General features: G+C 32.4%; 45 protein-coding genes, 3 pseudogenes and 1 other annotated feature (1 of these 49 running past the window's edge). Of the genes and pseudogenes, 13 read left to right on the plus strand and 35 right to left on the minus strand.

Features of this window, described 5'->3' with window-relative positions; translation table 11 throughout:
* Window positions 1-78 precede the first annotated feature (78 nt).
* On the plus strand, window positions 79-687 hold the full coding sequence (locus V7Q02_RS02845) for an HD domain-containing protein (protein WP_333859457.1): 609 nt from the start codon (window positions 79-81) through the stop codon (window positions 685-687).
* Window positions 688-739: 52 nt separating this feature from the next.
* Here V7Q02_RS02845 and V7Q02_RS02850 read toward each other — a convergent pair whose 3' ends face one another.
* A complete protein-coding gene (locus tag V7Q02_RS02850) occupies window positions 740-1,966 on the minus strand; it encodes an MFS transporter (RefSeq protein ID WP_333859458.1) in 1,227 nt (408 codons plus the stop codon).
* A 781-nt stretch (window positions 1,967-2,747) separates the two neighbouring features.
* Here V7Q02_RS02850 and V7Q02_RS02855 point away from each other — a divergent pair.
* On the plus strand, window positions 2,748-4,490 hold the full coding sequence (locus V7Q02_RS02855) for a ferredoxin hydrogenase (RefSeq protein WP_333859459.1): 1,743 nt from the start codon (window positions 2,748-2,750) through the stop codon (window positions 4,488-4,490).
* A 305-nt stretch (window positions 4,491-4,795) separates the two neighbouring features.
* Here V7Q02_RS02855 and V7Q02_RS02860 read toward each other — a convergent pair whose 3' ends face one another.
* Together V7Q02_RS02860 and V7Q02_RS02865 are read right to left on the minus strand one after the other, a co-directional pair.
* On the minus strand, window positions 4,796-7,408 hold the full coding sequence (locus tag V7Q02_RS02860) for a hypothetical protein (protein ID WP_333859460.1): 2,613 nt from the start codon (window positions 7,406-7,408) through the stop codon (window positions 4,796-4,798).
* 38 nt (window positions 7,409-7,446) lie between these two features.
* Window positions 7,447-8,949, minus strand: coding sequence for a hypothetical protein (locus tag V7Q02_RS02865; protein WP_333859462.1), 1,503 nt, complete (start codon window positions 8,947-8,949; stop codon window positions 7,447-7,449).
* 255 nt (window positions 8,950-9,204) lie between these two features.
* Here V7Q02_RS02865 and V7Q02_RS02870 point away from each other — a divergent pair, with 255 nt between their 5' ends.
* Window positions 9,205-9,492, plus strand: coding sequence for a DUF503 domain-containing protein (locus tag V7Q02_RS02870; RefSeq protein ID WP_333859463.1), 288 nt, complete (start codon window positions 9,205-9,207; stop codon window positions 9,490-9,492).
* 72 nt (window positions 9,493-9,564) lie between these two features.
* Here V7Q02_RS02870 and V7Q02_RS02875 read toward each other — a convergent pair whose 3' ends face one another.
* A complete protein-coding gene (locus V7Q02_RS02875; protein ID WP_333859465.1) occupies window positions 9,565-11,043 on the minus strand; it encodes an amino acid permease in 1,479 nt (492 codons plus the stop codon).
* Between the two features lie 109 nt (window positions 11,044-11,152).
* On the opposite strand from V7Q02_RS02875, the gene mmuM reads away from it, so the two are divergent.
* Window positions 11,153-12,094, plus strand: coding sequence for a homocysteine S-methyltransferase (mmuM, locus tag V7Q02_RS02880; RefSeq protein ID WP_333859466.1), 942 nt, complete (start codon window positions 11,153-11,155; stop codon window positions 12,092-12,094).
* 76 nt (window positions 12,095-12,170) lie between these two features.
* Here the strand turns inward: mmuM and V7Q02_RS02885 are convergent, their stop codons facing one another.
* Window positions 12,171-13,394: an SGNH/GDSL hydrolase family protein gene (locus V7Q02_RS02885; protein ID WP_333859467.1), complete on the minus strand. Its 1,224-nt coding sequence runs from the start codon at window positions 13,392-13,394 to the stop codon at window positions 12,171-12,173.
* A gap of 229 nt (window positions 13,395-13,623) precedes the next feature.
* Here V7Q02_RS02885 and V7Q02_RS02890 point away from each other — a divergent pair, with 229 nt between their 5' ends.
* A complete protein-coding gene (locus V7Q02_RS02890) occupies window positions 13,624-14,844 on the plus strand; it encodes a multidrug effflux MFS transporter (RefSeq protein ID WP_333859468.1) in 1,221 nt (406 codons plus the stop codon).
* Window positions 14,845-14,873: 29 nt separating this feature from the next.
* On the opposite strand, the gene V7Q02_RS02895 is transcribed toward V7Q02_RS02890, so the two are convergent.
* From V7Q02_RS02895 to V7Q02_RS02905, 3 genes and pseudogenes are all read right to left on the minus strand, one after another.
* A complete protein-coding gene (locus V7Q02_RS02895) occupies window positions 14,874-15,584 on the minus strand; it encodes a response regulator transcription factor (RefSeq protein WP_333859469.1) in 711 nt (236 codons plus the stop codon).
* A pseudogene (locus V7Q02_RS02900) lies at window positions 15,574-17,559 on the minus strand (ATP-binding protein); the annotation flags it as partial. The pseudogene V7Q02_RS02900 and the gene V7Q02_RS02895, both read right to left, overlap by 11 nt.
* 61 nt (window positions 17,560-17,620) lie before the next feature.
* A complete protein-coding gene (locus V7Q02_RS02905; RefSeq protein ID WP_333859470.1) occupies window positions 17,621-19,471 on the minus strand; it encodes an APC family permease in 1,851 nt (616 codons plus the stop codon).
* Window positions 19,472-19,665: 194 nt separating this feature from the next.
* Here V7Q02_RS02905 and V7Q02_RS02910 point away from each other — a divergent pair, with 194 nt between their 5' ends.
* Both V7Q02_RS02910 and V7Q02_RS02915 read left to right on the plus strand, forming a co-directional pair.
* Complete coding sequence (locus tag V7Q02_RS02910; RefSeq protein ID WP_333859471.1) at window positions 19,666-20,604, plus strand: AEC family transporter; 939 nt, start codon at window positions 19,666-19,668, stop codon at window positions 20,602-20,604.
* Between the two features lie 32 nt (window positions 20,605-20,636).
* Window positions 20,637-23,303, plus strand: coding sequence for a penicillin-binding transpeptidase domain-containing protein (locus V7Q02_RS02915; protein ID WP_373844361.1), 2,667 nt, complete (start codon window positions 20,637-20,639; stop codon window positions 23,301-23,303).
* Window positions 23,304-23,491: 188 nt separating this feature from the next.
* On the opposite strand, the gene V7Q02_RS02920 is transcribed toward V7Q02_RS02915, so the two are convergent.
* From V7Q02_RS02920 to V7Q02_RS02930, 3 genes are all read right to left on the minus strand, one after another.
* Window positions 23,492-26,542: an efflux RND transporter permease subunit gene (locus V7Q02_RS02920; protein ID WP_333859473.1), complete on the minus strand. Its 3,051-nt coding sequence runs from the start codon at window positions 26,540-26,542 to the stop codon at window positions 23,492-23,494.
* A gap of 13 nt (window positions 26,543-26,555) precedes the next feature.
* Complete coding sequence (locus tag V7Q02_RS02925; RefSeq protein ID WP_333859474.1) at window positions 26,556-27,830, minus strand: efflux RND transporter periplasmic adaptor subunit; 1,275 nt, start codon at window positions 27,828-27,830, stop codon at window positions 26,556-26,558.
* Between the two features lie 112 nt (window positions 27,831-27,942).
* Window positions 27,943-28,500 (minus strand): TetR/AcrR family transcriptional regulator, encoded by a 558-nt coding sequence (locus V7Q02_RS02930; protein ID WP_333859475.1) that lies wholly within the window; start codon window positions 28,498-28,500, stop codon window positions 27,943-27,945.
* Between the two features lie 332 nt (window positions 28,501-28,832).
* Here V7Q02_RS02930 and V7Q02_RS02935 point away from each other — a divergent pair, with 332 nt between their 5' ends.
* A complete protein-coding gene (locus V7Q02_RS02935) occupies window positions 28,833-29,846 on the plus strand; it encodes a polysaccharide deacetylase family protein (RefSeq protein ID WP_333859476.1) in 1,014 nt (337 codons plus the stop codon).
* 201 nt (window positions 29,847-30,047) lie between these two features.
* Here the strand turns inward: V7Q02_RS02935 and ilvB are convergent, their stop codons facing one another.
* From ilvB to V7Q02_RS02970, 7 genes are all read right to left on the minus strand, one after another.
* Window positions 30,048-31,766, minus strand: coding sequence for a biosynthetic-type acetolactate synthase large subunit (gene ilvB / locus V7Q02_RS02940; RefSeq protein ID WP_333859572.1), 1,719 nt, complete (start codon window positions 31,764-31,766; stop codon window positions 30,048-30,050).
* Between the two features lie 88 nt (window positions 31,767-31,854).
* Window positions 31,855-32,436 (minus strand): TetR/AcrR family transcriptional regulator, encoded by a 582-nt coding sequence (locus tag V7Q02_RS02945; protein ID WP_333859477.1) that lies wholly within the window; start codon window positions 32,434-32,436, stop codon window positions 31,855-31,857.
* A 95-nt stretch (window positions 32,437-32,531) separates the two neighbouring features.
* Window positions 32,532-33,404, minus strand: a complete 873-nt coding sequence (locus V7Q02_RS02950) for a DMT family transporter (RefSeq protein ID WP_333859478.1) — start codon at window positions 33,402-33,404, stop codon at window positions 32,532-32,534.
* A 390-nt stretch (window positions 33,405-33,794) separates the two neighbouring features.
* Window positions 33,795-35,024 carry an ABC transporter permease gene (locus V7Q02_RS02955; protein WP_333859479.1) on the minus strand — a complete coding sequence of 410 codons (1,230 nt, stop codon included), beginning with the start codon at window positions 35,022-35,024 and terminating at the stop codon, window positions 33,795-33,797.
* 1 nt (window position 35,025) lies between these two features.
* A complete protein-coding gene (locus tag V7Q02_RS02960; protein WP_333859480.1) occupies window positions 35,026-35,913 on the minus strand; it encodes an ABC transporter ATP-binding protein in 888 nt (295 codons plus the stop codon).
* Entirely contained in the window at window positions 35,903-36,703 is an 801-nt protein-coding gene (locus tag V7Q02_RS02965; protein ID WP_333859481.1) for a hypothetical protein, read from the minus strand. Before V7Q02_RS02965 ends, V7Q02_RS02960 begins: the two co-directional genes overlap by 11 nt.
* A complete protein-coding gene (locus V7Q02_RS02970) occupies window positions 36,700-37,221 on the minus strand; it encodes an RNA polymerase sigma factor (protein ID WP_333859482.1) in 522 nt (173 codons plus the stop codon). The genes V7Q02_RS02965 and V7Q02_RS02970 overlap by 4 nt, the downstream gene beginning before the upstream one ends.
* A 174-nt stretch (window positions 37,222-37,395) precedes the next feature.
* Here V7Q02_RS02970 and V7Q02_RS02975 point away from each other — a divergent pair, with 174 nt between their 5' ends.
* A complete protein-coding gene (locus V7Q02_RS02975) occupies window positions 37,396-37,665 on the plus strand; it encodes a hypothetical protein (protein WP_333859483.1) in 270 nt (89 codons plus the stop codon).
* Window positions 37,666-37,718: 53 nt separating this feature from the next.
* Here V7Q02_RS02975 and V7Q02_RS02980 read toward each other — a convergent pair whose 3' ends face one another.
* Complete coding sequence (locus V7Q02_RS02980; RefSeq protein ID WP_333859484.1) at window positions 37,719-39,932, minus strand: heavy metal translocating P-type ATPase; 2,214 nt, start codon at window positions 39,930-39,932, stop codon at window positions 37,719-37,721.
* A gap of 245 nt (window positions 39,933-40,177) precedes the next feature.
* On the opposite strand from V7Q02_RS02980, the gene V7Q02_RS15890 reads away from it, so the two are divergent.
* Window positions 40,178-40,267 carry a transporter substrate-binding domain-containing protein gene (locus V7Q02_RS15890; protein WP_373844365.1) on the plus strand — a complete coding sequence of 30 codons (90 nt, stop codon included), beginning with the start codon at window positions 40,178-40,180 and terminating at the stop codon, window positions 40,265-40,267.
* 210 nt (window positions 40,268-40,477) lie between these two features.
* On the opposite strand, the gene V7Q02_RS02985 is transcribed toward V7Q02_RS15890, so the two are convergent.
* The 3 genes from V7Q02_RS02985 to V7Q02_RS02995 all read right to left on the minus strand — a co-directional run bounded on the left by V7Q02_RS02985 (window position 40,478) and on the right by V7Q02_RS02995 (window position 42,846).
* Window positions 40,478-41,587 (minus strand): metallophosphoesterase family protein, encoded by a 1,110-nt coding sequence (locus tag V7Q02_RS02985; RefSeq protein WP_333859485.1) that lies wholly within the window; start codon window positions 41,585-41,587, stop codon window positions 40,478-40,480.
* A gap of 72 nt (window positions 41,588-41,659) precedes the next feature.
* Window positions 41,660-42,208, minus strand: coding sequence for a CDP-alcohol phosphatidyltransferase family protein (locus V7Q02_RS02990; RefSeq protein WP_333859486.1), 549 nt, complete (start codon window positions 42,206-42,208; stop codon window positions 41,660-41,662).
* 113 nt (window positions 42,209-42,321) lie between these two features.
* Window positions 42,322-42,846 carry a peptidylprolyl isomerase gene (locus V7Q02_RS02995; RefSeq protein WP_333859487.1) on the minus strand — a complete coding sequence of 175 codons (525 nt, stop codon included), beginning with the start codon at window positions 42,844-42,846 and terminating at the stop codon, window positions 42,322-42,324.
* A gap of 173 nt (window positions 42,847-43,019) precedes the next feature.
* Between V7Q02_RS02995 and V7Q02_RS03000 the strand changes: the two genes are divergently transcribed.
* On the plus strand, window positions 43,020-44,714 hold the full coding sequence (locus V7Q02_RS03000) for a M3 family oligoendopeptidase (protein WP_333859488.1): 1,695 nt from the start codon (window positions 43,020-43,022) through the stop codon (window positions 44,712-44,714).
* A gap of 171 nt (window positions 44,715-44,885) precedes the next feature.
* Window positions 44,886-45,163 (plus strand) — a binding site (T-box leader).
* A 137-nt stretch (window positions 45,164-45,300) separates the two neighbouring features.
* Window positions 45,301-46,890: an asparagine synthase B gene (gene asnB / locus V7Q02_RS03005; RefSeq protein WP_333859489.1), complete on the plus strand. Its 1,590-nt coding sequence runs from the start codon at window positions 45,301-45,303 to the stop codon at window positions 46,888-46,890.
* 76 nt (window positions 46,891-46,966) lie between these two features.
* On the opposite strand, the pseudogene V7Q02_RS15895 reads toward asnB, so the two are convergent.
* The 13 genes and pseudogenes from V7Q02_RS15895 to V7Q02_RS03065 all read right to left on the minus strand — a co-directional run.
* Window positions 46,967-47,056: pseudogene (locus V7Q02_RS15895) on the minus strand (SEC-C metal-binding domain-containing protein); the annotation flags it as partial.
* Between the two features lie 687 nt (window positions 47,057-47,743).
* Window positions 47,744-48,337 (minus strand): annotated as a pseudogene (locus V7Q02_RS15900) (tetratricopeptide repeat protein); the annotation flags it as partial.
* A 17-nt stretch (window positions 48,338-48,354) separates the two neighbouring features.
* The gene (locus V7Q02_RS03015; RefSeq protein ID WP_333859491.1) at window positions 48,355-48,927 is read right to left on the minus strand and encodes a tetratricopeptide repeat protein; all 573 of its coding nucleotides are present in this window, start codon (window positions 48,925-48,927) and stop codon (window positions 48,355-48,357) included.
* A gap of 3 nt (window positions 48,928-48,930) precedes the next feature.
* The gene (locus V7Q02_RS03020; protein WP_333859492.1) at window positions 48,931-50,634 is read right to left on the minus strand and encodes an Hsp70 family protein; all 1,704 of its coding nucleotides are present in this window, start codon (window positions 50,632-50,634) and stop codon (window positions 48,931-48,933) included.
* A 69-nt stretch (window positions 50,635-50,703) separates the two neighbouring features.
* Window positions 50,704-51,267: a nucleotide exchange factor GrpE gene (gene grpE, locus V7Q02_RS03025; protein WP_333859493.1), complete on the minus strand. Its 564-nt coding sequence runs from the start codon at window positions 51,265-51,267 to the stop codon at window positions 50,704-50,706.
* A 273-nt stretch (window positions 51,268-51,540) separates the two neighbouring features.
* Window positions 51,541-51,930, minus strand: coding sequence for a restriction endonuclease subunit S (locus tag V7Q02_RS03030; RefSeq protein WP_333859573.1), 390 nt, complete (start codon window positions 51,928-51,930; stop codon window positions 51,541-51,543).
* Window positions 51,931-51,977: 47 nt separating this feature from the next.
* Window positions 51,978-52,574: a hypothetical protein gene (locus tag V7Q02_RS03035; protein ID WP_333859494.1), complete on the minus strand. Its 597-nt coding sequence runs from the start codon at window positions 52,572-52,574 to the stop codon at window positions 51,978-51,980.
* A gap of 3 nt (window positions 52,575-52,577) precedes the next feature.
* A complete protein-coding gene (locus V7Q02_RS03040) occupies window positions 52,578-52,985 on the minus strand; it encodes a helicase-related protein (protein ID WP_333859495.1) in 408 nt (135 codons plus the stop codon).
* Window positions 52,982-53,416: a hypothetical protein gene (locus V7Q02_RS03045; protein ID WP_333859496.1), complete on the minus strand. Its 435-nt coding sequence runs from the start codon at window positions 53,414-53,416 to the stop codon at window positions 52,982-52,984. The genes V7Q02_RS03040 and V7Q02_RS03045 overlap by 4 nt, the downstream gene beginning before the upstream one ends.
* Window positions 53,404-53,547: a hypothetical protein gene (locus V7Q02_RS03050; protein WP_333859497.1), complete on the minus strand. Its 144-nt coding sequence runs from the start codon at window positions 53,545-53,547 to the stop codon at window positions 53,404-53,406. The genes V7Q02_RS03045 and V7Q02_RS03050 overlap by 13 nt, the downstream gene beginning before the upstream one ends.
* Window positions 53,548-53,713: 166 nt before the next feature.
* The gene (locus V7Q02_RS03055) at window positions 53,714-54,649 is read right to left on the minus strand and encodes a DMT family transporter (protein WP_333859498.1); all 936 of its coding nucleotides are present in this window, start codon (window positions 54,647-54,649) and stop codon (window positions 53,714-53,716) included.
* Window positions 54,650-54,713: 64 nt separating this feature from the next.
* On the minus strand, window positions 54,714-55,622 hold the full coding sequence (locus tag V7Q02_RS03060) for a LysR family transcriptional regulator (protein ID WP_333859499.1): 909 nt from the start codon (window positions 55,620-55,622) through the stop codon (window positions 54,714-54,716).
* 188 nt (window positions 55,623-55,810) lie between these two features.
* On the minus strand, window positions 55,811-57,190 hold the full coding sequence (locus tag V7Q02_RS03065) for an MATE family efflux transporter (protein WP_333859500.1): 1,380 nt from the start codon (window positions 57,188-57,190) through the stop codon (window positions 55,811-55,813).
* A gap of 394 nt (window positions 57,191-57,584) precedes the next feature.
* Here V7Q02_RS03065 and V7Q02_RS03070 point away from each other — a divergent pair, with 394 nt between their 5' ends.
* Window positions 57,585-57,671 carry the start of a MarR family winged helix-turn-helix transcriptional regulator gene (locus tag V7Q02_RS03070; RefSeq protein ID WP_333859501.1) on the plus strand. Its footprint extends 402 nt past the window's final position, so only the first 87 of its 489 coding nucleotides appear in the window; the start codon lies at window positions 57,585-57,587; the stop codon falls past the right edge of the window.

The raw sequence follows: 57,671 nt of genomic DNA on the forward strand, positions 1-57,671 counted from the left end.
ATATTATAACTCCTAAATGGAGCGATTGTATGACAATATTAACTTAACAAAATCTTATGGTTATACTAGGAGAAAAATATGAAAGTTATTGAAAGCTATTTAAGTAAATCAGAACAAATCTCAATTTTAAATAAATATAATGTAAAAAATATTGCCTTGCACCAACAAAAAGTAGCATACTATGCCTTAGAATTATTCGATTATATAAATAAGTATTATACCTTTACAAAAGAACATAGGGATATATTATACTATAGTGCTCTTTTTCATGATATAGGATATTTTATTAGTAAAAAATCACATCACAAATATACTGGAAATCTTATTTTAAAGGAACCTATATTATATAAAATGCCAGATGACATAAAACTTCTCATTTCCCTTATTGCAAGTTGTCATGGTAAATCAATTGACTCTCGTATAAAATTTTATTCCCATGAAATTCAATTAAGTATACTTCAATTAATAGCTCTATTGAGAATTGCGGATGTATTAGATCACACCCACAAATTAAAAATATCCTTAGAAAAAATTCAACTTAAAGATGAAATCTTCACACTTTCAATTAATGGAGAAAACATATCTAAAATTATAAATAAATTTCAAAAAAAATCCCTCTTGTTTGAAGAAGTATTCAATATTCCAATAAAGTTGGAATATCCTTACTACAATTTTAATTATATTTAAAGCTTATGAAGTATTTGTATGACTTTAAATATAATTAAAGAAATATTGTGGACTATTGTTGGGTTTTGAAACTTGATTCTCCATTTTCTATCAATATTTTACTGCTTATTAGGAAAAAACTTTGAATAAACATAAGTATACCTGTAGCTATAAGCAGCCATTCTATTTTAATAATATCTGATACCGGTCCAAATATAAGCATTCCAAGAGGCATCATAGAACTGGATATCATAGTCAATACTCCAAATACTCTTCCCAAAAAGTCTCCTTCTACTTTTTCTTGCAATAATACCATAGAAGGTGTATTAAAAAGGGGGATAGCTATTCCAACAAGAGCCATAAAAATTAAATACAGTATAAAATTAGGTGTAACTCCAAGTAAAAAAGTACATGAACCTATAAAAAAACTTGATAATGTCATGGTATAAATTCTATTTTTAAATCCTCCCCAATAGGCCATAACCAGTCCTCCCAATATCATTCCACTAGAAAAAGCAATTTCAATTGAAGTCAATCTCCATACATCATTTCCAAAACTTCTAGATACCTGCAGGGGAGTTAAAAATGCAGCAGGAGCAGATAAAAAGAAGAATCCAATACAAAATAAAAAGAACTTCTTTATATACTCATGATTTTTAATATATGTAATCCCTTTTTTCATATCTTCAACATAACTATTGTCCTGCTTCTTCAATGCCTTACTATGAGCAGGAATATGTAAAAATAAAATTATCATAGAAATTGCTGCAGCTGCAGTGATAACATCTATAAAAAATATTATCTCTATTTTAGTTATAGTAAGAAGTGCTCCACTAACCATAGGTGATATCAACATAACAATTGACTGTATACTTCCATTTGTAGCATTAACTTTAGTGAGCTTATCTTCAGGTACAAGCTGTGGAATAAATGCACCTATTGCAGGAGTTTGAACAGCAGTTCCAAGAGCTCTTATAGCAGATATAACAAAGAGCAGCCATATCTTATCATACCCAAGAAGAAACAGTATTGCCAGAATAAAAGTTGACATTGCAATAAAAGAATCTGATAAAATAATTAATTTCTTTCTATTATACCTGTCGGCCCATACTCCTGCAAAAGGAGAAAGAAAAAAGGTAGGGAGAAAGCCACTTACAATGGATACAGTCATCATAATCCCAGATTGTGTCTTTAATGTAATAAACCATATAATAGCATATTGGACTAGTGATGTTCCAAAAAGGGATATGGTCTGACTAGCCAAAAAAATTATTATATTTTTTTCCCAATTTTTATTCATATACAAACTTTCACTCCCATCATATTTAATCCATTTTATTATATCAGAAAATTTTTAGGTATACATCTTAGCAGCATCAGATAATTTATAAGTTAAAATAAAATTTATTTTAGCCTAATGAACGCTTTCTTGCAAATTTAACAATAAAGAATATAAAAAGCAAATATACATTACTTATGTATATTTATAAAAATTCAATATTCTCTCAAGAGATAAATCTTTATTATAAAAAATTACAATAATATATAGAAAACATATGAATTTTTTTTATAGTTTTGAAAAAAATAATGTTTAACCATACCAAATCAATAAAAAACAAACACTACAAATATAAATACTTCAATAATTTCCCCTTTATTTCACTATAGTTTATCTAAATTGTACACTGCTATATATTTCTAAATTCCTTATATTTCCCGCTGTAACATTATAAGAATAATAAGCAAATTTTAAATTTACATAACCCACATAAGATGATATAATTTAGTTAATATAATAAATAAATTTCATTTTAGTCTTAAATCAGAATTTTTATTGAATAATTTTAGAGATGATTTGACTAAAAATGAATAAATAAAATCATAAAATACCTATTAAGTACTGTATTTATATTTAAAATGGCCAAATGCAGTTGAGAGTGTTTTATAATCTGAAATGTTAAATTTTTATCATGCGAATTGTCAGAAAACGGTTTCGATTGTTAATATAACTACTAACTTGTTTATAACGATTATTTTTCAACATACAGTATTTAAGGAAAATATTTAAAAGGAGTATTTAAATGATTACAGTTATTTTAGATGGTAAAGAAATAAAAGCAAAAAAAGATTCAACTATATTACAGGTAGCAAGAGACAACAATGTGGATATACCTACCCTATGTTATTTAAAAGACTGCATGAGTGTGGGTAAATGTGGTGTTTGCCTTGTGGAAGCAAATAATAAAATCACAGTAGCCTGTAACACAAAAATCAAAGAAGGTATGGTAATCGACACTAAATCAGAAGTGGCAAAAGAGAGAATTAAAAATAGAATATCCTCACTTTTGCATACCCACGAGTTTAAATGCGGACCATGTCCAAGAAGAGAAGACTGTGAATTTTTGAAGCTTGTAATCAAAACCAAAGCAAAAGCTTCAAAACCATTCTTACCAGAAGATAGAGAAAAGTATATAGACTCAAGAAGCAACGCACTTGTATTGGATAGAACCAAATGTGTATTATGCGGTAGATGTGTAGCAGCATGTAAAGTGCACTCCGGTACCTCTGTAATGCAATTTATAAAAAAAGACGGCAAAAGAACTGTTGGAATTGAAAACAATCCTTGTTTTGATGACTCAAACTGTTTATTGTGCGGACAATGCGTCATTGCATGTCCTGTAGGTGCTCTAACTGAAAAATCTCACATATCCAGAGTACAAGAAGCATTAAATGATCCTAAAAAACATGTAATAGTTGCTATGGCGCCAGCTGTTAGAACTTCTATTGGTGAATTATTTAACATGGGATTTGGCAAAGATGTAACAGGTAAAATTTACACTGCTTTAAGAATGCTTAATTTTGACAAAATATTTGATATAAATTTTGGAGCTGATATGACTATAATGGAAGAAGCTACAGAACTTTTAGAGAGGATAAACAAAGGAGGTCCTTTTCCAATGTTTACATCCTGCTGCCCTGCCTGGGTAAGGCAGGCTCAGAATTACTACCCTGAATTGCTTGAAAATCTTTCATCTGCAAAGTCACCTCAGCAAATATTTGGTACTGCAACTAAAACTTATTATCCATCTATATCCGGTATAGATGCAAAAGATGTATATACTGTTACAATAATGCCTTGTAATGATAAGAAATATGAGGCAGATCTCCTTGATATGGAAGTTGATGGTATGCGATGTATAGATGCTGTACTAACCACAAGAGAACTGGCTAAAATGATTAAATCTGCCAAAATCAAATTTGCCTCTCTTGAAGATAGTAAATGTGATGCTGCCATGGGTGAATACAGCGGAGCAGGCGCAATATTTGGTAACACCGGTGGAGTAATGGAAGCTGCTCTTAGAACTGCAAAGGATTTTGCAGAAAATGCGGATCTTAAAGATATAGAATATATGGAAGTTAGAGGCCTAAAAGGAATAAAGGAATCTTCTGTTGAGATTTCAGGAAACACCTATAATATCGCTGTAATCAATGGTGCCGCAAACTTATTTGATTTTATAGATTCTGGAAAAATGGGAGAAAAACAATACCACTTTATAGAAGTTATGGCCTGCCCTGGAGGCTGCATAAACGGCGGTGGACAGCCTCATCTAAATTCATTGAACAGAGAACTTGTAGATTACAAGGCCTTAAGAGCTTCTGTATTATATAATCAGGATAGCCATCTGCCAAAGAGAAAATCACATGAAAACACCGCAATAATAAAAATGTATGATGCCTACTTTGGTAAGCCAGGGCATGGACTTGCACATGAACTTTTGCACTTTAAATACACAGAGGATTCCTCTGAATCTAAAATTGGTTAAAAAATAAAAAATGCAATGAACTCTATATCTATGCCCAATAAAAACAATATTTTATATATTTATATCAGCAAATACTATGCCAATATACCCTTTATTGTAGGAAGTTTGATATAACTAGTATTTCATAGAACCTAAAATGTAATTATAAAAATATGTTGTGAAAAACAACATTTATCTGAAGCAACACTGTTGTAAAAGACAACAGTGTTGCTTTTTTATACACCTATTAGAAATTATAGCTCTGAAAACACTAATTTTTAAAAAAGCAGTTGGAATATATTAAAAGCCCAGATTTCAACTAGATATTATATAGCATAAGTTAATGTCCTTGCAGAATTATTCGGATCTAAATGTTTTGCAATTTTCTCCTGATCACTAATCCACTGATTTGAAGGCATATCCAGCGTATTTATAAATACAGCAGCATGATCCGTTATAAATTTTTCTTCCTCTGTTGGAGGTGGATTTCTATGGATAAACATAGATACAACTGCTATAACAATTCCTACAACAACCGCTACAATTCCAATAACAGGAATGGTAGAACATACTTCTGCACCTAAAAGTGCTGCAGCACCAGAGCCTAATTCCACAAGAAAAGCTACCCCATTTGATACTATCTCCAAAATATCCAGTACTTTGATAGCAACTGGCTGACCGCTTGAAAAATCACTTTCAATCTGAAAAGCAGTACAAACACAAGCTGCACCAAGAGCAATGATAGTCATTCCTTGAGCAAAGGCAGCACTAACCTTGGCAAAAGAAGTCCACTTTGAGGCTGTCTCTGCCAATTCACCAGCTTCTGTTAAGGCTTCTCCCGCAGCAGCCCCTCCTCTCGCCAGAGCAGGAGAACTTAAATCTGCCAGTTCCACCTCCACCTTTACACCAATTTTATTGGCGATTTCAGTAGCTCTCTCCAAATCAACTGCACTCTGTATCTCACCACCGGCTTCCATTATCTCTGTTATTGATGCCTCTGCAGTAGCTAGCTTTTTTGCAGCGTTAAATTTAATAATATCATTAAAAATAGATGCAGATACGTCTACCATATCAACAACAGCCTGAACCTTTTCCTGTGGCTCCAACTCCTTCCAATCCATAAAACTTTTTATAGAACTAAAGATTCCAAAGGAATACACCGCCATAGTCATAGTTGAACCCAAAAATTTACTTATTTTGGGATTATTAGCTGACCATTTATTTATTCTTGCAGGCATAGGCAAATCTTTAAACTTTATAAGTAGATCTACAGAATCTGCAATAATATTTCCTATTTCCAGCATAAGAGCAGATGTATCCTTAACCTTAAATTCTTCCATTAAAGCATCAAGATCTTTTTTTGCTTCACTGCATACAGCATCTTGCCATGTCCCTCCCGAAAGCAGTGAATCAAAATACTGTTTAAAATACTCTGTCAAAAATGAAACAAAATCTTCTTTATTATCAGAGGAAAATCTGGAAATGACAAAGTTCAATCTTACATCAATTACCCTCTGATATAGTGAAGTAGCATAAGATATGTTTTTATTATCACTTGTTACAATTCTAGCCACAGGATCTAATGCGTGTAACATGGTAGTCAAATGGGTGAGTCTTTTTCTTCCATCTAAAGTATTTTGAAGGGCAAGGCCATTTAAAGTAACAGGTGTAGTACAGTACTCATAGAGCTCCTTTGCCCACTCTACAGGATTATCTGAAAGATATCTCTGAAGACCCGGTGTACTAACAGAATAAGCATTATCAAGTAAAGATGCAGTGGCTAAATTATACCCTGGATATTTGCCAAAACATTTTTCACCAGTACCCTTCCAGAAATAAGATAGTTTATCTTCATATTTATTCAGCTTTTTAAATTCTTCTTGAATTTTAGGATCTAAACTCTTTGAAAAAGCCTGTGTCAAATATCCTACTGCAAACTTATCTGTTAAAAAAGATTTTATATCTTTATTATCTAAAAGCTTCACATCATCCTGTGTAAGAGTTCCATTTGGGCCAACTGTGGGTTTCTTCTCCCCAAACCATTTTCTCCAGTTGTCATCAATTGTATATATCATAAGGGATTTAAGTTTATTAAAACTCAATTCATGCACATTAGACAAATCCGGTGCTGGTAAAGTGTATAGATCCTCTATGGTATTTTTAATGTCACCTCCCAGGCTCACAGCCTTAAACAAGGTATTTTGTATATTGGAACCTTTAGATGTAACAAACTTATTATCTTCTTTACTTCTCGTGGAACTCAATATATTTTTTTTCAATTGTTCAATTAAATTAGAAATCTTGCAAAAACCCCTGACAGGATGTTTTGTGCCATGATAATCTGGAGCCATTTCATCATATTCATAGATATCACCTTTGAAATTACTATAATCCAAATTAAAATTGAAATCTCCGCCTACCCACTTTGAACCACCTAAACTGCAATAAAGGGGTGCCACATCAAAATGTACATGAAGTACATCTTCCTTACGATCATTTTGTACTATTGAAAAAACCACTGCTGTAATATCATTGAATTTTTTAGTATCTTCTGGTTTACCTGGTATATGGAAAGAGCCATAGGCATGCATATAACCTTTTTCATCCTCTTGAAAACCCATATGAAACTCGTTCCAGGAGATATCATCATCTATAACTATAGAATAGCCCATAGCCGCACTAGCTTTAAAGGCATATTTAAAACCACCACTTTCAATAACGCCATCACCCATAAGTCCATGGGAAAACAGCCTTATGGCACCATGTTCATCCTGACCTTTGGAATTTTTTCTTGTCCAGTAAAAATTATCACCATCAAAATGACTTTCAACAGGCTCATGATTTATAAGCATCTGGTGATCTACAAAAGATATTTTTTCTAAATCATTATAGTTGGAATTTGAATCCATAGGCCTGACAAATAACTCAGGTATTAACATATCAAAACTCTCCTCTCATAATTAAACTTCTAGTTTGTTCATATTTCTACATTCTCCATTGATAATTGAAGCATATTCACTGCTTCTTTCCCAAAAGCTTTAGAAAGTAATTCCTCATAATCATTTACCAAGTCAACAAACTGAATTCTCTCAGAATGACTCATCTTCTTATGGATATTTGATAAAATATTCTTAATAGTAATTTCTGGATAATTAAGCAGACATAAGTAATTATTTGCTATATAGGAATTATATCCTTCCCTGAAATGCAGATCATATCCAATAAAATATTCATTTTCCGCTTCTGTTATATTTATCTTTTCAATTTTTATCCTTTCAAATATACCCTCTATATTTTCATCAGAGTTAAAAATCCAAATATTATCACCTATCTCTAAGGTTTTTACATCAATATAAGAATTAATTTGCCTGGTTAGCTGGGGATCTAAACTGCACCATCCTCTGTCTGTCATTACTGCATGTTCCAGTGACATAAAAGGTTTGTCATCATTTACACTATATAACATTGTCACATAGGGATTGTAAATCAGCTCACCAGAACAAATAGAAATTGTATTATTTCCATTTAAAACTTCCTCCCCTTCTTGAATAGACTGAACAGTTTTAGAACTTCCATCAGCCAAAAGTATAGAGGTATTAATTAAAACACATCCAGAAGAAGGAGATGAAGCCTGCTGAAAATTATCTGGATTACTATTTGACCGAAGATTATATTTACTGGGGCCATCATTACTATTCAGCCAATTAAGTACATCCTCACCATATTCATAGCGATATCTTGTAACATTTCCTACTATTGGGGCTCCTGTAGGACCGCAATCAATGACTTCACGTGAAGTATAGGAATAAGGGCCAGTTTTTGAATTAATACAGTTATCCACGGAACTTTTGATCTCTGAAAAATTATTAGAATCTTGTTTAAAATACGAACTTACAGATTCCAGCCAATGAACCTGCTGAAAATCCGCTATTACTTTCCATCTCACATTCTGCTTCCATACCGGCAAAATCTTGTCTACAGAATTACCTGAAGGATCTAAAACATTTAGAAATATTAGAAAAGCTTTAGGCGGAATATTGGTACCGGCAGTATCACACTCAACTAAAAATCCATTTACAAAGGACTCATTCATGCCATTAGCTACCATACTTTCAATAGTTTCTTTGGCATTGGCTTGAAATTTTCTAAGCTGTTTTTCATAAAGCATGTAATCTACAAATAAATTTTTCCCCAATGTACTTCCATTTTTCTCAAACCACTGGCATATAATTTCATAATCCACATTATTTTTAATGGTTTTATTAAAATCTTTATTTGTACATTCAGATATTACAAAACTTATATATTTATTTGATAGTTCCTTAAGGTGTTCCATATTTTCATCAGAATTATAAACTGAAAACTGCTGCATAGGATCTTTTGAAAAAAACACGTTTTTTATAGAAGAGTCTGAAAACTTAATGCTATTTTGTATGCATTTTTTCAAAAAATCCAGGGGAATAGTTTTAATTTCTTTCAAAGTGCCCATTAATTCATCAATATTAATATTTATAACACTCCTTTCTCAAAATAAGTTCCATTATCATATCAATTTCTATGAATCCAGTATACTATAAGAACATTACAAATTAAGTCGAAATTTGTTTTTAAAATGAAATTTCATGAATATGGCTAACTTTTATTTAATGTAAAAATTCACACTAAGCAGTTGAATAATCTACATACCTATGATATAACTTTTTATAAGAATCACTTAATATGGAGAATATAGCTTATGAAAATTTTATTTATGAAAATTACCTTAAGAGCCTCCTGGGTACATTCACTAAAAGAAAAGAGAATGATTGTAAAAAGTATAACTCAAAAACTAAAAAATAAATTTAATATATCCGTATCAGAAATAGCCAAGCAAGACAACCACAAAACCATAATTATAGGTATTGCAGGAATATGTGCAACTACAGCTCAAACAGATTCTACTATGGAAAATATTACAACCTTCATAGAAAGTAATACTGACGCTGAGATAATTCATATTGAAAAAGAAGATCTTGAAATTTAAAAATTCTATTTATTAAAAAACATCAGCATCCCAAGTTAGTTGGGTTCTGATGTTTTTTAATCAACATATAAATCATTCATAATCTTTCAATGTAAAATCACATTCTTCAAGTGGAACTATTTTGGTCTTTTTAATATGTTTATATGTGAAATACAACAGTATAAATATAGGAATACAAATATAGTTGGTAATAAAATCAAACCAGCTAAAGGTATCTGCTTGAAATATCCATATATTGGCACCAAATATAACTATTATACACAATATTATAGCTGCTACAGGTCCATAGGGATAAAATTTTGCCCTGAATTTCAAATCTTTTAAATCCTTTCCCTGAAATATATATGCTTTTCTGAATCTATAATGACAAATAGCTATACCAAGCCAAGCAAACAACGCCGTTATACCAGAAGCATTATAAAGCAAATAATATATTTTCCCATCTCCAATTAATGAGGAAAAAAAAGCAGTACAGGCCACTATTGTGGTAATATACAATGCATTTTTAGGAACACCATGTTTGTCTACTTTTGCTAAAAACCCAGGAGCCTTTCCTCCTTTTGCAAGAGCATAGAGCATACGTGATGATACATAAAGTCCAGAGTTTCCACAAGATAACACTGAAGTTAAGATAACAGCATTCATAACACTAGCTGCAAAGGCTATGCCGCATTTTTCAAATACCATTGTAAAAGGACTGTAGGCTATATTATCCAATCCACTTTTCAATAAATTCTTGTCATTGAAGGGAATAAGAAATCCTATTATTATAATTGAAAAAATATAAAATAATAATATTCGCCAAAATACAGACTTGATGGCTTTTGGTACATCTTCTTCTGGATTTTCAGCTTCTCCCGATGCAAGCCCCACTATTTCGGTTCCAGAAAAAGAAAATCCAGCTACTAAAAATACATTTATAATTGCAGTTATTCCCCCTACAAAAGGTGCCTTTCCCCCACTTCCATCTGAAATCACCCAATTGCTAAATCCCACATTATCATTTCCTAAAATTCCAATTATCATAAGAAGTCCTGTTATAATAAATACTATAATAGTAACTACCTTTATGCCTGCAAACCAATATTCACTTTCTCCATAAATTCTTGCGGAGAAAATATTTAAAACAAAGATTATTACAAGAAACAATATGCTCCATAAAGTAGTATTAGTATGTGGAAGCCAGAACTTCACTATAAGAGAGCCTGCAACTAATTCAGAAGCTACACATATTGACCAGCAAAACCAATAGTTCCATCCTAGAGTAAATCCAAGTGCAGGATCTACAAATCTGGTAGCATAGGTTTCAAAAGAACCTGAAACAGGCAGTAATGTTGACATTTCTCCAAGAGAAGTCATTAATATGTACACCAGTATACCTACTATCAGATATGCCAAAAGTGCTCCTCCCGGTCCTGCAGTACTTACCGCACTTCCACTGGCAAAAAAAAGTCCTGTACCAATAGAACCACCTATAGCAATCATATTCATATGTCTTGCTTTTAACTGTCTTTTAAGACCATTGTGAATTTTTTCATTTTTTAAATCCATATCTGCCCTCCTTATCTCTTATATGTATATTTTTCATATTTAATATATTAACACACTATGAAATATAAGCAATATAATATATAATTTTAGTAAAAAAAGGAGATAAAACATGAATCCAGTAGAACATATTTTAAAAGATTTCAATATTATTATTTTGGACGGTGCTCTTGCCACAGAACTTGAAAAAAGAGGCTGCAATATAAATGATTCCCTATGGTCAGCCAAAATACTTGATGAAGATCCCAAAATAATAGAAGATGTACATTATGACTATTTTATATCAGGAGCAGATTGTGCCATCACATCAAGCTACCAGGCTACTCTTTGCGGTTTTATGGAAAAAGGCTTTAAAGAAAATAAAGCCATAGATCTTATAAGACTTTCTGTACAAGTAGCAAAAAAAGCACGAGATAGATTCTGGGAAAATCCCTTAAATAGAATAAACAGACCCAAACCGCTAATTGCAGGTTCAATAGGTCCCTATGGAGCTTATCTTGCAGATGGCTCTGAATATATAGGTCATTATAATATTTCCCAAGATGAGTTAATGGAATTTCATAGACCCAGAATGAAAATTTTAATAGAAGAGGGAATTGATATTCTGGCCTGCGAAACAATTCCAAGCCTTGCAGAGGCCCAGGCAATTTTAAAACTACTGAAAGAATTTCCTTCAGTTTACTGCTGGATAAGTTTTAGTGCCAAAGATGAATCAAATATAAGCGAGGGAACCTCCATATCCAAATGTGCTAAATATCTGGATTCAAACCGCCAGGTGGCTGCCATTGGAGTAAATTGCACTCCACCTAAGTACATAGATTCATTGATTGAACAGATTTCAAAAAATTCTTCAAAGCCCATAATAGTATATCCAAACTCTGGGGAAAAATATGACGGTACCACAAAGACCTGGCATGGAGACTCCTCTAGTAGAACCTTCAGCTGCAATGCAAAAGAATGGTTTCACAGAGGAGCCAGACTTATAGGAGGCTGCTGCAGAACAACTCCTGAAGATATTGAATCCACCTGCAAAGTTCTTAAAAATACCCTTTAAAAAATGACAATTTGGGTGGAGATAACCATTGCTCTATGACAAACTCCATCTGAATCTCTAAATCACTTCATAAATATTACAACTTCAAATTTTCATAAATAACCTCTCCAATGTATTCATACCCTTTGTCACCGGGATGGGCGGTGTTTCTTCCACTATTTCCAGAATAATCATTCTTATCCACTCCAAATAGTCCTAATTTTTGGGCAGCAGCATAGTCTTCAAAATAAGCCTTGTAAATATCTATGACACCCACATTATACTCATCTGCTATTTCATACAATACTTTTATGTAATCTGACCAATTATTACTCCATGAATCTGCAGGTTTCTGATTTGACACCAGGCATACATCACTGTCTCTTCTTTGCCAATAGCTTACTAACTTTATCATACTTTCCTTATACTCTTTAAAAGAAACCCCATTTCCCGCTTCATTAAGTCCAAAAGATAAAAGTACCAGAGCCGGTTTCCGGGAACCATTCCAAACCTCTTCTGTAAAATTTCCAGTAAAATAGCTTGCCATTTTACTGGAAATTGCTATTTTATCCACTTCAATTCCTGTTTTACTGGATAAAGCAAATGCACCCTCTACAAAAACATTTGAGGTTGTATTTGGAATTACCTTTAATTCATGCTTTTCATCACTTAAACCAGAATAATAAGCTTTATTTGAAAAACTTACTGATTTTCCTAAACAATTTATACTTCCTACCTTTTTTCCATCTATTACTATGTCTGCTCTTCCTCCATCTTTTGCCCTGGAGTATAATAATTCTAAATCTGTGCCCACAAATTTCAAGGTCAAAGGAGATTTATTTCCGGAAGAAATTGCAAAACACCCTCCGAAACCTCCTACATTAGATGTAAATTCTTTAGATGCACCAGAAACACTCCATCCACTGCCCAATGTCCACCTAGGTCTGGTACCCTGTGGCAAGGCACCTTCATAAACACTGATAAATCCTTCTCCTGCATTTCCATATTGATTTTGTAATAATGATTTCATTACACCCACCCAGGATTTATTTACCTCGTCACTGGAATATTCTCCTCTTGTATTGGATTCACCTATACAGTATATATTTACCTTTTCTTTATTTACATTTTTTAATGCATTTTTATATTTATACAGGCTGCCTTCTATATTGTAGCCATATTCTCTATAGCTTATCTCTTTCTTGGTTGTTTTTTCCTTAGAACTAATGTTAACTGGAAAATTGGTTTTCACCCATGAACTCATAGGAAAAAACACAAAAAATAAAACTATAAAAACAATAATAGATATTTTTTCTCCCATAACTATTCCTCTTTTTGAATTTTTACTTTTCTCAAATATTATTAGCTTTTTCTATGATATTATTAGTATTATCCTTGCATATTAAACTGACTGGTGTTATAATTCACATTATTTATCTATCCCGAGGTTACCATTACTAACATCCAAATCTTCTTAAAGCTGGGGATAGAATGATTTTTGATAATTATAACTTGTAATTGATGATATTTTCACTCAGGAGGAGAAATAATTGGCATATGAAATAAAAAATAAAGAAAAAAAATCACCTGCAGCACTTATTATACTGCTTGGAATTTTAAGCGCTTTTGGCCCTCTTTCAATGGACATGTATTTACCTTCACTTCCCTTAATTGAAAAACAAATGCAGACTAGCGCATCCCTCACACAGATGAGTATTACTACCTGTTTAATAGGCCTTGCCCTTGGGCAGCTTCTAATAGGCCCCTACAGTGATAAACATGGAAGAAAAAAACCTCTTATAGCCGGATTAATTGTTTTTACAATTATTTCATTTTTATGTTCTTTTGTAACCTCAATATGGCTTCTAATTGGTTTAAGATTTATTCAAGGGCTGTCTGGTGCAGCAGGTCTTGTAATTTCCCGGGCAATTGCGAGAGATTTATACCAGGGCAATGAACTCACAAAATTCTTTTCACTGCTTATGGCTGTAAATGGTATATTCCCTATTCTGTCTCCTATCTTTGGAGGTATAGTATTAAAATTCACTAACTGGAAAGGTATTTTTATAATTCTTGGCATTATTGGTTCAATTTTATTTTTTGTCACCCTTTTATATTTTAAAGAAACACTTACAGTTGACAATTCACAAAAAAATGATGCTAAAGTTATATTTACTGCACTGAAATCTCTGATCAGCGATAAAATATTTATGAGCTACGCCTTAGTACAGGGATTAGTTACAGGTGCCATGTTTTGCTACATTTCCGGTTCTTCTTTTGTACTACAAAATATGTTCGGCCTGTCTGCCCAAGAATTTAGCCTGGTATTTGCAATTAACGGTATTGGAATTGTACTTATGTCCCAAGCCGCTGGTAGATTATCCTACAGATTAGGAGAAAAACTGCTGCTTAAAATAGGCATATCCACTGCAGCTTTTGGCAGTATAGCCTTGTTTATAAGCTTGTTTCTACCAAAACACCTATTAGCTGTAACCATTCCACTTTTTTTTATAGTATCAATGGTAGGTATGGTAAATACTCCTGCTTTTTCTCTGGCAATGCAAAATCAAAAAAAGTGGGCTGGAACTGCCTCTGCCATACTAGGGCTTGGCATGAACCTAATTGGAGGAGTACTTTCCCCCCTGGTAGGTATAAGTGGAAACCATACTTATGTACCCATGTCCTTACTCATTTTAATATGTGATATTAGTGCCTTTTTAATTTTTTATTTATATCTAAACAAACAGATTCCAAACAATAGTTTTAAGTAGGTAGAAGGTAAAATCTTATTCGATTAAGCCTAAGAATCACTTGATTCTTCAACCAACCTGTATCCTACCCCAACCTCTGTATATATATACTCAGGCTGGGAAGGGTCTCTTTCTATTTTTCTTCTTAAATTAGCCATGAAAACTCTAAGGGACTGTGTTTCATTTCCAAGGGATTTTCCCCAGATTTCCCTGGTAATAAAATTATGTGTCAATACTTTTCCTGAATATTTGCAAAGGAGTTCCATTATCTTATATTCTATGGGAGTTAAATGTATTTCATCACCATTTACAGTTACACGTCTTTTATCAAAATCCACAAAAAGCTGTTTTACCTTGAAGGTATGCAGCACTGTGTTTTCCTTTTTATTTGATATATCATGTCTTAAAGACACACGAATTCTGGCTAAAAGTTCCCCTATCCCAAAAGGTTTGGTTAGATAATCATCGGCTCCTTTGTCAAGGGCTTCAACCTTTTGTCTTTCCTTTTCCCTGGCAGACACGATTATAATTGGAATATTTGATAATTCTCTTATTTTTGATATAACTTCAATTCCGTCCATATCCGGCAGGCCCAAGTCAAGTATTATAATATCTGGATTATTTGCAATAGACAGTGCAACGGCTTCCTTTCCCTTGTCCGTTTCAATATATTTATATCCTTGTGATGCTAGGGCTGCAGCTATAAAATTTCTTATAGGTTTATCATCTTCAACTATAAGAATATAAGGCTTATCTTGCATAATTAATTTCCTTTCTTTTTTCCTTTGGAATGTTAAATTTAAAAACAGCTCCTCCTTCTTTTCTGCTGCAGGCTGTAATTTTTCCTCCATGTAACTCCACTATTGACTTACAAATAGCAAGCCCAAGACCTACTCCCCTTCTTGAATCAGATACCTTACTACCATTTGTAAAGAATCTGTCAAATATATACGGTAATATTTCCTCTGGTATTCCCCTTCCTTCATCAATTACTTCAAAAATTACATTTTCACTTTCTTCATAAACCTTTATTTCTACAAGAGAACCTTCTGAAGAAAATTTTACAGCATTGTCAAAAAGATTTATGAGTACCTGTTCAATTAAACTGCCATCCATGGAAACCATTATAATTTTTTCAGGAATATTTACTTTTACCCTATGATATTTTAGGCATTTTGAACTTCTCTGAACTGCTTCGGATACTACTTCCTCCACTAATTCCATGTTTTTAGTAATATCTACATTTCCCTCATCAAATCTTGTCATGCTGAGCAAGTTTTCAACTAATCTTATAAGCCATTCTGTATCATCATAAATTCCAATAAGTAAATCTTTTTTTGTATTTTCATCTATGAACTGTCCATTTTCCAGTATTGTACTTACAGAACCCTTTATACCTGCAAGAGGACTTCTCAAGTCATGGGAAACTGCTCTTAAAAGATTGCTTCTAAGTCTCTCCCTTTCAATTTGAACTTTAGAAGCCTCCTGCTGACTTGAAAGAATTTCTCTATCTAAAGCCACCGCCATTTGTCCCACAATAGTTTGAACAATAAATTTCTGTTCCCTATGGATAATTCCCTGTATACAAGAGATTCCAATTACCCCTAGCACCTTGTTATGCACTTTTACAGGTGTGTAATATACATCACATTGACCAAAAACATTTGTACCTTTTCCAGAATCTTCTCCATTTAAAAAAGTCCAATAAACTATTTTCTCATTATTTAAAAATACACTTTTACTATCTGATTTATCTTCACTATATATTAAAGGCGATGACAGTTTACCCTCTTCTTCTAAATATCCCACTACATTTCTGCCAATTAACCTGGAAATATACTTTATTCCTGTTAAAATCACATCCGAAGTACCACTTGCACTTAATAATCTGCTGCTGGCCTTATAGAGTATTTCCATTCTCTTTTCCCTGGTATAGGAATTACAAGCCTCTTTTTGTATTCTATTTGTGAGGGTCCCAATTACAAATGAAACTATAAGCATGATTCCAAAGGTAGTTATATAATTTTTATCGTAAAACTGCAGTGAACCCTTTGGCTGTACAAATAAATAATTAAATATCAATACCCCTACTATGGAAGATATTATTCCTATTAAGTATCCCTTGGTCTTTATATATACCACTATAACCCCTAAAATAAAAATCATAATCTCATTCACATCAGTAAATCCCATATAATTAAGGAATTTTGCAATTACAGTTACAATTGCCATAATAATTATGGTCTCAACGATTTCTTTAAATGATAACACTTCATTACCGAATTCTAAAATAAAATTACTCTTCTCTTCCTTGTAAAAAGGACTTGGTATAATGTAGACATCAATATAGTGGTTGGAATCCATAATTTTATCTACCAAGTCTCTTTTATAGAAATGAGATATACTGGTAAGCTTTTTATGATTTTTTCCTATTATTATTTTAGTAACATTTCTCAATTCAGCATATTGTATTATTTGTTTATCTACACTATCTCCATACACTGTAACCATTTCTCCTCCAAGCTGTTCTACCAAATTGAAGTAAGAATTCAATCTTTTCTTCTCCTCCCGGTTCAATGTTTGAGATTTTATAGACTCTACATACAATACTATAAATTTTGAATTATAATTTTTTGCCATTTTTACAGCAGTTTGTATCACTTTTTCCGAAGATGGAGAGGGACTTATGCAGGCCATTATCTGTTCGGAAGATTTCATTAAAGTGTTCTCCTCCTTTAACATTATTTTCACTCCCTCCGCAATATTCTGAATCTATATCCCTTTCAATTATACCTGATTAACATTCATCTATTATATAAGGTATGGTAACTATAGCTATATTTCTTCTCCTTAAAAGTATAGTCTTAATCAAAAGTGCAGTTTGATTGTGGAGTATGTTGCCCCACCATTTAGTAATTACAAATTGCGGTATCACCACAGTTACCGTATCTTCAGGTCCTGCATAATATTCCTCTGACTCTATAAATTTAATGAGTGGCCCTATAACACTTCTATAGGAAGATTTTTTTACAACTATAGGTATATCAATGTCATATTCTTTCCATTTTTTCAAAAGTTTATTGGTATTTTCATCCTCTATGGAAACATGGAATATTATTATGTTTTTAGATATAGTTCTTGCATAGTTTAAAGCCTTTAAAAATGATTTATTTAAAGTATCTATAGGGACTATTACATATCTTTTTTGCTCTGAAAAATTAACTTTTTTAGGAATTTCATCTCTAGACAACTTTAGCTGTTTTGCAACCTTTATATAATGCTCATTTATTTTCAGCATTATATAAACTAATGCAGGTATAAGTATAAAAACTATCCATGCACCATGTTTAAATCTAGTCACTCCTATAATAATGGTTGTAATAAAAGTCAATAATCCTCCTACTCCATTTATAACAGCTCTATGCTTCCATCCTCTCCCCTTATTTCTAATCCATCTTGTAAACATGCCAAATTGAGACAATGTAAATGATATAAACACTCCTACCGCATAAAGAGGCAATAGAAAATGAGTATCTCCTTTAAATATTATAACTAGTATAGATGACAATACCCCAAGTACTATTATACCATTAGAATAACTAAGTCTTTTACCCCTCTTTGTAAATTGTCTTGGTGCATACCCATCCTTAGCTATAAATGCCAGTAGAAGGGGCAATCCAGTAAAGGCAGTATTGCTGGCCATGATAAGTATAATTGCAGTAGTACACTGAATTACATAAAACATGATATTGCCCCCAAATATTTGGTGTGAAATCTGGGCAACTACAGTTACTTTTGAATTTGGAACAGCATGATAGAGTGTTGCTAGGTATGAAATTCCCCCAAAAACTATAAGTACTGTCAATGATAGAAGTAACAACACAGTTTTAGCATGTTTTTGAGAAGGTTCTTTAAAGCTTGGAACACCATTACTTACTGCTTCTATGCCTGTTAATGCAGTACATCCTGCTGCAAAAGCATTTAAAAGCAAAAACCAGGTTACCTCCCCTGAAACATCCGGTACGTTGTAAACAGGTTTTGGAACATACCCTCCAAAGTGTACTTTAATTATTCCCCATAAAATCATAAACAATATTGAAAATATAAATAAATATGTGGGAACACCAAATAATTTTGAAGATTCTCTTATACCTCTTAAATTTCCAATAACTAGAAATATTATAAGCATCAACGTTATGGCTACTTTATGATAGAGTAAGGCAGGTATAGCAGAAGTTATAGCCGCAGTACTTGCAGAAGCGCTTACCGCTACAGTTAGTATATAATCTATAATCAAAGAAGCTCCCGCTACAAGTCCCGTATTTCTTCCAAAATTATCTTTTGCTACAATATAAGAGCCTCCCCCTCCTGGATAGGCATCAATAGTTTGTCTATATGAAAACGTAAGCATAAACATTAAAAATACGATACATAAAGACACATAAAGCATATAATTATATGACAATATACCAATAACAGGAATAAGTTTCCATAATATTTCTTCCCCGGCATATGCTACTGAAGAAATTGCATCGCTAGACATTATAGGCAGTCCCCAAAATACATTAAATTTTTCTTGTGCTATCTCTTCAGTTTTTAACCTTTTACCCGTTAAATTATCCAATAAATTACCTAATTTAAAGCTCATTTTAACACCTCTATTTAAGTGAATTTACACTTTTACCATTATGATTTATTATATTATCAGGTTGAATATAAAATTGTTGTTAAGATTATAGTGGTACATATAAAGATTTCATAAAGATTTTAGATGTGAAAATATTCTATTTATGTGTTTAATTTTGTAATAAAAACCAGTATAATGATATAGGAGGATATAAAATGGTAGTTTTAAACGCTCTAGAAAGTGTATTCAGTATTATACTTATGATTTCTACAGGATTTTTTTTATGTCATAAAGGATGGTTTAATGAAAATACCTCCAGGCTTTTTTCCAAAATAGTATGTAATCTGGCTATTCCCTGCCTTATGATATCTCAATTTAATGAGAGTTTTGACAGACATAAACTGCTTACTCTGGGCAGAGGGTTATTTGTTCCCTTTACATCCATGGCAATCTGTTATTTAATTGCGGTTATAGTTTCTAAAATTATCAAAGTAAAAAAAGGAAGAATAGGTGCCTTTAGATCCATGTTCTTTGTATCCAATGCCATATTTATTGGCCTCCCTGTGAATCTATCTTTATTTGGAACACAAAGTGTACCTGATGTTTTACTATATTACATAGCAAATACCGCTTTTTTTTGGACCATAGGTGCCTATGAAATAAGCAGAGATGGAGAATATGGCAATACAAAGATATTTTCTCCTGATACACTAAAGAGAATTATGTCTGCCCCACTTTTAAGCTTCATACTGTCAGTTGCACTGGTTTTACTGGATGTCCATCTTCCAAAATTTATTATAGATACTTTCAGATATTTTGGTAATTTAACTACGCCCTTAGCCATGCTGTTTATAGGAATAACCATTTATTCTGTAAATTTAAAACAATTTAAATTTAGTGCTGATATATTAGTATTATTTTTAGGGAGATTTCTCATTTCACCCATGATGGCTTATATGCTGTGTATTCTTTCAGGTACTCCTTCGCTTATGAAGAAGGTATTTGTTATACAAGCTGCCATGCCAGCAATGACCAATACTGCTGTAGTCTCAAGAAACTGTAATGCAGATTATGAATATGCATCTGTAAATGTAGTACTAACTACAATTTCCAGTATGTTGATTATTCCCATTTATATGCTGCTATTAAACTAATTATAATTATTTAATAAGTGGAGATGATATTTGTGAAAAATAAAAAACATTTTAACACCACAAGGTATACTGTTATTATGATAATTATGCTATTAATCTTTTCAGCCATGGCTGGAAGACTTTTTTTCCTTCAGGTAGTAAAGAGTAAACAATACGTAGAGCAATCAAACAGCAAGGCTATAAGAGAAATCCCGGAAGCTGCCCCAAGAGGTGACATATTAGACTGCAAAGGAAATAAACTGGCTACAAGTGCACTAGGGTATATGCTTGTATATAATCAGACAGATGAAAGTGACAAAACATTTTTTTCCACTATGGACAAGGTATTTAAAATATTGGATGAAAGTGGTGAAAGCCAACAAGACGATTTCGAAATTAAAATAAATCCCTTTAAATTTGAATTTAGAAGTGAGGATGAAAATGTGAGAAATGCCCTGGAAATAAGATTTAAAAAAGACAGGGGATTAAATGAGTCCATAGAGAAAAAAATCAAAAGTAAAAATAAAGATATTTCAGATGATGATTTAGAAACCTCAGTTAATAAAGAACTTTTAAAGATATCTGCAGAGGATACCTTTAAAGTACTCCTGAAAGAATATGAAATTCCAAATGGATATTCACTGGAGGAACAGAGAAGATTCATGATTATAAGGGATACATTAAAGATGCAGCGCTTTTCAGGTTATAAGCCTGCAACTATTGCAAATAATATAAGCAAAGATACTGCCTTTAAGTTTTTGCAGATATTAAATGGACTTCCAGGGGTAGACGTAAATACCCAGCCTATAAGGTCATACCCAAATAAAGATCTGGGTTCTGCTTTTTTGGGGTATATATCAAAAATAGCATCCAATTATGAAAAATATAAGGACAAGGGCTACGATATAAACAGTGATTATGTGGGTCAAGGGGGACTTGAGGCAGCTTTTGAAGACAGACTAAAAGGCTCCAAGGGCGGAAGAATAGTAAAACTCAATAAAAATGGAAGGGTACTTGAGGAACTTGGCAGCCGCGATTCCTATCCAGGACAAACCCTGCAGCTTACCATAGACAAGGATGTACAGGCAGCTGCAGAAACTTCATTGGATAAGAGAATGGAAGAATTAAGGCAAAATGCCTATTCTTATGAAAGAGCTGATACCACAAATGCAACCAGAGGAGCCGCCGTGGTAATTGATGTAAATACAGGTGGCATAATAGCCCTTGTCAGCAGACCGGGATACGATCCAAATGATTTTGCAGTCCCTGGAAAACTTACTGCAGAGGCATACAATCAATATTTTAATCCCAATCTAGAGGAATTTGGAAGAGAATATATAAGGGCAAGAAACATTACAGCCAATTACCCCGGGAAAGCCGAGGATGAGGTATTAGATATACTTTTTCCCGTTGATAAAAGCATAAAAAACAATACTGCCATAAGGCAGGATCTATATGACATATATCCAAAACCCTTTTATAATTATGCCACTCAATCTCTAATACCTCCAGGCTCCACATTTAAACCCATCACTGCCATTGCAGGACTGGAAAGCGGTGTTATAACCCCTGATTTTAGCTATTACGATAATGGTACTTATAATCAGGGAGGAAGAACTGCAGAATTTAAAGTGGATGGAGCCAATTATTGGGTAAACCTTACAACTGCCATACAAAAATCCAGTAATCCTTATTTTATGGAGGTAGCAAGACTTATTAGAGAAGCTTTTGGAGACGATACCCTAGCTAAATACGCCTGGAAATTCGGCCTTGGCATACCTTCAGGTAGTGAAGAAAAACCCTCTACAGGTATAGAGATTTCAGAAAATTATGGTCAGGTATATAATACTGTATTCAATGAAAATACCTTTGCAAGAAATTACCTTGCAAACACCATGTCAGTGCTTAAAAATGGAATAGATGACAGGGGAAGCAGCATAGTCAAAATAGACTTGTATGATAATGAAAGTGATTCTGAGGGAATTAAATCACTGAAAAATGAAGTAAAAAATTTAATAAAAGATTCTATAAAGGGTGGAAAAAGTGCCTTTGATAAAGAAAAGTACAAAGAATTATTTTTAAAACTCACCTCAGAAGATCCAAATAATAAAAAAGATATAAGTAACAAGGATATGGACAATTTGATTCAATCCATATACTACATAACCGTTTCAGATGCCAATGCCCAGCTGGACGTACCCGCCAACATAGAAAATGCAGCTATAGGACAAGGTTTAAACCAGTTCACCCCCCTTCAGATAGCAAACTATATTGCAACCTTAGCAAATGGAGGAACCAGATATAAACTTCACCTGGTGGATAAATTTTTAGATTCTGATGGCAATGTCATTGAACAGATTAAACCTGAAGTTCTTGAGAATACAGAAGTTAAGGCTGAAAATATAGAGGCAGTTAAAGCCGGCATGGAAGCAGTTAATGAAAAAGGTACTGCATCTAAAGCCTTTGCAGATTTCCCTATAAAAACTGCAGGAAAGACAGGTACTGCAACCCTGGTAAGCCAGGAACATCAAACTCAAATTGGAAGAACGGACTATGCAGAGTATGTAGGTTATGCACCACTGGATAAACCCCAAATAGCTGTATATGTAGTGGTATTTGACGGAGGTATGGGATCTGGTTCTGCCTATGTAGCAAAAGATATCTATTCTGCATATTTCAGCAAGCAATTAAATTCTGGCACCAGTTCCGTAAATAATTAAATTAAATACTGCAGAATATTAACTTTAATTTACCATATTAAGCAGTAACGTACCCAAGTTTGTGTAAAACAAATCAAGGTACGTTATTTTAATGTATGGGCAGCTTAAGCAGCTTCTTTAAAGCCTTCTTCCTCTTTTTAATAAGCAAACCCCAGCTGATCTTTTGAATCACTTCACATAAATTGACACTATTTACTCCCCTTATTTGCTAATCTATATTCTAATTTAGTATTAATTAGAGAATATACTACCGGAACAACAATAAATGTTAAAAAAGTAGCTGTCAAAAGTCCACACATCATAGAAACTGACATAGGCCCAAATAATGCACTTCCTGAAAAGGCCAATGGTATAAGTGCTGTAATAGTGGCCGTAGAACTCAATATTATAGGTCTAAATCTCTGACTTACAGCATATATGCAGGCATCATCTATAGAAAGTCCTTCTTCTCTGCCATTATTTATATATTCAATAAGAAGTATTGCATTTCTTATAACCACTCCAATCAGACTTATTATACCCATAAAAGCCGTAAGTGACAGGTTCATTCCAAAAGCATGAAGTCCTATTGAAACTCCTATAAGTGACAGCGGCAAAGAACACATTATTATAAGTGGTTGTACAAATGATTTAAATTGGATAAACAACAGCACATATATTATTAATAAAATAAGTACACCTGCTATACCAAGACTTGTAAAATAGTTACTTATCTGTGCTTTTTCACCATCATATATAACCTTAACCGGATCTAAATTCATTTTGTCTATTTTTTGCTTCAGTGCATTTTCTATGTTAACAGAATTATATCCGCTTTTAACATCACTATAAATGGTTATAGTCCTATCTTCTTTATAATGAGTTATTTTATCTATTTCTGAATTAAGCTTGATAGATGCTGCTTCATATAACGGTACCTTTTTATTTGTAACACTTGATTTAATATATAAATTTTTCAAGTCTCCCACAGATAAAATATTCGTTTTAACCATAATATCATATTCATTACCACTTTTTCTATAAGTGGAAGCCTTATAGCCTTTCAGTGCAATATTAATCTGCTGCAGAATATCTGATTTTAATAATCCAAGTTGTGCTGCTCTATCTTCATCTATGTCTACTTCATATTCATAAGTCTTTTTAGCTACATCATCTCTTACATTCATAGTACCAGACATATTTTTTAACTGACGTTCTATTTTTTCCGAAGCATTTTGCATCTGATCTAAATCTTCCCCTGTAAGTCTCAAACGTATTGGAGCCCCTATAGGCATGGCTTCTTCAAGTTGTTTTACCGTGGCCGTACCTCCAGAAATATTATTATCCAATTGATTCTGTATGTATTCCACCAGTTCTTGCCTTGTTTTAAACTTTTTGGTCTTATTCAAATTTACTTTTACCATAATTTGGGCTGTATCGTCGGCTGGTGCAACTGTAGGCAAGGTTACATAAAATTTAGGCATACCTCCGCCTACTGCTGAAGTATATCTTGTAACTTCTTTTTGCCGTTTTAACATGTTTTCTATTTGATTTACTAATTTACTTGTACTTTTTATATCTGCAACTTTTTCATTGGAAACATCTATATATATAATATCTTTATCTACATATGGAAAAAGCTGCATCCCAAGTGTTTTAATCAAAAGCAACGCCACTGCAAAAACTCCCAATGCTGACCCAATAATAGTTTTCTTATGCTTAAGTCCATATTTTAAAAGACCTTCAAACATCATACGAATTGGATTTTTTCCTCTACTCTCCTTGCTTTTTCTAAAAAATAAAGAAGACATAGCTGGCGTTACAAACAATGCACACAAATAAGAGCATATCACACATATTATAACAACTTGAGGCAGACTTTTTATAAATTTACCAACTACTCCCGATATAGAAAGCAAAGGTAAAAAAGCTCCTACAATAATTAAAGTGGAAGTAAATACTGGTATAAAAAGTTTTTTTATGCCTGCAAAGGCCGCTTCATCCCTTTTCATTCCATTATCTATTCCAACTTGTATTACATCACCTATTACAATAGCATCATCAACCAGTATCCCAAGAGCTATAATAAGTGCTGTAGTAGACATCTGCTCAACTTTGATGCCAAGGGCATACATAATAATAAAATTCATACATATTGATATAGGTATAACTGTAGACACTACCATAGAATTTCTAAAACCCATACCTATAAGTACAGTTACAATTACAAGTATTATTCCATCCCTAAGATTTTTCATAAAAAATGATACAGAATCATTTACATCTTTAGGCTGAAAAGTAACCTCGTCTATCTTTAAGTCACCTGGCATTCCCTTTTTTATTGTATCTAATTTTTCCTTTATATTATTTCCTATTGGAATTATATTTTTATTTTTCTGAAAATATGTTGTAAGCAACACCGCATTTTGACCATTATCAATGAATTTATAGGTAGAATCATCATCATAATCCATGTATACTTTTGCTATATCCTTAATTCTTACCATTTCGCCGGTACTGCTTGAAACCCCTACTACAGTATTTTCTATATCATGCAGCGAACTAAACATTCCAGGAGTATTCACCTTTATTTTACCTGTAGCTAAATTTAAAGACCCTGATGGTATATCTACATTTTGTGCACTTAATACAGTACATATATCCTTTATGGATATTTCATACTTATTTATCTTTTTCCAATCTACCTGTATATTTACCTGCCTGTCCTGTTTACCTTTAACATCTATTCTAGAAATTCCATCAATATCACGAATTTGCTTTTTTATATCATCAGCATAATCTCCTAACTGTTGATAAGAATAGTTGTTGCCTGATATACTTATTATACTTCCAGCTGTTTCTGTAAGATTAGTGTTAATTTCACTATCGCTACACCCTGCTGGAAGGTCAGATTTTAAATCTTTTATCTTATCCCTCAAATCCCTCCATGCTTTTTCTTCATCGGCGTCATTATTCAAATAAAGTATAACTATTGATGCATTACTTTCAGAGTAAGATTCTACATAATCACATCCATCAACTTCTTCAACTTTTTGTTCAACCTTTTTAGTGACCAATTTTTCTATATCACTAGGTGAAGCACCTGCATAAACTGTGGTAATCATAGCTGCCGGAGATTCAATATCTGGAGTTTCCTGTTTTGAAATACCCCTGTAACAATAAAATCCACTAACTATAATTATAGCAACTAGAAATAATACAATTTTCTTATTTTTTATAGCTACTTTAATTAATCCCATATTACCTTCTCCTTTATTTAACTATAACCTTATATCCCGATTTTAGATTTTTCATTCCTTCAATTACAAGTTTATCTCCATCTTTTAAGCCCTCTACTGATACTCTATCTTCATCAGTAGTATCACCTAAAGTTATATTTTTCTTAACAGCATGTCCATTTTCAATTACATACACATAATCTTCTCCATCATTTAAAATTGAACTAATGGGAATAGATATAGCATTTGACTCACCCATGTCTATGTAAACCACGGCAGTTTCGCCCACATAATATTTACTATTATCTATAGGAGTAGAGAGTTTAATTTCAGTACTATAGGTTCCAGAAGTACTATCTGCCAATTGGACTATATTTATAATCTGTCCCTGAGCCCTATCATCTCCAATATCCACTTGTGCCTTTGTGCCTACATTAACTTTTTTTACATCATCATCTGAAAGTCCTACTGTAATGACTTGATTTTCACTTCTAAACAATATAACAGGATTACCAGCCTGCTGCATCTCACCTTCTTTACCCAATATGTCAACAACATACCCATCCATATCTGCAATCATAGAGGCATCGTTCAGCAGGCTTTCTTTCGAATCATAATCCGCTTTTGCAGTATTTAATTGTTCTAAAGCTGTTTGCTTGTCTTCTTCTCTTGATCCATTTTGGAGCTGCTGTAGAGTTTGTTTTGCACTATTTAATGCACTCTGGGTACTATCTAATTGAAGCTTCACATCATTTAGCTGTTGATTTGAAATACTTCCAGATTCATTTAATTTAAGATATTTATTATACAAATCTTCATAATAGTTATAGTTATCCTGTGCATTTTGTACAGCTATTTCAGCCTTATTTATATCTTCCTGTTGTGCTCCATTCAATACCTTATTATATTGTGCTGAAGCTGTATCCATTTGAGATTTGGCAGCCTGCACTGCAAAGTTTAAATCTGTTTTATCGAGTTCTGCTAATTTTTTACCTTTTTTAACGTGTTCACCTTTTGATACATATATCTTTGATATCTTAGCTGAACTCTTAAAAGACAATTTTCTAACTTCACTACCTCCTGTTAATCCTTCATATTGCAGTGTCATAGGAAAACTTCCACTTTTAACTTCCATTATTTTTACCGGATATTTTCTAACACTGCTTTCATTTGTTTTATCCTGAGATGAAAACACAAAATATATTATACACAAAGCCATAATTGTAACAGCTAAGGATGTAAATAAAATCTTTTTTTTCTTAGCTGCATTGACTATTTTTTTTATTGTGCAAATAATTTTTTCTGACAATCTATATACCCCCCGTATAATAAATTTGATACATATTATATTTTTAATTTTTATTTAGTCTACAATTTCTTCATTAATAAATAAATGTTTATTTATTAATGAAGAAAAAAATTTATTTCAATGCATTAATACATATTTTTGCTATTCTTTCAGCCTCCTCTTCTGTAAATTTTTTATCATTTTCCAGTTCTAATGAAAATGCTAAGTATCTAAATGGAATGGTAAAAGATACAACTAATACTTCCATAGTAGTTATGCCAGACTTAATTTCACCTGTTTTTTTACCCAACTCAATACACTTTTGAGCCAGATTTAAAACGCCACTAAATCTATTGAATTTTTCCTTTGCTGGTATCCTTAAATCCATTATTACTGAAGCAGTAAATTTAGCTAGCATTGGTTCCTCGTTTGCACTCATAAATAATTTTCTTATTGTTTTATATCCAGCTTCATACATAGTATTAGAAGAATTAATATCTGATATAAAATTGTCAATTATTATACTCATTTTTGAATCCACTAATTCTTGTACTAACTCCTCTTTGCTATTATAATATCTATATAAATATCCAGGTGAAACTCCTGCTTTTTCACAAATTAAAGCAATTGACACTCCTGAGTAACCATAATCTATTATACATTCCATTATTGCTCTCTTAATATTATCCATCTTTTTAGGATCTACAATTCTAGCTATTTTACATCACCATCCTACAATATAATGTTAAAATAAATGTTATATTTATTTTTCTCATATGTCAACCTAATATTAGAATGTTATGAAAATTATTCACTAAAATAAAAAATATCTCATCTAAAAAATTAAACTTCCACTAAATAACCCATAATATCCATAAAAAATCCTTTTTTATTTTGAAATGGATAAAATAGTTTATATTTTTGTTATAATTTAGTTAGGTAAAATTAAGAAATATGTTGTAATATAAATTATAAAAAGGGTTTTATACAAATTTTGTTTTTATAGGGATAGGAGATACTAAAATGACTAGAATAAATAAAAGAAATAAACGTATCAAAATTTTAAGGAATAGATGTTTGTTTTTTATCTGTATAATTTTAACTTTTACTATATCTTTCAAAACTTACAATTATTTTTATGCCTCTAAAATAAAAAATAATAAAGTAATATCTGCAACAGAATTAACCAGGGATAAAACTTATAAAGCTGAGCCCCTTAAAGAAAATAATAAAAATGACAATGTAGAAGATACAAATGTAATTAAAAATAATGATACAAATAACAATAAGGATACTTCCTCTGATAACAAAAAAAATGATGATAGAAAAAATGTGTCCTCTATCGGCAAAGAGTATACTTATGATGCACAAAAAGTAAAAGATATACTGGACAATAAATTTCAAAGTGATGGTGAAAAAATAGCATTTCTTACTTTTGACGATGGTCCATCTACTTCTGTAACGCCACAAATACTAAATACATTAAAAAATTATGACGTAAAAGCTACCTTCTTTTTAGTAGGACAAAACATAGAAGCAAGTGAAAAAAGCAAAGAACTGGTAAAACAAATCTTTGAAGAAGGACATGCTATCGGAAATCATACCTATTCTCATAATATGAGGAAATTATATCCTGGAAATACACTAGATGTAAGTTATCTTATGGGAGAAGTTGAACAAACTGATACCGACATAAGAAATATTGTTGGACAAGACTTCAATACAAGAATATTGAGACTTCCAGGAGGATATATGTCAAGGGTATATTATAATGATCCTAATTTAAATGAATTAAATGAAAGATTGAAAGAAAAAAATATGTACAGTATAGACTGGAATGCCTATGATTTTGATGCAGAAGGCAGATGGAAAAATTCAGAAGAACTACTGCAGCATGTAAAAGAAAGTGTGGGAACACAAGAAAAGGTAATTATATTAATGCATGATACCTACGGTAAAGAAGAAACTGCCAGGGCACTACCTCAAATTATAGAATATTTAAAATCTGAAGGATATGCATTTAAGACAATTGCATAAAGCTACCCTCTTAAATAAATAGGGTTTTGGTTTCTCCCAAAGCCCTTAATTTAAGTATGTTACAAAAATTTTATCCCCTTGGAGCATACATAATTATTAATACCCTATATCACTAGTATTTCATATCACTATAATAACATTTACTTTATTACTTCAATTTTACCATATTTTATATTTCAACAAGATTGTGTTATTTAATACTCATTCTATTATCATTTCACTGAGAGAGTTTCCAGGAGGGACAATTGGCAGCACATTTTCTTCTCGCCCAATGACAAATTCAATAACAGTAGGAATAGTTGTACTCTTCTTAGCAGTATTAAAAGCATCTTCAATTTCTTCTGTCCTTGTAACACGAATTCCAATTGCCCCATAACTTTCTGCCAGCTTGACAAAATCCGGTGTGTACTTTGGACAACCTTTATTGGGATTATTACACTCCCTACTACAATGTTTTCGATATTGTAAACAGGTACTTGAGTATCTCTTATTAAAAAACATTTCTTGCCATTGTCGCACATTGCCTAAATACCCGTTGTTTAAAATGCAAATAATCAATGGAATTTCATAAACAATTGCTGTAGCCATTTCCTGAATATTCATCTGCATACCGCCATCACCAGAAATAACAATTACATCTTTATCAGGATTTCCTATTTTGGCTCCTAGTGCAGCTGGAAATCCATATCCCATTGTACCTAGTCCCCCAGAAGTTAACATCTTTTTATTTTCATCCAATTCTAAAAATTGTGTAGTCCAAAGTTGATTTTGTCCAACATCAGTGACAACAATGGCATTACTAAATATTTTATTTATCTTATCAATAATAACTTCCGGTGTCATTCCCTGGCATTTCATATGAATAGGATAATTTCTTTTCCATTGGTTTATCTCTTCTCTCCACTTTAAAATATCTAAAGTAACTGCTTCATCAAGCATCATAGTAATAGCTTCTTTTGCATCAGCAACTATTGGAATATCTGCTTTAACATTCCTTGAAATTGAAATTGGATTGATATCCACATGAATAATAATAGCATTTTTAGCAAATTCACTAACTTTACCGGTAATACGGTCGTTGAATCTTGTCCCTATAGAAAACAGTACATCACACTGACTGATTGCTGTATTGGATGCATAGCTACCATGAATACCTATATTGCCTATATAAAGAGGATGATAAGTTGGAATAGCACCCTTACCCATAATAGTTGTTATAACTGGAACTCCAGTAGATTCTGCAAGCTTTTTCATTTCTTCTTTGGCATTGGCAATGTTTACTCCCCCGCCAATTAAAAATACGGGTTTTTGGGCACATTTCAAAGTTTCCATGGCTTTTTTTATGTTTTCTACTTGAATGTTATCATCATAATTATGACTTACAATTTCAATTTTATCTGGATACTCATCACTGCCATAAGCACATTGGATATCTTTAGGTAAATCAACTACAACCACACCTGGTTTACCTGTACGAGCTATATAAAAAGCTTTTTTAATAACTCTACCCAAATCATCTCTATTACGGACAGTTATTGAATATTTAGTTATGCTCTTTGTAATGTCAACTATATCTACTTCTTGAAAAGCATCTTTTCCAATCAAACTTATTGGTACTTGTCCGGTAAAACACACCAATGGAACACTATCATAATTAGCTGTTGCAATTCCTGTTACAATATTTGTGGCACCAGGGCCACTAGTTACCAAACATACGCCAATTTTACCAGTAGAACGTGCATAGCCATCTGCAGCATGAACCAGTCCTTGTTCATGACGAGGTAAAATCACTTCAATATCTTTTTCAGCGTATAAGACATCAAATAAATCTATTACCTGACCACCAGGATAACCAAATAAAATATTCACCTTTTCTTTACGTAATGCTTTTACAAATAATTCAGCACCTGTTATTTTCATATATATTGACCTCCTTTTTATTGCATGTACTTGCTTGCATGAAAAGATATTTTTTATGGTACTATACTGAATAGTTAGTACCATAAAATTAATTTCTTATTTGAATACCATTCACAAATAATTCCACACTTTTTTTTATGTATTCTTGTTGTTTTATTTTTGAAAGTTTATCTTGAAAAGATGCTTTTAAAAATGTAAAACCAAATGTTGCTGAAAAAATAGTCAGAGCCAGACATTTAAAATCCGTTTTTTTAATCTTTCCCTTTTCACACATTTTTTTTAAATATTCTGTCAATGAGTTAATAAAGACTTCTGGTATTTTTATAATCATAGATGCAGTTTCCTCATAAATTTGAGGTGCCCTTAGTCCTATAGAAAGCCTTACAAAATCTGATGTCACCCTTTCTAAATATCTTTCCATAAACATTTGTAAATCCGTTTTTAATTCCCATGTTACATTGGAAAATATATCAGGAGTTACATTTGGATAATTTTCTTTTTCTTTCATGGCACAAAGTACAATATCTTTTTTTGTTTTAAATTTTCTAAAAATAGTACATTCATTTACTTGTGCCAGATTTGCAATATCCTTAGTAGTAGTCGCAACATAGCCCTTATCTTTAATAAGAGACATTGCTGCATTCATAATTTTTTGTTTAGTTTCGTCCAATATTTTCCCTCCATGCTAGTACTTGCTTATAGTATATGATAAATCTTTTCTATAACCGTTGTCAAGAAGATTAATATATAATTTCTCTTCCCATACTATTCATACCTAGAATACATATATACCCCTCCAATAACAATTATACTTCCTATAATTTGTGAAGTTCCTGGAATTTCCCCATAGATAAATACCGCAAGTATAGAAGCAAACACCGGTTCTAATAATTTAGCCGAAGACACAAAAGAAGGACTTAGATATTTAAGACACCAGCTAAATACACTGTGCCCCAGTAATGTACAGGAAATGCCCAGCAAAAGTCCCAAAATGATTTCTCGGATTCCATATCCATAAATTGGCGTATGGCTTATAAAGTCAAATATCATAAGTGTAATAAAACATGCACTATAGGTTACAAATGTATACACTGTTGTACTTAAGTGAGTTCTTTGTTTTCTCCCGATTAACGTATACACTGCAACCATAACAGCTGCAAACAGTGCCAGGGCATCTCCATACAATACATTTTTTCCGCCGCCATAGTCATTTGCTGCAATTACTACACTTCCTAAAAAAGTAATTACAATTGCAAGTACTCCTTTTTTATTTATTCTACCTTTAAATACAAGTACAAATCCAAGGGCGGAAAAAATAACTTCTGTACTTACAAGCACTGTGGAACTGGCTACTGATGTAAATTTCAAAGATTCAAACCACAGGGAAAAATGAATTGCAAGGAAGAATCCACTTAGTATATTCCACAATATATCCTCTCTTTTTAGAGTTAAAATTTCACCCTTAAACTTTATTCCTATTACTGGAATAAGAATAAGAACTGTCCAACCCAAACGGTAAGTGGCTATAACCAAACTAGGAGCATTTGAATATTTTATAAATATGGATGAAAAAGATACTCCAAGTACTCCCACCAATAAAAGTAATTTAGGATTAATTCTAGTTAATTGTTTCTCCAAGGTTTCTTCTCTCCTAATCAAGTGATTCTTAGGCTCAGATGGAGTTTACTTATAAGGAATACGAATCGTAATCTGAACCTTAGAAGAACTTATCCAGGGGCGCAGCAGTGCTTATTCCCCACTTTGAAGAAGATTGGGGTGTTAGCAATGGGTAGCCTTCGGATAAAATAGCTTTCTATGATACCTTAACCTACCATAGAAAGCCTTATTTAATAATAAAAATTATTTTAACATTTAAAGTATTCTTTTTCTACTCTATACAAAGCTTGTTTTTATTTTATTATAATCTTTTTCAATAACAAATCCATTTTTCCCCTTCTCATATTCCCAGGTCTAAATTACACTAGTTTTCTCATTTATTTCTTCTTGAGAATCCTGCACAAAATAATTCTAAGCTGATTCATGGCTGCAGTAGGATAAAATTGAGAGAGTTATGAATAATGGAATAGAAACTATTGATGCTCCAATTATTACATAAGGTGACCAGAAGCTAAAAGCTCCTAACTTAAGAAAAGTAAGCCCCACAAGTTCACTCCCAAAGCTATTTCCAATACCCACTCCTCCCGCTGGGAGAATCATTCTAATCCAATTCATAATGTTACTTCCAGAAATAGAAGAGAGTATAAGGGGCAGTATGCAAAATATAATCCCTAATGTAACTGAATTAGCTGTATTCTTACATTTTGAAGATAAAAACAATGTAAAACTTACAACTGCAATAAGTGTAAGCATACCTGCTGCTGCCGTTAATATCTGAGTTTGACCCACATTTAAAGCAGGCAGACAAATACCTTCTACACTTTGAAGTGATGCTTTTAGGCTGTTCCATCCAAATACATTGTTTTCAATGATACTGAATATGGAAATACAGATTGTAAAAATTATGCTGGAAATTAAAACAGCAGAAATCACTTTACATACAGAAAGTTTTAACCTGCCATATTTAGCACACCTCAATATGTTGTCTGCCCCAGTCTGATAATCTGCTGAAAATATTGGGGCAGTAATAAATGTACATATAATTACCAAAAGAAAGATCAATATTATAAGATAGCTTCCAGCATCACTGCTGCCATAACCATACATAAATTTAAAAGGTTTATTCACTTTTTCATACATGGAAAGTGCTTTCTTTTGTGACGTGGGATCCCAAACTCTCATTTTTATCTGTTCCGTATATTTTTTATGGAAATTTACCCCAGCTTCTTCAGGAGAAATTTTACTTAAGTCTCCAGGTGCCTTTGTGGCCGGATCTGCATACACACTTTCCAACTGATATATTATATATTGAACAGGAAGTATTTTTTCATTATATATATTCTGGGGAATATCATCACTATATATACTCCCATATTTTTTAGCAACTTCCTGATAATTTTCAACTGCTTTATGTATTTTATCCTGTGTAATCTCTCCCTGCAGCATTAATTCTTTTTTTGCTTCTATAGCCTTTATTCCAGAGATGTTTATATTTTTTTCATTTTTATCCATATAAGCATAATGGACATAGGATACAGGAAAGTATGCCATAATTCCAGACAACAAAATAGTTGTAAGGATTAAAATCCATGTTGAAGGAGTCTTCAGTACCCTCTTTAGTTCTAAGTAGAAAATACGCATATCAAATATCCCCCTTACTTGTTTCATATTCTGGAAACATCCACAAATATAAATCTTCCAGCCGTGGAACAGCAGCTTTTGAATTAGGTATATCCGGTGTATTTGACAAATATCTTATAGAAAGATTTCCATTTTCCTCATTTAATATATTTACAATACGGGTACTTTTTTCATATGAAAGAAGTTGCCTGGGTAATATTATACTCTCCCATACTTTGCCTTCAATAGTCTTTACAAGTTCTTCAGTAGCTCCTGTGCAAATAATTTCTCCCTCTTTCATAATAGCGTTGCAGGTAGCTATGTATTCCACATCAGAAACAATATGTGTGGAAATTAACACAATTCTATTTTTGGCAAATTCAGAAATAAGTTTACGGAATTTCACCCGTTCTCCTGGATCCAATCCATTGGTTGGCTCATCTAAGATCAAAACTTCAGGATCATTTAAGAGAGCTTGTGCAATACCTACCCGCCTTTTCATTCCCCCTGAAAGTTTAGAAATTTTCTTTTTTCTCACTTCAGTGAGAGTGAGTATCTGAAGCAATTCATCTATCTTTGTTTTTGTATCCCTTTTGGTAAGTCCTTTCAGGGCACTCATATATTCCAAATAATCCATTACTGTAAATTCAGGATAGAACCCAAAGTCCTGGGGCAGATAACCTAAAATATCACCATAGGCTCCTTTCAGTACACTGATTTTCATTCCATCATATAATATATCTCCTGAAGTTGGGGCCATAATGCCAGTAATCATTCTTATCAAAGTAGTCTTTCCTGCACCATTTGCACCAAGAAGCCCCCATACACCAGGAGATATTTTCAAACTCACATTATTAACGGCAGTTTTGTCTTTATATTTTTTAGTCAAATTACAAATTTCAAGTTCCATAGTTATCACTCCAATCTACAAAATAATGGTCACACATTCTTGTGGATTTTGTTATTAATTTATACATTTGAAAAACCAGAATCACTGTAAAGAAAATACTGCAAATAACCCATGCCGTTAAAGACGTATTATAGTAAGCCTGCGGTATCAGCCTGTGGAACAAAAACTGTACAGGCAATATAATTACACAAAAAACTTTACAAATAAACACGCTGTATTGCCCAGGTTTAAAACCCAATACAAAAATACATCCACAGCAGCATATTAAAAATGGCATCAATAAATAGACTGCTATAAAAGCCATAGACATACTTACTCTATTTAACACTATAAGGGCAACTGCAGCCAGAAAAACACTGTCACCAACGGCAATAATGATTAATCTGCTTGATAACAATTTGAATATGGAACAACATGCTAATTCCACTTCATACATTCTGTATTTTCTTGATCTTTGAAGAGCGGATAATCCTGTTACAGCAATAAAAACTGCATAAAAGCAAAGTACCTCTGGAGTATGGCGATTTACAATATATTGGAGATCTCCTTGAAAAACAGTATTCAACAAAAAACACATAAAAGTTAATATTGCTCCTTGATACATCCACACCTTTTTACCTATAAATGAAATTTGACGGCATAAGAATTCACTATAACCTATTCTCTGTGCTGCCCTATAAACTCCATACTCTTTGCACACTAAGTCCACAGTTTCATTCACATGTCTCTGCGAATATATTGGATGTGTATTGAGAGTTCTCTTTAAATCCGAAGATAATTTTTTATTCACAAATTTTTTTCTCCCTTTCTAATATTTTTTTTAATCTGTTTAAGTGCCCCTCTCAAACGGGATTGTACAGTGCGAAGAGGGATATTTTCTATTTCTGCAATTTCCCTCATGGATAAATCCTGTGCAAATCTTAATAGTACAATCTCCCTATATTTTTCAGGCAGATTTTCTACCATATGCTTAAGGTCTAAATCAAATTCAGTTTGTAAAAATCCTTTTTCCACATATGTAATATTTTCAGGCAGAGACTCCATTCCTTTCTTTCGCCAGATATCAATACATACATTTGAAGCCACTTTATATATATAAGATTTGAATTTGCCACAATGAATATATTTTCCAAAATAACGAATAGTCTTTAAAAATGTTTCCTGGGTAGCATCTTCTGCTGTCTGAGGATCAGTGGTATGCCAAAGACAATATCGGAATATATCTGGATAATAAAGAGTAATCAGATCTTCTAAAGAAATTGCATGGTCATTTTTTGTTTTTTGTAATATATTACATTCATCACTCAAAATTAATCCTCCTAAATATGCTTCGAAGACTCTTCTATATTATAGAACGTTTATAACTGCCTAAATGATTTAAATATTATCAATAAATTTGTATATACCTTCTTTTTTCCCTAAAGTCTTATAGCATATAATAATTGTAATAATAAAAATCATAAAGGAAGTGACAAAATTACCATGGGTTTGAAGAATATAATAAATGCTCATTATCATTTTGGATTAGTTAGTAAAAGTAAAACACCTACATATTGGGAAGAATGTATTGAAGCCACAAATAAAACCAGAAATTTTGTACTGGAATTATATGCAGCAAGATTTAACGAAGATAATATTTTTAAAAAATTTGAAAAAACTTTTAGAATTGAAGAATATAGATCATCTCAGCCAGATTATGCCTTTGAAATAAATAATCGGGCTATGATTAAATCCATAATTAATAATAAATAGGAAAAGAAGGCACTTTGATTTGTTTTACACAAACCCGGGTACCTTCCCATATATCAGATATTAACTGTTTTCATGGCTCTCATGGAATTTAACACCGCGATAAGTGTTACCCCCACATCCCCAAATACAGCTTCCCACATAGTACCTAACCCAAGCGCTATAAGTACAAGCAGAATCAACTTAACACCTAATGCAAAAACTATATTTTGCATCACAATATTTCTCGTTTTCCTAGCTATTTTTATGGCTGAAGCAATCTTTGAGGGTTCATCGGTCATTATAACTACGTCTGCTGCTTCAATTGCGGCATCAGAACCCACTCCTCCCATTGCTATACCTATATCAGCTCTTGCTAGAACAGGGGCATCATTTATACCGTCCCCTACAAATATCAATTTACCCTTTGGTGACTTTTCCCTGTCAAACAATTCTATCTTTTCAACCTTTTCATCTGGCAGAAGTTCAGTATAGACTTCATCTATTCCCAGTTGTCTGGCCACTTTAGTTCCAACTGTTTTATTGTCGCCGGTAAGCATGACTATTTTTTTTATACCTATATCCTTTAAAGCCCTAACTGCTTTTTTTGAATCATCTTTAACTTCATCAGATATTATTATACATCCTGCATATACTTTATCCACAGCAACATGAACTGCTGTACCTGTCGTTTCAACCTGTTCATAGTCTATACCTTCTTTATTCATAAGTTTATAGTTACCGGCTAACACTTCTTTACCCCCAACCATAACTTTTACACCATGACCTGATATTTCTTCATAGCCTTTTATTGAACCCTTTGATATTTCCTTTCCATAAACATTTAATATGGAATTTGCTATTGGATGATTAGAATAACTTTCTGCATGAGCTGCATAAGTTATAAGCTCCTCTTTTGAAATATCGTTTTGTGATTTTACTTCCGTTACCCTAAATACGCCTTTTGTAAGAGTTCCTGTTTTATCAAATACTACACCTTCCACACTATTTAAAGCTTCAAGGTAATTTCCGCCTTTAACTAATATTCCATTTTTTGAAGCCCCCCCTATTCCTCCAAAGAATCCAAGGGGTATAGATACTACCAAAGCACAAGGACAAGATACTACCAAAAATGCCAAAGCTCTATATATCCACTGGGAGAAAGTAGCGCCATAAATAAACAACGGAGGCAGCAATGCCAAGGCTACAGCTGAAAAAACAACAAAAGGAGTATAATATCTGGCGAACTTTGTAATAAAGTTTTCAGTTGGTGCCTTTTTACTGCTGGCATTTTGAACCAAATCAAGTATTTTTGCAATAGTTGAATCTCCAAATTCCTTTTCTACTTTAATGGAAAGTAATCCATTTTTATTGATAACACCTCCAAGTATGCTATCACCTGTTATTACTTTTCTTGGCACTGATTCCCCGGTAAGAGCTGAGGTATCCACCATTGAATTTCCTTCAACTACCATGCCATCCAGGGGTACTTTTTCTCCTGGTCTTACCACTATAACACTGCCTACTTGAACCTCCTCCGGGGATACTTTTTTAATATTATCTCCTATTTTCAAGTTGGCGAAATCAGGTCTTATATCCATAAGATCCGTAATGGACTTTCTAGAGCGATTAACAGCTATTCCCTGAAGCAGCTCTCCCAGCTGGTAAAAAAGCATAACTGCCACACCTTCTGGATACTGCCCTATAGCAAAAGCTCCAATAGTTGCCGTACTCATTAAAAAGTTTTCATCAAATATTTGGCCCCTGCTTATATTTTTCAATGCTCTTAGGACTACTCCCCTTCCCGCAAGCACATAGGCTATTAAATACATTACAACTTCCAGGATATTTGAAAATTCAAAAGCAGTTGCTATCCCAAAAATTACTGCACCAATAATCAATATGGCTATTTGTTTTTTGCTGTTTTCTCCATGCCCTTCTTTGTGTTCATGAACTTTATTTTCAAATTCAACAACATTTATCTCTGGTTCTATTCTTTTAACAATTTGTTCAACTTTTAAAATAATATCATTTTTTCTAGATGGATTTTCTATGTCTAATATAAGTTTTGAATTAACAAAATCCATTACAGCAGATTTTACACCCTCTATATGATTAGACTCTCTTTCTATCTTTGCAGCACAGTTAGCACAATCCAGCCCTTCTAATATGAATTCTTTTTTTATATTTGAGTTAATTTCCTTTGGTGTAACACTTTCACTACTCTTAATGATATTTTTAGTTACTAATTTTATATTGCTCCTGCTTGGATTTTTAATTACTTTATCCATTCTCCTCCCCCCAACAGTTAAAATTTTTCTTATATATAAGCTGATTTACAGTAAAAAATAGTCTTGATACAGCTATAATTTAAGTTACCTATCAATAATCCCTGCATATTTTATGAACACATAAACATATGAGTGATTGTTCATATATTTATTATATGTAATTAATTCATTAATGTCAATCAGATATCAAATCGAAATTTGATTTTATTAGCTATGAATTTTTATAAAAATATGATTTAAATGAAATAATACCAGCTGTTCAATCAAGCCAAATAGACAGTTCAGTGTCTGGTATGAGTATAACTGAGGAAAGAAAAAAGACATTGGATTTTTGAGATTCATATTACAGCTCCGAAATTACTATAGTAACCAAGTCAGATAATACTACAATTAATTCTGTTATTGGAATACAGGAACTGACGCAAAGTGGTCAAATAATAATTGCATCTACTTTTAAGGCTTTCCAAATATGGGCCATTATTGCCATAATAAAAGATTAGATTATTTTATCTAGCCTTTTATTTATATTTCAATTCTGTATAATTTTATATAATATTACTCCATATATTAGTGAGCCTTTTACCATCATCTTCGTAGTATATATATGCCGGCTGCCAGTAATTTCCTATATATTCACGCTGGCGAGTATTTACAGATACAAGTATTTTATTTGGCATATCCGTTTTGGATATTTTTATTACATTATATCTTCCTGGAACACCTGGCCATAGGCCATTTTTTCCCACACTTAAAGCTCCCGATCCAATCATAATCATGTTGGGATTTATATTTTGAGGATTTAAATAGTCAAGGCTTATACTTCTATGGACATGACCATGTAAGTAAATTTTGAAATTCTCGTTCTGCAGTACATTTGCAAAAGGAATATTATTTTCATATCCACTTATGATATTTACAGGATGATGTCCCACTGCTATTTTAATTATGTCATTTTCAGGTATTTGTCTTGAAGCTTTTATCAAACCTTCTGTATCAAAATAAGTTATTTTACGATAAAAGTGATCAATCTCAGCTGATGTATTGAGCATAAAAAATGCTAGTTTCCTATTATCCATAAAATCTCCTAATATAACTTTAAACTGCTCTTTAGGCTCCTCTGGAAAAGGTACTTTATATAACCTCTGGTATAGATATTTATTGTAGTTTGCAAATTTTTTATGCCATTCCCTGCTATTTCTTTTTAAATAGAATAAATCCTTCCCGATATTTGTAACTACTTTATCTTTAGACTCTGGGATACCCATGGATAAGTGATAGCTGTTCATAGTGATATTCCAACTCAGGTCATGATTTCCAGGTACTATAATTATATTTTTATATGGTATATTGAGCTGTTTACTCAGTATATCTATAAAATGAAAAGCCTTCTGAAAGGATGCCTCTGAATTGCCATCCTCCACAAAATCTCCACTAATCACTATATAATCAATATCACTTAAAGTTAAGTTGTTTTCAGAATTATAAAAATACACCTTTTTCAAGTCACTAATTAAAAGATATGCTTCATTTTTTTCATCAACCTCCACCGTATAATGTAAGTCACTTAAATCTAATATTATTCCTTCTTTTTTATGTGCTTTGCTAATTTCCTTATGTGCTAGAGTTTTTATGTCTTCTTTAAATTCATAGTACATACTCTCATCCCCAAATTAAATAATATCTCACCATTTTACTACTATATAATACTCATCCATGGGAACAAGGTTCTAATGATTTACTTTTAAAAATTTAGAAAATATGCCCACAATATCTCTTGACAATTCTCTTGACACTATATGTATTATAAGTTCTTCTACGGCAGCTATACTTGCAATACCACAAATTAAATATCCTATAATATTTGTATTTGTAAAATTATACAAATACGGAAAGCAAAACAGCATCAATCCCGTTAGTTTATTGGCATAGGTGTGAAGCATAGCAAAGGTATGATATTTCTGAAAGACTACAAGCATCGAAATAATTCTAATGAAAAAAATGCTCATTATCCATATCCATATTTTTATTGGAATATATATTACAGGAAAAAAAACAATAATTGCAGAACCCATAAACATGATATCTCCAATACTATCCAGTAAGCTCCCCAGTCTACTTGTAGAATTAGTCTTTCTTGCAATATATCCATCAACAATATCACTAAATCCACACAGGGAATATAAAATCCAAAACAAAAGAGTAAATGGTTTTAGAAATAATAAAGCTATAGATAATAACATTCTTAATATGGACATAACATTGGGTATACTTTTCATTTTACACTATTTTCCCCTTTGAATATTATTAATGGATAAAAATAATAGCCTCAACAGATAGTTGAGAACTACTATTTTTTTAAAACTTTTCACCAAAATATTATTTTACACGTTTAATCCTCTACTATTTCAGGTTCATCATATCTTTTATCAAAGGTTTCCACAGTTACATTCTTCATTATTTGATCCTCATAAGGTTTGTCATTATAATCCCTTTTCTGTGACACTATTTGGTCTACTTCCTCAATACCCTCTATTACCTTTCCAAAGGCAGCATATTGTCCATCTAAGTGAGGTGCATTGTTTGACATTATAAAAAATTGTGACCCTGCTGAATCAGGAGCCATTGTCCTGGCCATAGAAATCACTCCTTTTTCATGCTTTAAATCATTTTTAAAGTTATTCGATGAAAATTCACCTTTAATTGAATAACCAGGACCTCCCATTCCTGTACCTTCAGGATCTCCTCCCTGAATCATAAATCCTGGTATAACCCGGTGAAAAATTGTACCATCATAAAATCCTTTTTGTACCAGTGATATGAAATTATTGACAGTATTAGGTGCAATATCTGGATAAAGCTCTATTTTTATAAATTTTCCATTTTCCATTTCAATTGTAACTATAGGATTTTTCATTTATTTACCCTTCTTTCTATAATATGTAATACAGCTTATGCTGTATTTATACAATAAACTTTATCAAAACCACTGTCAAGTAGATAATTCTTGTTAACTAAATAATTCATTTTGAAAATTAACCCATTTATAATATAATATTAGTAAATTTAAATGCATTGGAGGAAAATCATATGAAATTTAGTGAATTCAAATATGAAAGACCGGATTATGATGAAATAAAAAAGTCCATAAACTCTCTTGTGAATAAGTTAAAATCAGCTCACAGCTGTGAAGAACAGTTTGAATGTATAAACCATGTAAATAATATAAGAAACCACCTGCAGACCATGGGCACCTTGGCTCAAATAAGACACAGTATAAATACAAAAGATGAATATTACGATACAGAAAGAAGTTATTGGGATAAATATTCTCCCCTATACGATGAACTGGATTTTACCTTTTATAAAGAACTGGTTCAATCAAGTTTTCGAAAAGAACTGGAAAAAAAACTTGGCAGACAATTTTTTACCCTAGCTGAATTTTCTTTAAAGTCCTTTTCAAAAGAAGTAATAGAAGACCTTCAACTTGAAAATAAATTGTCATCAGAATATACTAAATTATTGGCTTCTGCGAAGATCCCATTTATGGGTGAAACAAGAAATTTATCCGGTCTCACACCTTTCATGCAAAGCAAAGACAGGGAAATAAGGAAAAATGCTTCAGATGCCAAATATAAATTTTTCAAAGAAAAAGAAAATGAAATTGACAGAATATATGATAATCTTGTAAAGGTAAGAACTAAGATAGCTAAAAAACTAGGCTTTAAAAATTTTGTAGAACTTGGTTATATCCGCATGAAAAGAAGCGACTATACTCCTGAAATGGTAGCTGTATTTAGAAAACAGGTGGAGAAATACCTTGTACCTGTTGCCTCAGAGCTTTACAAAAGACAACTTAAAAGGCTGGGCCTTGATACCCTTGCCTACTATGATGAAAAATTTGAATTTACGACTGGAAATGCCATACCAAAAGGCAGTCCAGAATGGATAGTTTCAAATGCCAGTAAAATGTACTCTGAATTATCTTCAGAAACTGGAGAATTTTTTAATTTTATGTTAGATAGAGAACTTTTAGATTTAGTGACTAAAGAAAATAAGGCAGGAGGCGGCTACTGCACCTATATACCAAAATACAGGGCACCTTTTATATTTTCAAATTTCAATGGAACTTCAGGAGATGTGGATGTTTTAACCCACGAAGCAGGTCATGCCTTTCAAACTTATCTGTCCAGGTGGATTGAAATTCCAGAGTGCATATTTCCCACCTATGAAAGCTGTGAAATACATTCAATGAGTATGGAGTTTTTCACCTGGCCCTGGATGAAACTATTTTTTCAGGAAGACACTAATAAATACAGATTTGCCCATCTTGAGAATGCTGTAAAATTCATACCTTATGGAGTTACAGTAGATGAATTTCAGCATTACGTTTATGAAAATCCAGAGGCAACCCCTGATGATAGAAAAAAAGCCTGGAGAAGCATAGAAAAAAAATATTTGCCCCATAAAGATTATACCGGCTGTGATTTCTTAGAAAATGGAGCATGGTGGTTTCAGCAATCCCATATATTCAACGTACCCTTTTACTATATAGACTACACTCTTGCCCAGATATGTGCTCTTCAATTCTGGAAAAAATCAATGGACAATAGAAAATCTGCCTGGGAAGACTATATAAGAATATGTAAAGTTGGAGGTACAAAGTCCTTTTTGGAACTTGTTGAAATGGCTAATCTTAAATCTCCTTTCCAGAACGGATGCATAGGTTCAATTATTGAAGTTATAAATAATTGGTTCAATTCAATAGATGATAAAAAGCTGTAACTTAAATTTCCACATGTTTTTAAATGTACTGCTTTTATGACTTTATCAAAAAAAATGGCAATATAAAATAAATTTTATTTTATATCTTGGTTATTTTATTAACATTAATAATTTTACTCATAAAAAAGTATTGACAAAAACATATATACAGTTTAGAATTAAATTCATCAAAGAAAAGCGATGATGGAGACAAGTAGGAAAAATGTTCCACCGACAGTGAACTGGGGACAGTGTAAACCCAGGGGGCAGGGTTTTTTTGAATAACACTCCGAAGTTGCAAACCGAAATATTTGTGTATTTAATTTAAACCTCTTAAAGCAGGTTCAAATAAAGTAGGAGCGTCGTATTCCATGCGTTATTTGGATACCAGTATTAGCTGGAAAGAGACCAATATGTATTATTATGGTAAATTAGGTGGCACCACGGATAAGCGTTAATTCGTCCTATTATTTAAGACGGATTGACGCTATTTTTATATCTAAAACAAATTATAACAAACGGGCAGACTACAAAACTTTTATAGAAAAATTAAAATATAAAATTTAAAAGATATTTATTAAACTTATTGTATTAGGAGGAATATTATATGTGCACAATCATGTGTTATACAGGAACAGATATGAAACATGGAAAATTTGCAGAGGCTCTTCAAAGAACGGAATCCAGAGGACCTGATATGATGGAAATTCTCACTTTACCCTCTGGTATATTGGGCTTTCAAAGACTTTCTATTATGGATTTAAGTTTCAGTGGAATGCAGCCCTTCACCAGGAAAATGGATGCAGCTATTTGTAACGGTGAAATTTATGGCTTCCGTGAAATTAAAAAAGACCTTATAAAAAAGGGACATAAATTTATTTCTGACAGCGATTGCGAAATATTACTTCCCATGTATTATGAATACGGACTAGATATGTTTTCAAAATTGGATGCAGAATTTGCAACTGTTATTTATGACGGAAAAAAGGACAGCTATATTGCAGCCCGTGATCCAATTGGAATTCGCCCTCTTTTTTATGGTTATTCTGAATCAGGTAAAATTATATTTGCAAGTGAAGCAAAAAATTTAATTGGCCTTACAGATAAAATTATGCCTTTTCCACCAGGACATTATTACACTGACGGTAAATTTACATGCTATTATGATATAGCAGCAAAAGAAGGTGCTTATTGCAAAGATGACCTGGATACCATCTTCAATAAAATTCATGATAAATTAGTGGCTGCTGTGGAAAAGCGTATGGATGCGGATGCTCCTGTAGGCTTTCTGTTAAGTGGGGGCTTAGATAGTTCACTAGTATGTGCAATTGCCCAAAAAATGAACCCTGAGAAACCAATTAGAACCTTTTCTGTAGGTATGACTGAAGATGCCATTGATTTGAAATATGCAAAGGAAGTTGCAGATTACATCCACAGCGATCACACCGTTGTCTATATGACAAAAGAAGAAGTGCTCCAGTCACTGGATGAAGTTATTAAAATTCTCGGCACCTATGATATTACTACAATAAGGGCAAGTATGGGAATGTATTTGATCTGTAAGAAAATACATGAAATTTCCGATATAAGAGTTCTTTTAACCGGTGAAATTTCTGACGAATTATTTGGATATAAGTATACTGATTTTGCTCCAAATGCAGAAGAATTCCAAAAGGAATCACAAAAGAGAATCAGAGAACTTCATATGTATGATGTGCTTCGTGCAGACCGCTGCATCAGTTCAAATTCCCTGGAAGCAAGGGTACCTTTTGGGGATTTGGATTTTGTAAAATATGTTATGTCCATAGACCCTGAAAAGAAATTAAACAAATACAACATGGGCAAATATCTTTTAAGACGCTCCTTTGAAGGAGACTATCTGCCACAGGATATACTGTACCGTGAAAAAGCCGCATTTAGTGATGCTGTAGGTCATTCCATGGTGGACTATTTAAAAGAATATTCAGAAACATTCTATAGTGATGAGGAATTTGAAAAAATATGTGAAAACTATGAATATCACGCTAAACCATTTACAAAAGAATCATTATTATACAGGGAAATTTTTGAAAAACACTATTCAGGACAAGCAGAAATGATAACAGACTTCTGGATGCCTAATAAAGAGTGGGAAGGCTGCAACGTTAACGATCCTAGTGCCAGGGTATTGTCAAATTACGGTACCAGCGGCAAGTAGTTTATAATAAACCAGCATACCAGACTATTAATTTAGCAGTATGCTGGTTTGATTGCAGTTCGTACTTAAAGCATTTCTACCTGCCACAGCACTTTTTATACTTTTTACCACTTCCACAAGGACATGGATCATTTCTTCCTATTTTGGGTTCTTCTCTCACATAAGTATCTTGTCCCATTTGCCAGGGATTATAACCTTCATCATTTCCAAAATCATCAAATAAATTTTCAAATCCTATGCCTTCAATGGCCATTTCAAGCATACCTCTATGACTTTTAAAATACTTTTCATGCTCTTTAATCAATTTATTTCTTTCCTTATTATTAAGTGCTTTTTCAAAAAAATCTTTTAACTCCTCATATAGATTAAAATATTTTTTTGAAAATGCTATAATATACTTTCTATATTTATTTATATTCACTAAAAATTCACATTCTGCCCCCCGGATATAAAGCTCTGAACCCATTGATTCTTCAGGTAATATCTTACTGACTATAAAATTCACAAAACTTTCATCGTAAAATTCATCTTCTTCCAAACTCAAAAGGTCTTCTTCAAATTTATGAAATCTATCTACTCTTAGTTTAAGTTCTCTTATTTCCTCATTATCCGGTGAAATTTTTTCTGCTTTTTCTAATATTTCTCCAGCAGGATCAAACAATTCCGCTTCTACCATTCGTTTGGAAATCATAAGCAATATCCATGCTATATGTTCCTTCTCATCTTCTTGTTTAATTGCTTCAGTTGATAATTTTTCAAGATTTTTCTTCATACTTTCAAAATTACCTTCTTTTAAATCTATAATGAAAACAGCAAGATAGGCACTTATAATAAAATCTTCATTTCCATTTCTTTCAATAAGCCCATAGAGAACTTCCTTAGCTTTTTCAGCGTTGTTTCCTTCCATGTATGCCTCGCTGAGACCCATCCACAAGGAAAAATTATCTTCATCCAGTTCTATGGCCTTTTCAAAACTTTTAACTGCCTTTTTATGCCATCCTCTCATCAGATATGCCTTTGCCAGATATCCGGCAAAGCTTGCGTTATCAGGGGCTGATTTTGCAAGTTTCTCAAAAATATTTATAGCCTTACCACTATTGTTATTTTGAATACATGCCTCTCCAAGAAGACTTTGTATTACCAATATATTCGGGAACTCTCTATGTAATTCTTCTAGAATCTTTATGGCCCTTTGATTTTCACCTTCTTTGAATAATTCATTTGCATTATCAAATCTTTCTTTGGCAGTACCAGGTATATTAATAAAACTATCATATTCTTCTCTAGTTTTCTCATTACTTAATATTTCATAGGCCTTTCGAACTTCCATGAACTTTTCTGAAAATCTTTCTGGTGGATACTTCCTAACCATCTTAAAATAAGATTTTTTTATCTGTGCAGAACTGGCATCCTGGTCTATTTCTAAAATATCATAATAGGTGCTCATTTACTTTATCTCCTCAATTAGTTATTAAAAAATTCTTTTAGCCGTGTTAATAATCCTTTAGATTCTTTTTTTGCCTCACAAACTTCCGCCAAGTACAACAAGGCTTGTTTGTTGGAAGTATCAATTCTTAATACTTCCTTCCATACTTCAATTGCCTTATTTTTATTTCCTGCAGCATAGCTGCACAGTCCCCAAAAATTTTTAATAATAACCACGGGGTATTTTTCTATATCAACATATGACAGCGTATTTAGAGCTTCTTTGTAATTCTGGTTTAAAGAAAGATTATAGGCTTTATTATATCTCTCACACATATTTTTAAAAGCCACTTCCTCCATGGAATTCAAATAACTTACTGCAGGATTATCCACCTGATCATAGATTTCAATACTTTTCTTCCATACATTTTTGCATTCTTTAAACTTTCCAATTTTATAAAGACATAATCCCATAAGATTATAACACTTCCAATTATATATATTAAACTCTACAGCTTTCCTAAGAACTTCCAACGCGTCCGTGAGATTATTTTCTCTAAATAAAATCAGTCCTTTGTTATAGTAGACTTTCCACATATCTTCCAATGTCATTTTTTATTCCTCCATGTCAAAAAGAATATCTGAAAGTTTCTCCTTAAGTTCTTGTATCTTTTTATCTTCTTCCTTTATTATAGCCTTCTTTAACTTCTTTAATGTTTCATCAAGCTCATCGTACTCGTTACTGCCAAAGTATTCCTCAAGCATGTTTTCCGTACGCTTTATAATTGCTCTAAATTTTCTGGCATTGGCAGATTCTTTCCACAAGTCCAAATCCATTTCCTCTTCCATCTTTACCCCTGTGGTTTCAATTGATATGCTAGCTTGCTTACCTGTGCTTACTATTCGGGCCTCTACTTGAAGTATTCCATTTATATCATACATAAACTTTATCTTTATTTTTTCCTTAAAGGCCTCATTTTCAGGAATATCCCCAAGAATAAAATTACCAAGAAAGTTATTTCTGGATGCCTTTTTGTAGTCGCCTTGATAAACTTTAATTTCAACCTTTTCTTGATTTTCTACAACAGTACCATATATTTTTTCTTTAACTACAGGAATAGTTATATTTCTCGGAATTATGACATCATAAACATCTGGAACCGGAAATCCACCCATAAATTCCATTGTTGCAATACCAAGTGTATACGGACATACATCTGTGATCAATATATCATTATCTTGTGACAGCTCATTATTTATTATTCCTGCCTGAACAGCTGCTCCCATAACTACCGCCATATCAGGATCAACCAATGTCTTTGGTTCTTTATCAAGAATTTCCTTTAAAAATTCTTTTATAATGGGTATTCTAGTTGATCCTCCTACCAAAAGAACTATATCTATATCTGTTTTTAAAATTTTTGAATCTTTTAATACTACATTTATTGATTCTTCTGTAGATTTTACCAATTCCCATATAAGCTCCTCAAATTCACTTCTTGTAACTTTTCTTACTAAGCCAATCGGTTGATTATTTTTCTCAGCTATAAAGGGCAAATTTATATTATATTCCTCTTCTACACTTAAAGCAATTTTACAATTCTCTGCAGCTTCTTTTATTCTAGCAACAGCCCTTAAATCCGTTCTAAGATTTATGCCTTCTTTTTCTTGAAAATCATTAATTATCATATTCATCAGTTTTTCATCAAAATCTTTTCCACCTAGCTTGTTGTTGCCGCTGCTAGCCTTAACCTCTAAAACGCCTTCAAACATTTCAAGAAGAGTAACATCCAAAGTTCCTCCACCAAGATCGTAAACCAGTATATGTTTCTCATCTTCCATATGTTCAATTCCATATGCCAGAGCCGCTGCTGTAGGCTCATTTATAATTCTTTCTACTTTAAACCCCGCCATTTCTCCTGCCTGAACTGTTGCCCTTCTCTGTTCATCTGTAAAATATGCCGGAACCGTAATCACAGCTCTTTCTATTTTCTCCTCTAAATAATCTTCAGCACAAGACTTTAAATATTTTAATATGTATGAAGATATTTGTTGAGGTGTATATTCATTATGAGCTAAACTTATTTTCTTGTCGGTTCCCATAAGACGCTTTACTTCCATTACCGTGTTATCAGGTTTTATTAAAAGCTGTTCTCTTGCATACTCACCTACAATAATTTCTCCGCTATCTGAAATTTCCACAACTGAAGGTGTTATCAATTTTTTCTCTTTATTTTTAATAACAACTGGTTTATTATTTTCTATTACTGCTACCTCAGAAGTAGATGTTCCAAGGTCAATTCCTATGATTTTACTCACCTTATTTTTCACCTTCTTTACTTTAAAATTATATAAACATTCTCATAATATACAAATCCAATTATTAAGTTATCTCTCAATACCATTCACAACAACTTCAGCTTTTCTAATTACCTCTCCTCTATATATATAACCACTTTTCATAATTTCTAATATTTGAATTTGATTTATATGTCCATTTTCTTTAGTTTCCTTTGGTATATGCAAATGGCTATTAAACATATCTTCCTCTTTACCAAAACGTGTTAATCCACAAGTTAGCAGAATCTGCTCCAACTTATTCCATTGAAGACCCATCTGTTCTTTTAAAGCTTGATTTGATGATTTTCTACTATATATGTATATATCTTCAAATAAGTCAGCAACTTCTATCAGTGTTTTTATAAGGATTTGATTTTCCTTATCCATTGATTTTACATCATTTTTAAAAGATTTCAGTGATTCATTATCTTCTTTGATTTCATCAATTATTTCTAAAATTTCTTCCATGTTTGTTGCAGATTTATATTGCTGCTTACCGATTTTTTCAAATATTTTATTAAAAGCATTCAAAAGTTCTGAAATATCACTTTCAAAATCAATTTCAATATCTTCTAAACTATACCGTTGTAATTCCTTGTTTACATCTATCATTTTCTTTCCTTTCCTTTTAAAAACAATATATTTTTTCACAGTCTCAATCCAGTATTCACAGTTTTTATTATACCATATTAAGGCATTACTTTGCCGATAAATATCTAAAGAGAATTTCACCTAACTTTTTATGATTATTTTAAACAGAGAAATTATTTTTTGTTTAAAAATGGATAAAAATTTCACTTCCTCTTAAAAGCTTTTCTGTATCATGACACCTTTAGTTTTCTCATATTATTAATTTAATCCTAAACAATATACAATTATAAAATCTTAATTAAATAATCCGCCATTAAAAGCCTTTTTCATTAGTGAATTAAAGTTATCTTCTAATTCTTTTAAGCTCTTTTTCATTTTAAATTTCAATTTGTCGACTTGATTAATGAAGTCTGTGAACTGGTTTTGTAGTTCTATTGGTGGAATATAAATATCTATTTTTTTAAATTCTTCTGCATTTATATTTACCATTCCTACAATATTCTTTGCCATATTAAATAATTTTGATTTAATATATTTAGTATTCATATATGTTGCAATAAATACTCCATTTGCTTTTTGATTTGGTATTGCTTTTACTAAATATCCAGCATAAGCCATAGGTTCTTGTTCTTTATAAACTGTTGTCTTTCCAACTAATTTACTATTAGTTCGATTAAAAAGAATTTCCCCTTTTCCTTCCTAAGAAATATACCATGCCCTAAAGGGTTCAATCAATTCAATACATCATCTGTCATTTTACCAAATATACCATCAACACCATTTGGGTTGAAATTTGTGTAGGATTCTGCAAATAATGCTGCAAATGATATTCCCCGATTCCGTGCAATATCATTATCATTTGAAATATTGTTAACCATAATTTTATAAATAAAATTGTCAAATGCCACTGAATCTGAATTATCTACGCCTTCTATCCATTTTGTCAATGGAGCAATTTCAAGTTTTAATTTTTTAATAAGATCCTCGCTTAAATTGTTCCAGTACTCTTCTCTTTTTACCTGTTCTATTTTCTTTCTATTCTTTTTGATTTTTATACTGTTCTCTGGTAGTTCTTCTATATCTCCCTTTAATTTAGCTGCAAATGCCTCACATATATTCAACTCTCCCTTTTGTTTAAATATTTCTAAAAGGCTGCACATGATTTCAAATCTTAGCTGAACAGAAGTTTTCTGAGGTTTTGGTTCATATCCCTTTGCATGCATTTCAAAGAACTGAAAATTCTTATAACAGTCAAAAATTGCAAATTCTTTTTTATCCTGTCCCTCTCCAAATAGGTTTTCATATATCCTGGTTCCTCTTCCTATCATCTGTTAGAACTTTACCTTTGAATAAATAGGCTTTGCAAATACCAGGTTCACAATCTTTGGCATATCTATGCCTGTATCAATAAGATCCACTGAAATAGCTACTCTAGGAAAATCTTCTTCTTTAAATTTTTCTATTAAAATAGATTTATCCTTCATATCTGAATAAATTACTGCTGTAAGCTTTCCTTTATATTGAGGATAAAGCTCATTAAATAGTGAATCCAAAAGATTGGCATACTTCTTATTCCTAGCAAATATTATGCTCTTGCCAATATAATCCCCTACCTTTATCCTTTTTTCCATCAAGGTTCTTAAAATATACCTGTTGGCTTTATTAGTAATTTTCTTCTCCAGTTCTTTCTTATCATAATCTATTTCATCACCGTCATAGCCTTCTTCCTCTAGCTTCAACCACTGCCACAGGCTTCTTTTTTATTAAAAAGTACATAATCAGCGTATCCTGTTTTACCTTTTTCCTTATGATTTTCTAAAGGTAATTCAAGTTTTACTGACTCCTTATTATTTATATCCCAACCTGCATCTTTCAGCATTATATCATTAAGTTTCTTCCTTGTTTGTGATTCATTAAATTGTAAAGTACTTTCAACCTCTTTTTGTATTTTTTTATCTTCTTCAGTTTGAACCAATTTAGCTGTATATTCCTTTACAGCCGTCACCTCTTTAGTATGTTCTTCTTTAATCTTTTCTTTTTCTTTATCATAAGCTTCTATATCATAGACCTTATTACTAACTGGCTCACGTTTTGGTATTTTATATGTTAAAGGTTTAATTGAAGTATCCTTTGTAATCCTAATATAAAACCATGCAGCTATTTTGTACATAGAAACCAGACATTATACATTACCAATATATAATCAATTATCTTCTCTCCAAACATACGCATTTTTAACATTGTTGCATTGCTGTCCCTGTGCAGATAACTCTCTCCCTGAGTCCCAAGCTTAGCCAACATAGGCCATTTTTATGCATAAATGAAAAATTTTACATATACCCAACCCCTCAGCCTGTGTTTTAACATATCCACTGAACTTTTTTACATATATATAAATTATATACTAAATATTGCTTTTTTTCATTACTGAAAATAGACAGCGGCATCTATATGAATAGTATCATTATTATTTCTCTTTGGTAATTGATTTTAAAACACACCTTTTTTTATTTATACCAGAAATGATAACCCCGGAAAATACAAGTATTGCTCCCAGATAACCTTGAACTTTTAAGACCTCATGGAGAAAAATAAATCCAAATATGGCTGAAAAAACAGGTTCAAGAGAAAATAGAATACCCGTACGTTCAGGAGTTGTGTATTTCTGAGCAACCGGTTGCAATATAAAACCAAAAGCACTACATACCACACTTAGAGATAATACAGCAAGCCATTCAACAGAATTGGCTGGCAATCTGGGCTGCTCAAATATAAAGGAAAATAGCAATCCAAATATCCCTGCAAATCCTAATTGTAATACTCCCAATGCTAACGGATCAACCATTTTGGAAAAATAACTTGTAAGCAGAATTTGACCTGCATAAATGAATGCAGCCAATACGCAAAGCAAAGATTTTTTATCAAGTTGAAATGTGATGTCTATCGTAAGCAAGCCAATCCCAATTATCGTTAAAAATACACCAGCTGTTATGGGCAATGTAGGTTTTTTTCCATGAATAATAATTTGAAGCAGTGGTACAAAAATGACAGTTGTTCCTGCTAGAAAACCTGCACTTGATGCGGAAGTTGTTTTTAATCCAAACATAAGTGTTGAAAGTACACAGAACAGTGCCGCTCCTAGTATCCCTCCGTATAGTAATGTCTTTTTATCTATATTACATAACTTTTTATAAAAAATTGGGGCAGTTAACAAAAAGGCAATTCCAAAACGCAGGGCAACTAAATTAAAAACATCAATACTGTCTAATCCCATTTTCATGAAGAGATAAGATGATCCCCATGCAATTGTAATTAAGGCTATAATCAAATCGGCCTTTCTCTGTGAAATGATAATCACCCCCTTGTATATATGATATCGTGAAGTCTTGACATAGGAAAACATAAAAAAACTATGGCCTGAAATAGGTTAAAACTATTTCAGACCATATTATAAAATAAGCCGTTTACTATATAAATTTTTGTGCAATTCTTTTTAATGCCAATAAATAAATTTCACCTAACCGGGTGGGTATATAGTCCTTGTGAGTAATAACACCAACCTGGATTTTTTCATCAACCTCCAACGGAATTGCAATAATATCGTCTCCGTGCAAATATGATGGAAATACGCCCGTAGAAATAGTATAGGCATTTACACCAATCAAAAGGTTAACTACCGCCGCACGATCACTCACTTTTATTGTTTTTTTATGGTTTAGGGTACTTAGTATTTCTTCGGAAAAATAAAAAGAGTTATGTTCTCCTTGTTCATACTCCAGGTAAGGTAGATCCTCTAAATCGTCAATGGTAACGCTGGAACGGCTAGCTAAAGGGTTCTCTTTACAAATAAAAATATGGGGAGTTGCCACAAATAACTCGGAAAAAATGAGATTACTTTCATTTAAATATTTACGAATAATGTGCTCATTAAAACTGCTTAAATAGATTATGCCCAGTTCACTCTGTAAACTTTTAACATCTTCAATAATGTCATAGGTTTTTGTCTCACGAAAAGTAAATTCATATTCATCACCACCAAACTCTTTAATTAAATCTACAAAAGCATTAGCTGCAAAAGTATAATGGTGTGTTGAAACTGAAAAACGTTGTTTTGAAGGTGTGGCGTTGATATATCTATCTTCAACCAACACTACCTGTTGTAATATTTGGCGGGCATAACCTAAAAAGTCTGCACCCTCATTTGAAACAGTAATTCCTCTGTTGGTACGAACAAAAATTGTTGTCTTTATTTCGGCTTCTAATTCTTTTATAGAAGCCGACAGACTTGGTTGAGAAATAAATAAATTTTTTGCGGCTTCAGTAATAGAGCCCTTATCCGCAACTTCAACGATATATTTTAACTGTTGTAATGTCAAAGTTATTTCCTCCTGTGATCACGTATTGATTTATCCTTCCAATCTTAACCTTATTGTATATATCAATAATAATTATACCAAATAGATTATCATTGAGGCAGATAATTATACTTTTAAAACTAGATCATTTTCCGTAATATACCAGTATTTTTGACAAAACCCATGATAACAAAAAAATAGATAAAGAATCAAATTGTTTTATTCTTAATAAAAATATTCCTTTTCAAGATCTTCAGCTTTTTCTTTAATGATAAAGCAAATATTGTGGTTAAAATAACCGTTAAAAAATCCGCAGCAGGCTGTGCCCAGATAACTCCTTCAATTCCAAATAAATGTGGCATAATCAAAATAGCTGGAATAAAGAATATTCCCTGACGGCTGATGCTAAGAATTCCTCCTTCTTTCCCCTTTCCAAGTGCAAGAAACAAGGACATATATACCATCTGTAACCCAAACAGTGTAAACACACTTCCATTTGCCCTCAATAATCTACTTCCCATATAGATGAGCATCCTGTCATTTTCAGAAAACATTAACATGATTTGTTCAGGAATTATAATCATAAAAAACGCCACTACTGCACAAAATATCGTTGTCCATTTGAGGGATACTTTTGTGGCTTCATTAAGTCTATCGTAATTTTGGGCACCATAATTATAACCAGCTAGTGGCTGAAAACCCTTCATAAATCCAAACACCACATAGGTTCCAAGTGTCATAATTCGCGTTACCACACCTACAGCAGCTATCACAGAATCTCCATAACTACTTGCCGCAGTATTTGAAAGTCCCATAGCAACACTGGATAAAATCTGAAAAACAAGAATAGGCACCCCTACTTTTAGAATCTCCTTATATATCCTACCATTAAAATTGAAGTAACCAATAGAAAAACGCAAACAACCCTTTTTACACAGGATATACCATAAGTAGAAAGAAGTAGTTGCAGCCTGAGAAACAACTGTTGCAGCAGCTGCCCCTTGTATACCAAATCCTAAGAGAAAGATAAAAATAGGTGCTAATATCACATTGAGCCCTCCACCAATAAGCATAGATATCATGGTGAATCTTGCCATACCTTCTGAGGTTATGATGTTATTCATAGTTACATTGAAAATATTCATTATAGAGCCTGAAATATAGATCACAGCATAGGCTCTAGCATATGGTAGTATTGTCTCTGTAGCACCCAAAGCTACCAGTATATTATCTAGAAAACATAGTGAAATAATGATCGATATTATTCCCACGAAAAGACTAGTAAATAACGTTGTTGATGCTGTTTTGTTTGCCTCATCTGAGTTTCCCTCCCCAAGGAGCCGGGAAATGTAGGAAGCTGCTCCACTTCCAAAGGTCATACCAAGACCCACAATAATTTGTACTATTGGAAATACTACAGACACTGCACCTATTTGGCTGGTGCCCAGTCCTCCAACAAAATAAGCATCCACTACACTATAAAGAGCGGAAACCATCATACCAATCATAGTTGGTATACCCAGTTTAATCAATGCTTTGGAGATTTTTTCATCCCTCATCATTTGAAACTTTTGGTCATTCGAATCCATAATAATCAAATCCTTTCATATGTATACAGCACCCATTCAAATAAAAAATATATTATGTTTTTTTATTTATCTACAAACTAATTAAGATGGCAAAGTTTAATTTGCATTATCTAATGGTATAGATACTATACACTTTACGTAAAAAATACCACTTTAGAAACCATTAGCATAGCATTTACATTCTAAGACAAATTTGCAATATTAGATAATAGAGCACTGAAAACACTATTTTCAATATATTAAAAGTGTATACATCCTATACACTTTTGTCAAGTAGTCTTCAAAAGTTATTTAGCAATACCTTAAGGAGTACTTTTATTGTTATGCAATAATATCTTTTTATTATTACAATCTCCACATTGACAAAAGCGTTTATATACTATACACTAATAATATGATGAATTTAAATTTTGATAATAAATTAAAAATTAGTTATACTCTTCTAAGATTAGGTATAAAGATTTCTGAACTTGATAAACAA

Source organism: Clostridium sp. (assembly GCF_036781005.1).
GTDB lineage: Bacteria > Bacillota > Clostridia > Clostridiales > Clostridiaceae > Clostridium_B.

Coding starts and splice junctions, on each gene's coding strand:
- V7Q02_RS02845 (WP_333859457.1), top strand. CDS start 79: ATGAAAGTTATTGAAAGCTATTTAAGTAAATCAGAACAAATCTCAATT.
- V7Q02_RS02850 (WP_333859458.1), bottom strand. CDS start 1,966: ATGAATAAAAATTGGGAAAAAAATATAATAATTTTTTTGGCTAGTCAG.
- V7Q02_RS02855 (WP_333859459.1), top strand. CDS start 2,748: ATGATTACAGTTATTTTAGATGGTAAAGAAATAAAAGCAAAAAAAGAT.
- V7Q02_RS02860 (WP_333859460.1), bottom strand. CDS start 7,408: ATGTTAATACCTGAGTTATTTGTCAGGCCTATGGATTCAAATTCCAAC.
- V7Q02_RS02870 (WP_333859463.1), top strand. CDS start 9,205: ATGAAAATTTTATTTATGAAAATTACCTTAAGAGCCTCCTGGGTACAT.
- V7Q02_RS02875 (WP_333859465.1), bottom strand. CDS start 11,043: ATGGATTTAAAAAATGAAAAAATTCACAATGGTCTTAAAAGACAGTTA.
- mmuM (WP_333859466.1), top strand. CDS start 11,153: ATGAATCCAGTAGAACATATTTTAAAAGATTTCAATATTATTATTTTG.
- V7Q02_RS02885 (WP_333859467.1), bottom strand. CDS start 13,394: ATGGGAGAAAAAATATCTATTATTGTTTTTATAGTTTTATTTTTTGTG.
- V7Q02_RS02895 (WP_333859469.1), bottom strand. CDS start 15,584: ATGCAAGATAAGCCTTATATTCTTATAGTTGAAGATGATAAACCTATA.
- V7Q02_RS02905 (WP_333859470.1), bottom strand. CDS start 19,471: ATGAGCTTTAAATTAGGTAATTTATTGGATAATTTAACGGGTAAAAGG.
- V7Q02_RS02910 (WP_333859471.1), top strand. CDS start 19,666: ATGGTAGTTTTAAACGCTCTAGAAAGTGTATTCAGTATTATACTTATG.
- V7Q02_RS02920 (WP_333859473.1), bottom strand. CDS start 26,542: ATGGGATTAATTAAAGTAGCTATAAAAAATAAGAAAATTGTATTATTT.
- V7Q02_RS02930 (WP_333859475.1), bottom strand. CDS start 28,500: ATGGATAATATTAAGAGAGCAATAATGGAATGTATAATAGATTATGGT.
- V7Q02_RS02935 (WP_333859476.1), top strand. CDS start 28,833: ATGACTAGAATAAATAAAAGAAATAAACGTATCAAAATTTTAAGGAAT.
- ilvB (WP_333859572.1), bottom strand. CDS start 31,766: ATGAAAATAACAGGTGCTGAATTATTTGTAAAAGCATTACGTAAAGAA.
- V7Q02_RS02955 (WP_333859479.1), bottom strand. CDS start 35,024: ATGCGTATTTTCTACTTAGAACTAAAGAGGGTACTGAAGACTCCTTCA.
- V7Q02_RS02960 (WP_333859480.1), bottom strand. CDS start 35,913: ATGGAACTTGAAATTTGTAATTTGACTAAAAAATATAAAGACAAAACT.
- V7Q02_RS02975 (WP_333859483.1), top strand. CDS start 37,396: ATGGGTTTGAAGAATATAATAAATGCTCATTATCATTTTGGATTAGTT.
- V7Q02_RS02980 (WP_333859484.1), bottom strand. CDS start 39,932: ATGGATAAAGTAATTAAAAATCCAAGCAGGAGCAATATAAAATTAGTA.
- V7Q02_RS02985 (WP_333859485.1), bottom strand. CDS start 41,587: ATGTACTATGAATTTAAAGAAGACATAAAAACTCTAGCACATAAGGAA.
- V7Q02_RS02990 (WP_333859486.1), bottom strand. CDS start 42,208: ATGAAAAGTATACCCAATGTTATGTCCATATTAAGAATGTTATTATCT.
- V7Q02_RS02995 (WP_333859487.1), bottom strand. CDS start 42,846: ATGAAAAATCCTATAGTTACAATTGAAATGGAAAATGGAAAATTTATA.
- V7Q02_RS03000 (WP_333859488.1), top strand. CDS start 43,020: ATGAAATTTAGTGAATTCAAATATGAAAGACCGGATTATGATGAAATA.
- asnB (WP_333859489.1), top strand. CDS start 45,301: ATGTGCACAATCATGTGTTATACAGGAACAGATATGAAACATGGAAAA.
- V7Q02_RS03015 (WP_333859491.1), bottom strand. CDS start 48,927: ATGACATTGGAAGATATGTGGAAAGTCTACTATAACAAAGGACTGATT.
- grpE (WP_333859493.1), bottom strand. CDS start 51,267: ATGATAGATGTAAACAAGGAATTACAACGGTATAGTTTAGAAGATATT.
- V7Q02_RS03035 (WP_333859494.1), bottom strand. CDS start 52,574: ATGATAGGAAGAGGAACCAGGATATATGAAAACCTATTTGGAGAGGGA.
- V7Q02_RS03045 (WP_333859496.1), bottom strand. CDS start 53,416: ATGTACAAAATAGCTGCATGGTTTTATATTAGGATTACAAAGGATACT.
- V7Q02_RS03050 (WP_333859497.1), bottom strand. CDS start 53,547: ATGTTGGCTAAGCTTGGGACTCAGGGAGAGAGTTATCTGCACAGGGAC.
- V7Q02_RS03055 (WP_333859498.1), bottom strand. CDS start 54,649: ATGTTTTCCTATGTCAAGACTTCACGATATCATATATACAAGGGGGTG.
- V7Q02_RS03065 (WP_333859500.1), bottom strand. CDS start 57,190: ATGGATTCGAATGACCAAAAGTTTCAAATGATGAGGGATGAAAAAATC.